The 57,671-nt window shown below is 58.0% G+C and carries 48 protein-coding genes and 1 tRNA gene (1 of these 49 running past the window's edge); 20 read left to right on the forward strand and 29 right to left on the reverse strand.

What is annotated here, in order from left to right; genetic code table 11:
- Positions 1–190: 190 nt before the first annotated feature.
- The 4 genes from grcA3 to ACESSC_RS03810 form a co-directional block, all read right to left on the reverse strand.
- The gene (gene grcA3, locus ACESSC_RS03795; protein ID WP_055252439.1) at positions 191–442 is read right to left on the reverse strand and encodes an autonomous glycyl radical cofactor GrcA3; all 252 of its coding nucleotides are present in this window, start codon (positions 440–442) and stop codon (positions 191–193) included.
- Positions 443–527: 85 nt separating this feature from the next.
- Entirely contained in the window at positions 528–2,579 is a 2,052-nt protein-coding gene (pflB, locus tag ACESSC_RS03800) for a formate C-acetyltransferase (RefSeq protein WP_373161282.1), read from the reverse strand.
- Positions 2,580–3,042: 463 nt separating this feature from the next.
- Complete coding sequence (locus ACESSC_RS03805) at positions 3,043–4,056, reverse strand: 2-keto-3-deoxygluconate permease (protein ID WP_373161283.1); 1,014 nt, start codon at positions 4,054–4,056, stop codon at positions 3,043–3,045.
- Positions 4,057–4,164: 108 nt separating this feature from the next.
- On the reverse strand, positions 4,165–4,914 hold the full coding sequence (locus ACESSC_RS03810; RefSeq protein WP_373161284.1) for an SDR family NAD(P)-dependent oxidoreductase: 750 nt from the start codon (positions 4,912–4,914) through the stop codon (positions 4,165–4,167).
- A gap of 289 nt (positions 4,915–5,203) precedes the next feature.
- Here ACESSC_RS03810 and ACESSC_RS03815 point away from each other — a divergent pair, with 289 nt between their 5' ends.
- From ACESSC_RS03815 to ACESSC_RS03825, 3 genes are read left to right on the forward strand one after another with little or no spacing between them, the layout of a single operon-like run.
- On the forward strand, positions 5,204–5,653 hold the full coding sequence (locus tag ACESSC_RS03815) for a MarR family winged helix-turn-helix transcriptional regulator (RefSeq protein WP_373161286.1): 450 nt from the start codon (positions 5,204–5,206) through the stop codon (positions 5,651–5,653).
- Complete coding sequence (locus tag ACESSC_RS03820) at positions 5,650–8,019, forward strand: ABC transporter ATP-binding protein (RefSeq protein ID WP_373161287.1); 2,370 nt, start codon at positions 5,650–5,652, stop codon at positions 8,017–8,019. The genes ACESSC_RS03815 and ACESSC_RS03820 overlap by 4 nt, the downstream gene beginning before the upstream one ends.
- Positions 8,019–9,875, forward strand: a complete 1,857-nt coding sequence (locus ACESSC_RS03825; RefSeq protein WP_373161289.1) for an ABC transporter ATP-binding protein — start codon at positions 8,019–8,021, stop codon at positions 9,873–9,875. The genes ACESSC_RS03820 and ACESSC_RS03825 overlap by 1 nt, the downstream gene beginning before the upstream one ends.
- Before the next feature lie 635 nt (positions 9,876–10,510).
- Here the strand turns inward: ACESSC_RS03825 and ACESSC_RS03830 are convergent.
- From ACESSC_RS03830 to ACESSC_RS03840, 3 genes are all read right to left on the reverse strand, one after another.
- The gene (locus ACESSC_RS03830; protein WP_373161290.1) at positions 10,511–11,542 is read right to left on the reverse strand and encodes a 3-deoxy-7-phosphoheptulonate synthase; all 1,032 of its coding nucleotides are present in this window, start codon (positions 11,540–11,542) and stop codon (positions 10,511–10,513) included.
- 549 nt (positions 11,543–12,091) lie between these two features.
- Positions 12,092–14,329: an FtsX-like permease family protein gene (locus ACESSC_RS03835; protein WP_373161291.1), complete on the reverse strand. Its 2,238-nt coding sequence runs from the start codon at positions 14,327–14,329 to the stop codon at positions 12,092–12,094.
- Entirely contained in the window at positions 14,319–15,104 is a 786-nt protein-coding gene (locus ACESSC_RS03840) for an ABC transporter ATP-binding protein (protein WP_316369955.1), read from the reverse strand. The genes ACESSC_RS03835 and ACESSC_RS03840 overlap by 11 nt, the downstream gene beginning before the upstream one ends.
- A 148-nt stretch (positions 15,105–15,252) precedes the next feature.
- On the opposite strand from ACESSC_RS03840, the gene vsr reads away from it, so the two are divergent.
- Positions 15,253–16,239, forward strand: coding sequence for a DNA mismatch endonuclease Vsr (gene vsr / locus ACESSC_RS03845; protein ID WP_373161292.1), 987 nt, complete (start codon positions 15,253–15,255; stop codon positions 16,237–16,239).
- 703 nt (positions 16,240–16,942) lie between these two features.
- Here vsr and ACESSC_RS03850 read toward each other — a convergent pair.
- Positions 16,943–17,800 carry a class II fructose-bisphosphate aldolase gene (locus ACESSC_RS03850; RefSeq protein ID WP_022095149.1) on the reverse strand — a complete coding sequence of 286 codons (858 nt, stop codon included), beginning with the start codon at positions 17,798–17,800 and terminating at the stop codon, positions 16,943–16,945.
- Positions 17,801–18,135: 335 nt separating this feature from the next.
- On the opposite strand from ACESSC_RS03850, the gene ACESSC_RS03855 reads away from it, so the two are divergent.
- A complete protein-coding gene (locus ACESSC_RS03855) occupies positions 18,136–18,939 on the forward strand; it encodes a DeoR/GlpR family DNA-binding transcription regulator (protein ID WP_373161293.1) in 804 nt (267 codons plus the stop codon).
- 59 nt (positions 18,940–18,998) lie between these two features.
- Here the strand turns inward: ACESSC_RS03855 and ACESSC_RS03860 are convergent, their stop codons facing one another.
- On the reverse strand, positions 18,999–20,159 hold the full coding sequence (locus tag ACESSC_RS03860) for an FprA family A-type flavoprotein (RefSeq protein WP_373161294.1): 1,161 nt from the start codon (positions 20,157–20,159) through the stop codon (positions 18,999–19,001).
- Positions 20,160–20,288: 129 nt separating this feature from the next.
- A complete protein-coding gene (locus tag ACESSC_RS03865) occupies positions 20,289–21,275 on the reverse strand; it encodes a LacI family DNA-binding transcriptional regulator (RefSeq protein ID WP_373161496.1) in 987 nt (328 codons plus the stop codon).
- A 383-nt stretch (positions 21,276–21,658) separates the two neighbouring features.
- Between ACESSC_RS03865 and ACESSC_RS03870 the strand changes: the two genes are divergently transcribed.
- Positions 21,659–22,864, forward strand: coding sequence for a galactokinase (locus tag ACESSC_RS03870; RefSeq protein WP_373161295.1), 1,206 nt, complete (start codon positions 21,659–21,661; stop codon positions 22,862–22,864).
- Positions 22,855–24,483: a UDP-glucose--hexose-1-phosphate uridylyltransferase gene (locus ACESSC_RS03875; RefSeq protein WP_373161296.1), complete on the forward strand. Its 1,629-nt coding sequence runs from the start codon at positions 22,855–22,857 to the stop codon at positions 24,481–24,483. Before ACESSC_RS03870 ends, ACESSC_RS03875 begins: the two co-directional genes overlap by 10 nt.
- Before the next feature lie 345 nt (positions 24,484–24,828).
- Here ACESSC_RS03875 and ACESSC_RS03880 read toward each other — a convergent pair whose 3' ends face one another.
- The 7 genes from ACESSC_RS03880 to ACESSC_RS03910 form a co-directional block, all read right to left on the reverse strand.
- The gene (locus ACESSC_RS03880) at positions 24,829–25,764 is read right to left on the reverse strand and encodes a hexose kinase (RefSeq protein ID WP_373161297.1); all 936 of its coding nucleotides are present in this window, start codon (positions 25,762–25,764) and stop codon (positions 24,829–24,831) included.
- Positions 25,765–25,820: 56 nt separating this feature from the next.
- Entirely contained in the window at positions 25,821–26,702 is an 882-nt protein-coding gene (locus ACESSC_RS03885) for an aldose 1-epimerase family protein (RefSeq protein ID WP_373161298.1), read from the reverse strand.
- A gap of 119 nt (positions 26,703–26,821) precedes the next feature.
- Positions 26,822–27,346 carry a galactose-6-phosphate isomerase subunit LacB gene (gene lacB, locus ACESSC_RS03890; protein WP_117583544.1) on the reverse strand — a complete coding sequence of 175 codons (525 nt, stop codon included), beginning with the start codon at positions 27,344–27,346 and terminating at the stop codon, positions 26,822–26,824.
- A 63-nt stretch (positions 27,347–27,409) separates the two neighbouring features.
- Entirely contained in the window at positions 27,410–27,838 is a 429-nt protein-coding gene (lacA, locus tag ACESSC_RS03895) for a galactose-6-phosphate isomerase subunit LacA (protein ID WP_006234830.1), read from the reverse strand.
- 308 nt (positions 27,839–28,146) lie between these two features.
- Complete coding sequence (locus ACESSC_RS03900; protein WP_373161300.1) at positions 28,147–29,160, reverse strand: hypothetical protein; 1,014 nt, start codon at positions 29,158–29,160, stop codon at positions 28,147–28,149.
- Positions 29,161–29,625: 465 nt separating this feature from the next.
- Positions 29,626–29,964: a PTS lactose/cellobiose transporter subunit IIA gene (locus tag ACESSC_RS03905; protein ID WP_006234827.1), complete on the reverse strand. Its 339-nt coding sequence runs from the start codon at positions 29,962–29,964 to the stop codon at positions 29,626–29,628.
- A gap of 214 nt (positions 29,965–30,178) precedes the next feature.
- On the reverse strand, positions 30,179–31,183 hold the full coding sequence (locus ACESSC_RS03910; protein WP_373161301.1) for a LacI family DNA-binding transcriptional regulator: 1,005 nt from the start codon (positions 31,181–31,183) through the stop codon (positions 30,179–30,181).
- Positions 31,184–31,540: 357 nt separating this feature from the next.
- On the opposite strand from ACESSC_RS03910, the gene ACESSC_RS03915 reads away from it, so the two are divergent.
- Both ACESSC_RS03915 and lacG (ACESSC_RS03920) read left to right on the forward strand, forming a co-directional pair.
- Positions 31,541–33,316, forward strand: a complete 1,776-nt coding sequence (locus ACESSC_RS03915; protein ID WP_373161302.1) for a lactose/cellobiose PTS transporter subunit IIB — start codon at positions 31,541–31,543, stop codon at positions 33,314–33,316.
- A 196-nt stretch (positions 33,317–33,512) separates the two neighbouring features.
- Complete coding sequence (lacG, locus tag ACESSC_RS03920) at positions 33,513–34,952, forward strand: 6-phospho-beta-galactosidase (RefSeq protein WP_373161303.1); 1,440 nt, start codon at positions 33,513–33,515, stop codon at positions 34,950–34,952.
- A gap of 254 nt (positions 34,953–35,206) precedes the next feature.
- Here the strand turns inward: lacG (ACESSC_RS03920) and ACESSC_RS03925 are convergent, their stop codons facing one another.
- The gene (locus ACESSC_RS03925; protein WP_373161304.1) at positions 35,207–36,208 is read right to left on the reverse strand and encodes a LacI family DNA-binding transcriptional regulator; all 1,002 of its coding nucleotides are present in this window, start codon (positions 36,206–36,208) and stop codon (positions 35,207–35,209) included.
- 283 nt (positions 36,209–36,491) lie between these two features.
- Here ACESSC_RS03925 and ACESSC_RS03930 point away from each other — a divergent pair, with 283 nt between their 5' ends.
- The 4 genes from ACESSC_RS03930 (at position 36,492) to ACESSC_RS03945 (ending at position 40,707) form a co-directional block, all read left to right on the forward strand.
- A complete protein-coding gene (locus ACESSC_RS03930; protein ID WP_373161306.1) occupies positions 36,492–38,270 on the forward strand; it encodes a PTS lactose transporter subunit IIBC in 1,779 nt (592 codons plus the stop codon).
- 75 nt (positions 38,271–38,345) lie between these two features.
- On the forward strand, positions 38,346–39,767 hold the full coding sequence (gene lacG, locus ACESSC_RS03935) for a 6-phospho-beta-galactosidase (RefSeq protein ID WP_373161307.1): 1,422 nt from the start codon (positions 38,346–38,348) through the stop codon (positions 39,765–39,767).
- A gap of 378 nt (positions 39,768–40,145) precedes the next feature.
- A complete protein-coding gene (locus ACESSC_RS03940) occupies positions 40,146–40,412 on the forward strand; it encodes a type II toxin-antitoxin system Phd/YefM family antitoxin (RefSeq protein WP_117564761.1) in 267 nt (88 codons plus the stop codon).
- The gene (locus ACESSC_RS03945; protein WP_373161309.1) at positions 40,402–40,707 is read left to right on the forward strand and encodes a type II toxin-antitoxin system RelE/ParE family toxin; all 306 of its coding nucleotides are present in this window, start codon (positions 40,402–40,404) and stop codon (positions 40,705–40,707) included. The genes ACESSC_RS03940 and ACESSC_RS03945 overlap by 11 nt, the downstream gene beginning before the upstream one ends.
- Positions 40,708–40,908: 201 nt before the next feature.
- Here the strand turns inward: ACESSC_RS03945 and ACESSC_RS03950 are convergent, their stop codons facing one another.
- The gene (locus ACESSC_RS03950) at positions 40,909–41,304 is read right to left on the reverse strand and encodes a DeoR/GlpR family DNA-binding transcription regulator (RefSeq protein WP_373161310.1); all 396 of its coding nucleotides are present in this window, start codon (positions 41,302–41,304) and stop codon (positions 40,909–40,911) included.
- Between the two features lie 162 nt (positions 41,305–41,466).
- Complete coding sequence (locus tag ACESSC_RS03955) at positions 41,467–43,161, reverse strand: PTS lactose transporter subunit IIBC (protein ID WP_373161312.1); 1,695 nt, start codon at positions 43,159–43,161, stop codon at positions 41,467–41,469.
- A gap of 378 nt (positions 43,162–43,539) precedes the next feature.
- Between ACESSC_RS03955 and ACESSC_RS03960 the strand changes: the two genes are divergently transcribed.
- Together ACESSC_RS03960 and ACESSC_RS03965 are read left to right on the forward strand one after the other, a co-directional pair.
- Positions 43,540–44,439, forward strand: a complete 900-nt coding sequence (locus tag ACESSC_RS03960) for a DUF7916 family protein (protein WP_373161314.1) — start codon at positions 43,540–43,542, stop codon at positions 44,437–44,439.
- Positions 44,440–44,511: 72 nt separating this feature from the next.
- Positions 44,512–45,231 (forward strand): GntR family transcriptional regulator, encoded by a 720-nt coding sequence (locus tag ACESSC_RS03965; RefSeq protein WP_373161316.1) that lies wholly within the window; start codon positions 44,512–44,514, stop codon positions 45,229–45,231.
- Between the two features lie 432 nt (positions 45,232–45,663).
- Here ACESSC_RS03965 and ACESSC_RS03970 read toward each other — a convergent pair whose 3' ends face one another.
- Positions 45,664–46,428 (reverse strand): DeoR/GlpR family DNA-binding transcription regulator, encoded by a 765-nt coding sequence (locus tag ACESSC_RS03970; RefSeq protein ID WP_373161317.1) that lies wholly within the window; start codon positions 46,426–46,428, stop codon positions 45,664–45,666.
- 206 nt (positions 46,429–46,634) lie between these two features.
- Between ACESSC_RS03970 and ACESSC_RS03975 the strand changes: the two genes are divergently transcribed.
- Positions 46,635–47,687 carry an aldose epimerase family protein gene (locus ACESSC_RS03975; RefSeq protein ID WP_373161318.1) on the forward strand — a complete coding sequence of 351 codons (1,053 nt, stop codon included), beginning with the start codon at positions 46,635–46,637 and terminating at the stop codon, positions 47,685–47,687.
- Between the two features lie 326 nt (positions 47,688–48,013).
- Here the strand turns inward: ACESSC_RS03975 and ACESSC_RS03980 are convergent, their stop codons facing one another.
- A complete protein-coding gene (locus tag ACESSC_RS03980; RefSeq protein WP_373161319.1) occupies positions 48,014–48,496 on the reverse strand; it encodes a PTS sugar transporter subunit IIB in 483 nt (160 codons plus the stop codon).
- Positions 48,497–48,703: 207 nt separating this feature from the next.
- On the opposite strand from ACESSC_RS03980, the gene ACESSC_RS03985 reads away from it, so the two are divergent.
- The 3 genes from ACESSC_RS03985 to ACESSC_RS03995 all read left to right on the forward strand — a co-directional run bounded on the left by ACESSC_RS03985 (position 48,704) and on the right by ACESSC_RS03995 (position 49,926).
- Positions 48,704–48,779 (forward strand) — tRNA-Thr (locus tag ACESSC_RS03985).
- A 257-nt stretch (positions 48,780–49,036) separates the two neighbouring features.
- Positions 49,037–49,546, forward strand: a complete 510-nt coding sequence (locus ACESSC_RS03990) for a hypothetical protein (protein WP_117736086.1) — start codon at positions 49,037–49,039, stop codon at positions 49,544–49,546.
- Between the two features lie 14 nt (positions 49,547–49,560).
- A complete protein-coding gene (locus ACESSC_RS03995; protein ID WP_373161320.1) occupies positions 49,561–49,926 on the forward strand; it encodes a hypothetical protein in 366 nt (121 codons plus the stop codon).
- Between the two features lie 135 nt (positions 49,927–50,061).
- On the opposite strand, the gene ACESSC_RS04000 is transcribed toward ACESSC_RS03995, so the two are convergent.
- The 3 genes from ACESSC_RS04000 to ACESSC_RS04010 form a co-directional block, all read right to left on the reverse strand.
- Positions 50,062–50,535: a NanQ anomerase/TabA/YiaL family protein gene (locus tag ACESSC_RS04000; RefSeq protein WP_117772916.1), complete on the reverse strand. Its 474-nt coding sequence runs from the start codon at positions 50,533–50,535 to the stop codon at positions 50,062–50,064.
- Between the two features lie 197 nt (positions 50,536–50,732).
- Positions 50,733–51,668, reverse strand: coding sequence for a hexose kinase (locus tag ACESSC_RS04005; protein ID WP_055251199.1), 936 nt, complete (start codon positions 51,666–51,668; stop codon positions 50,733–50,735).
- Positions 51,669–51,727: 59 nt separating this feature from the next.
- On the reverse strand, positions 51,728–52,609 hold the full coding sequence (locus ACESSC_RS04010; RefSeq protein WP_117847913.1) for an aldose 1-epimerase family protein: 882 nt from the start codon (positions 52,607–52,609) through the stop codon (positions 51,728–51,730).
- A gap of 156 nt (positions 52,610–52,765) precedes the next feature.
- Between ACESSC_RS04010 and ACESSC_RS04015 the strand changes: the two genes are divergently transcribed.
- Entirely contained in the window at positions 52,766–53,350 is a 585-nt protein-coding gene (locus ACESSC_RS04015; RefSeq protein ID WP_225093927.1) for a flavodoxin domain-containing protein, read from the forward strand.
- A gap of 75 nt (positions 53,351–53,425) precedes the next feature.
- On the opposite strand, the gene nagA is transcribed toward ACESSC_RS04015, so the two are convergent.
- The 4 genes from nagA to ACESSC_RS04035 form a co-directional block, all read right to left on the reverse strand.
- A complete protein-coding gene (nagA, locus tag ACESSC_RS04020; RefSeq protein ID WP_373161323.1) occupies positions 53,426–54,595 on the reverse strand; it encodes an N-acetylglucosamine-6-phosphate deacetylase in 1,170 nt (389 codons plus the stop codon).
- 117 nt (positions 54,596–54,712) lie between these two features.
- The gene (locus tag ACESSC_RS04025) at positions 54,713–55,879 is read right to left on the reverse strand and encodes an AgaS family sugar isomerase (RefSeq protein ID WP_035137674.1); all 1,167 of its coding nucleotides are present in this window, start codon (positions 55,877–55,879) and stop codon (positions 54,713–54,715) included.
- Positions 55,880–55,993: 114 nt separating this feature from the next.
- Positions 55,994–56,725, reverse strand: a complete 732-nt coding sequence (locus ACESSC_RS04030; RefSeq protein WP_022094608.1) for a GntR family transcriptional regulator — start codon at positions 56,723–56,725, stop codon at positions 55,994–55,996.
- Positions 56,726–56,910: 185 nt separating this feature from the next.
- Positions 56,911–57,671 carry the 3' portion of a PTS system mannose/fructose/sorbose family transporter subunit IID gene (locus tag ACESSC_RS04035; RefSeq protein ID WP_055251210.1) on the reverse strand. Its footprint extends 322 nt past the window's final position, so the window shows 761 of its 1,083 coding nt (coding positions 323–1,083); its start codon lies beyond the right edge, outside the window; it ends in the stop codon at positions 56,911–56,913.

Consider the following 57,671-nt stretch of genomic DNA (forward strand, 5'->3'; position numbering starts at 1 on the left):
TCGATTGGGACAGGCGGGCCTTCGAGGCCGAGCGCAAAATGGATTCTAAAAAACACCTTGCCAAATAGGAGCGTCAGGACGCAAAGAGGCTCCGCAGCGCGAAGCGCGCAGCGGAGCCTCTTTGCATGTCCGAGGACGTTTTGGGAGGTAACCCAAACAGCCCCGGCGATCCTACGGGAGTTAAATCCCTTTAGAACTTGTTGTGGAAGGTACGCGAAATGACCTCGTCCTGCTGCTCCTTGGTGAGCGTGTGGAAGTTCACGGCGTAGCCGGAAACGCGGATGGTCAGCTGCGGGTACTTCTCGGGGTGAGCCTGAGCGTCAAGCAACGTCTCACGGTTGAAGACGTTGATGTTCAGGTGGTGGCCACCCTTCTCGGCGTAAGCGTCGAGCATGTGGACCAGGTTATCGGCCTGAGTCTCGGAAACTTCAGAAACCTTCATAATGTGTCTCCTTCGATCGATAGGCGCCGGCCGAAACCGGCGCGCTAATCAGTAATCGTTATTGTTAGTATAGCACTAACAATAGTTACTCGCCCAGCTGATCAAGGTCGATATCGCCAAAGAACACCTGGTCCTCCTTGCCGAGCGCACCCGGGATGATGGAGAAGGTGTTGGAGATGCCGTCCTGAGCATCGCGGAACGGGAGCTTGGAAACCGAAGACAGCGAAGCGATGGCGCCGTGGCTATCGCGCTTGTGCATGGGGTTAGCACCCGGGGCGAACGGCTGGCCAGCCTTGCGGCCGTCGGGGGTGGAGCCGGTCTTCTTGCCGTACACGACGTTGGAGGTGATGGTCAGAACCGAGGTCGTGGGCACGGAGTTGCGGTAGGTGTCGTTCATGCGGATGTACTCCATGAACTGGTGCACAACGTCGTGAGCGATCTGGTCGACGCGGTCGTCGTCGTTACCGTACTTGGGGAACTCGCCCTCGGTCTCGAAGTCGACAATGATGCCGTTCTCGTCACGGACGGGGTGGACCTTGGCGTACTTGATGGCGGACAGGGAGTCAGCCACAACGGAAAGGCCAGCGATGCCCGTAGCGAACCAACGATGCACGTGCTTGTCGTGCAGAGCCATCTGGATGCGCTCGTAGCAATACTTGTCGTGCATGTAGTGAATGATGTTCAGCGAGTTGACGTACACGCCAGCGAGCCACTTCATCATGTCGTTGTACTTGGCCACAACGTCGTCGTAATCGAGCGTATCGCCCTCGACGGCGCGATACTTGGGGCCGACCTGCTTCTTGGAGACCTCGTCAACACCGCCGTTGAGTGCGTACAGCAGGCACTTGGCCAGGTTGGCACGGGCGCCGAAGAACTGCATCTCCTTGCCGATGCGCATGGAGGACACGCAGCAGGCAATGCCGTAGTCGTCGCCGTGGTAAACGCGCATGAGGTCGTCGTTCTCGTACTGGATCGAGGAGCTGGCGACAGAGGTCTTGGCGCAGAACTTCTTGAAGTTCTCGGGCAGACGGGTCGACCACAGAACGGTCATGTTGGGCTCGGGGCTGGTGCCCATGTTCTCGAGCGTGTGCAGGTAGCGGTAGCTCATCTTGGTAACGAGCGTACGGCCGTCGACACCCATGCCGCCGATGGACTCGGTGACCCACTGCGGATCGCCGGTAAACAGGGCCTGGTACTCGGGGGTACGGGCAAACTTGACCATGCGGAGCTTCATGATGAAGTGATCCACGAACTCCTGGATCTGCTCCTCGGTGAAGGTGCCGTTGGCAAGGTCGCGCTCAGCGTAGATGTCGATGAACGTGGAGGTACGGCCGATGGACATAGCGGCGCCGTTCTGCTCCTTGACGGAAGCGAGGTAGGCGAAGTACATCCACTGGATGGCCTCCTGCGTGTTGGTAGCAGGGTTGGAAATATCGAAACCATAGGTCTCGGCCATCATCTTGAGCTCGCCGAGGGCGCGGATCTGCTCCTGCAGCTCCTCACGATCGCGGATGTTGTCGGCGGTCATGACCGTCGGGGTGGAAGCCTTCTGGGCCTCCTTGTCCTTGATCAGGTAGTCGACGCCGTACAGGGCAACACGACGGTAGTCGCCGATGATGCGGCCGCGGCCATAGCCATCGGGCAGACCGGTGATGATGTGAGCCGAGCGGCAAGCACGCATCTCGGGGGTGTAGACATCGAAGACGCCAGCGTTGTGGGTCTTGCGCTCGAAGGTGTAGCGCTCGACAACGTTCTCGTCGACCTTATAGCCGTGCTGGCTGGCTGCCTGGCAAGCGATGCGGATACCACCGTTGACGTGCAGCGCGCGCTTGAGCGGCTTGTCAGTCTGAAGACCGACGATGGTCTCCTTGTCGCGATGGGCGTTATCGATGTAGCCAGCGGGGTGGCTCACGATACCCGTGACGGTCTTGGTGTCCATATCGAGGACGCCGCCCTGCTTGCGCTCCTTGAGCAGCAGGTCGAGAACCTCGCCCCACAGCTCCTTGGTACGCTCGGTCGGGCCGGCGAGGAACGACTCGTCGCCCTCGTAGGGGGTGTAGTTCTTCTGGATGAAGTCTCGGACGTCAACCTCTCCCGTCCAGATGCCTTCCTTGAAGCCTTCCCATGCCTCCTGCATTGTGTAACCACGCTCCTAGTTACGTGTAATGCGGCGCTCTCTCACACCGCTGCTTATTGAATTCTTGAATTATCGGCTTGCACTACCGGCTTCTTCCGTTCTTCACCACACGTTGGTACAGGGAAAAACGTTTGTCCACCTTGGAACTGCAACCCAAAACCCAAGATTTCACCCGTTTGAGAAGGATAACATAGCCACTCCCTTCATCAGGGCTGTTATATGTTTCTTTTTTTATACCATTAGTGCGTTTTTAACAAATCCGCAGGAAATGCGAGCGCGAACAACTACCGTTCACCGATTTGTTTGGTATTTTTCCTTGCCTTTGTACGACGTTCACTCTAGCTGTTATGCCAGTTTTAGCAGGGTAAAGTGCCCCAGGGACCCCACAGAAACTGCAGGGCGGCCTCGGGATTTCCCCCGGGGCCGCCCTGTGGCATGGCTAGTTATTTAGCTTTGATTGGCATTAGGCGGCTGCGGCGGCTTTGTCGGTCGTTGCCTTGCTGTGGCCCTGACCCTCAAAATGCTTGTAGCACCAGCTGGTGACCAGCGGGGTCAAAATGGCCGTCACGATAGCACATGCTGCGACCTGCGCCGTAGCCGTCGCGAGCACCGCGCCGCCGTACATGGCCTCGTTGACGCTTGCCATGGCGGCAGGCGTGGCCACATTGGCTCCGGCGCAGCTCGAAATGGCCGCACCTGCGACACCCGTACCGCCCGTGAGCTTATCGACCGCGATGACGGGAATTGCAAAGACCACCGAGCAGATCACGCCGAGCAGGATGCCGGGAAGACCACCGTTGATAAGCTGGCCAAAGGTCATGGTCGAGCCCATGGCAAAGAAGACGAGCACGATGATGGCGGAAAGTGCCGGTGCCATCATCTTCTTAAAGCTGGGGAAGAGGTTACCCAGGATAATGCCGACGACGATCGGCAGGATGGCGCCCACGAGCGACCAGCCGATCGGAGCCTGACCGGCAGCACCGAGCACGATCATCGTGACCGGAGGGCCGACAACGAGCGTGGTGATGGCGACGGCGCCACGCTCGGCCTCGTTGCCCATGGTGCCCATGAGTCCAGCGTACATAGCATTGTTGGCACCCGTGCATGCGGCCAGCATTACCATGGCCGAGATGCCAAACAGGTTGTCGTTGAACACATAAAGGATGAGTAGCGACACGGCAACGACCACGATCTGCTTGACGGCGATGATGATGGCACCGCGGGCAGCGGCGGCAGGAGCACTCTTAAACGAAATCGTCGTACCGACGATGAGCAAAAAGGCGCCAACAAGCGGGCCTGCGCCCTGCTGGGTCATGCCGAGCGTAAAGCTGCCGAGCGTTTTAAACAGGTCGGGGAACAGCGTGTTGAGCAGGCAGCCCAGCAAAAGCGGCACCAAAATATTGGCACCCGGGATGGAGGACATCTTAAAGAACGGCTCCTTTGTTGCCGGCGCCTCCACCGCAGTCGATTCACTCATTTATATCTCCTTTTGATGCGTGTGACACGCGGTCACACGCTCCTGTGCCAGAAAGAAGGCGACGGTCCCGAGTCGCAGGAGCCGTCGCCGAATAATCGTCGCGGGATATTACCCGTCCAGGACGATGCCACCGTCGCAGTCACCGATCTCGCCGTTCACGAAGCTGGCAAGGTCGGAAGCGAAGAACAGCACCATCTGCGCGGGCTCGCTGGCCTGTGCGGCGCGGCCCAGGGGGATACCGTTGATGATGCGCTGGGAGTTCTCATCAGAGAGAATCGAGGTCATATCGGTAAGGGTGAGCGACGGGCACACGGCGTTGCAGCGAATGCCAAACTTACCGCCCTCCTTAGCGACCGCCTTGGTCAGGCCGTTGACGCCGGCCTTGGAGCTCGCATAGGCAGCAGTGCCGAGCAGGCCGCCGCCGATCTTGCCAGCCACAGAGCTCACGTTGACGATGGCGCCGGCATGTGCCGCCTTAAAGTGCGGGTACACGGCATTCATCATGGTAAAGGTACCGTTGAGGTTGATGTCAATGGTGCGACGCCACTCGGTGTCGTCGATCTCGTCGAACTTCTTGGTGCTGATAACGCCGGCACAGTTGATCAGAATGTTGGTCTGGGGCAGATCGGTGAAAATCTGCTCGACGGTCTCGCGCGCCTTGGGTGCATCGGCGACATCGAGCTGGTAGAACTTGTTGCCCTCGCCAAGCTCGGCCACCGCGGCCTCGCCCTTAGCAGCGTTCCTTGCGATGAGCGCGACGTGTCCGCCGCCCGCAACGATGCCCTTGGCAATCTCGAGGCCAATGCCCTGAGTGCCACCGGTAACGATCGCGGTTTTGCCCGTGAAGTCAAATGCCATGACTCCAACCCCCTTTATATAAGGTGTCTCCTTGCGGGAAGTTGGAGCATCGCACGTGGCGTTATATGAGTCCCAGTCGTCATGGTGGTGACAACCCCTCGCCTAACCGCGTGCATGATAATTCTTTGAAACGCTACAATTATTGAATGATTTTAAGTCTTTATACGCTCTTTATATTGACTGGCAGCCACGTAGATTTTTGGGACATGCCTCAAAATCTGCCGGTTAGGGTGCGCGTACAGGGGTATCATCTTTCACTGAAAATAGTTTCTAGTGTTAGGGGTTTTCGGTGGAAGATACCGATTTCCATGAGCTTGGGCGTCAGCTTTTAACTGAGTTTGGCAGCATGCATCAGCGCATTTCGCGCTTTGCGGACAAAGCTCTCGGCGGCGAGATGGCTGTCATGCGCGCCCTCATGCTCGCTGGCGGCTCGCTCACGCCGAGCGAACTCGCTGATCGCGCCTGGGTCTCGAGCGCTCGCATCGCCAATATTCTGCGCGCCCTCGAAGCCAAGGGCTGGGTCGAGCGCAAGCACTCAAAGACCGACCGCCGTCGCGTACACGTCACGGTGACCGACAAGGGATTCCAGGTCCTCGAAATCAAACGTCGGGAATTCGAGGACCGCACCGCGGCCTTCCTCGAGCAGCTCGGCGAAACAGATACCCAAGAGATGGTGCGCCTTCTAAGACGTGCCAACGAAATTATCGACCGCAATCAAGAAAGGAGAGATGCCGAGTGAGGATTCTCAAACTCTTTAAAAAGCATGTCCTGGCACTGTTCACAGCTATCGTACTTATCGTAATCAGCTGCAACGCCGATCTGGCACTGCCTACCTACATGAGCGACATCGTCGACGTGGGCGTACAGCAAGGCGGCATCGCCTCGCCCGTGCCCGACACCATTCGTGCCGAATCGCTCGATGACCTTGAGCTCTTTATGAGCACCAAGGACGCCAAAGCTGTGGAGGCCGTGTTTAGCAAGGCTGACAAAAACGGCATTCGAACGTACAAGGGCACCGAGGAAGAGCGTGCCGATGGCGGCAAGATTGCCGACATTATGAGCCTGCCCGAGACCGTCGTCCTTTCGCTCAACCAGGGCATCGACGCCGACTCCATGGGCGACATGACCGGCGCATCCACCGAGGCAAGCAATGGCGGCGGCGCCCAGGCCATGCCCACTCCCGAGCAGATGGCGGCAATGACGCCCGAGCAGCTCGCCGAGATGCAGCAAAAGGCCGCAGCGGCGCAAAACATGCAAAAGCAGATTGATGCCGACGGCGGCAAGATCACCATGAAGAGCCTGCGTCTGGGCGTTGAAGGCGGCCTCATCGATCAGGGCAAGCTCGTCGAGGGCGCCAACGGTATGGCGGACAAGATGGGTTCCATGTCGGGCTCCATTGTCACGCAGCGCGCCGTGACCTTCGTGCAGGACGAGTACAAGGCGCAGGGCATCGACCCCGCCGACGTGCAGAACGCCTACCTGGGCCGCATGGCGACCACGATGTTTGGTCTGTGCCTGGTGTCGCTGGTCGCCACCATCCTGACCGGTGCCGTGGCTTCGCGCACCGCCTGCTCCATCGCCCGCGACCTGCGCCGCGAAACCTTCGACAAGGTTATGCACTTCTCGCCGGCCGAAGTGGGCAAGTTTAGCCAGGCCTCGCTCATCACCCGCTGCACCAACGACATTCAGCAGATTCAGATGGCCGCAACCCTGTTTATCCGCATGTGCCTGATGGCCCCCGTCATGGGCATCGTCGCCGTCATGCGCGTCCTGGCCAACCACACCGGCTTGGAGTGGACCATCGCCGTGGCCATCATCGCGGTCTCGGCCGTCGTCGGCGTGCTTATGGGCCTCACCATGCCCAAGTTCAAAAAGATGCAGAGCTTTGTGGACCGCGTGAACCTTGCCGCCCGCGAGCTGCTCGACGGCCTTATGCCCATCCGCTCGTTCAACCGCGAGGAGCATGAGCTCGAGCGTTTTGACAAGGCATCACTCGACCTGATGACCACGCAGCTCTACACCAACCGCGCCATGAGCTTTATGATGCCGCTCATGATGCTCGTCATGAACTGCATCACCGTGCTTATCGTCTGGTTTGGCGCGCAGGGCGTGTCCGACGGTGTGATGCAGGTCGGCAACATGATGGCGTTTATCTCCTACACCATGCAGATCGTCATGGCGTTTATGATCCTCACCATGGTTTCGGTCATCCTGCCCCGCGCCGAGGTCGCAGCCGAGCGCGTGGAAGAAGTCATCACTTGCCCCACGAGCATCAACGACCCCGCCTCGCCCAAGGTGCCTGCGGCCAGCGCTCCGCGCGGTGAGCTCACCTTCCGCGACGTGAGCTTCCAGTATCCCGATGCCCGCGCCGATGTCATCAGCGGCGTGAACTTCACCACGCATGCCGGTCAGATGCTCGGCATCATTGGCTCCACGGGCTCGGGCAAGTCCACGCTTGTGCAGCTAATCCCGCGCCTGTACGACGTCACGGGCGGCAGCATTTCGCTCGACGGCATCGACGTGCGCGACATGACCCTTTCCGAGCTTCGCCGCCGCATTGGTTACATCCCGCAGCAGGGTCGCCTGTTCTCGGGCACTGTCGAGAGCAACCTCAAGTTTGCCGGCGACATGGTGAGCGACGAGGATATGCACCAGGCAGCGCGCATCGCCCAGGCCGAGGACTTTATCGCCGAGCGCGAGGGCGGCTACGACTCCCCCATCAGCCAGGGCGGCTCCAATGTCTCGGGCGGCCAGCGCCAGCGTCTGGCCATCGCCCGCGCGTTGGCCAAAAAGCCCGAGGTCGTGGTGTTCGATGACTCGTTTAGCGCCCTCGACTACAAGACCGACGCGCGCCTGCGCGAAGAGCTGGCCAAAAACGTCACCGACGCCGCGCTCGTGGTCGTGGCCCAGCGCATCGCAACCATCATGCACGCCGACCAGATTATCGTGCTCGACGACGGCCACGTGGTGGGCACCGGTACGCACGAGGAGCTGCTGCACAGCTGCCCGGCGTACCTGGAGATCGCACAGTCGCAGCTTTCCGCCGAGGAGTTGGGGCTCACCCAAGAAGAAATCGCAGCCGCCATGGAAGGAGGCGAGCACTAATGGCAGACGAGACCAAGACTCAGATTCCCAAGCCCACCCGCCAGCGTGGTCCTATGGGCCGTATGGGTGGCATGGGCCGCGGCGAAAAGGCCAAGGACTTTAAGGGCACCATGAGGCAGCTACTCGGCTATATCGGTCAGCACAAGATTGCCGTGTTTGCCGCCGTCGCCTTTGCCGTGTGCTCGGTCATCTTTAACATTGTGGGACCCAAGGTGCTCGGCCAGGTTACGACCAAACTGTTCGAGGGCCTGGTTGCCAAGGTCAACGGCACCGGCGATGTTGACTTTGACTGGATCGCCAAGACGCTCGGCTTTTTGCTCTGCCTGTACCTGGCAAGCTCTGCCTGTAGCCTGATCCAGGGCTGGCTCATGACCGGCGTCACGCAAAAGATCTGCTACCGCATGCGCAAGGAGATCGCTGCCAAGATCGCCGTCGTGCCGATGAGCTACTTCAACGGCCACAGCAAGGGCGACGTGCTCAGCCGCATCACCAACGACGTCGACACGCTGGGTCAGTCACTCAACCAGAGCGTGACGCAGCTCATCACGTCGGTGACGCAGATTATCGGCGTGCTCGTCATGATGCTTTCGATCAGTCTGCCGCTTACCGGCGTCACCGTGCTCACACTGCCGGCCGCCGCGATTATCCTGACCGTGATGATTCACTTCTCGCAGCCGTACTTCCGCGAGCAGCAGCAGGTTTTGGGCACCGTCAACGGCATTATCGAGGAGGACTTTGCCGGCCAGAACGTCATTCAGGTGTTCGACCGCGCCGAGGCCTCGATCGAGGAGTTCGACCGTCAAAACGACCGTCTCTTTATTAGTGGCTGGCGCTCGCAGTTCCTATCGGGCCTGATGATGCCGCTTATGAGCTTGGTGGGTAACATGGGCTACGTGGGCGTCGTCGTGGTGGGCGCGCAGCTCGCGCTGACCGGCAATGCCACGCCCGGCGACATTCAGAGCTTTATCCAGTACGTTCGCAACTTTACGCAACCCGTGCAGCAGCTGGGCAACGTGAGCAACACGATGCAGTCGATGGCCGCTGCCACCGAGCGCGTCTTTGAGTTCCTGGCCGCGCCCGAGGAGGAGCAGAAGGCCGACGCGCAGATTCCCGAAAAGCGTCCCGGCCACGTGGAGTTTGACCACGTCAAGTTTGGCTACACGCCCGACAAGACCATCATCCACGACTTTAGCTGCGAGGCGCAGCCCGGCCAGACCATCGCCATCGTCGGCCCCACCGGCGCCGGCAAGACCACGCTCATTAAGTTGCTGCAGCGCTTCTACGACGTGGACGGCGGTTCGCTGCGCGTCGAGGGCGTCGACGTGCGCGACTGGGACCGCGCGGCACTGCGCGGCGAGTTTGCCATGGTGCTGCAGGATACCTGGCTGTTTAACGGCACCATCCGCGAGAACATCCGCTACGGACGCCCCGATGCGACTGACGCCGAGGTCGAGGCCGCCGCGCGCGCCGCACGCTGCGACCACTTTATCCATACGCTCGCCGGCGGCTACGACTTTATGATCAACGAGGAGGGCACTAACCTGTCGCAGGGCCAGCGCCAGCTCGTGACCATCGCCCGCGCCATTTTGGCCGACCGCCCGGCGCTGATTTTGGACGAGGCGACTTCCAACGTCGATACCCGCACCGAGGAGCTCATCCAGCGCGCCATGGATGCGCTGATGCAGGGCCGCACGAGCTTTGTCATCGCGCATCGCCTGTCCACGATCCGCAATGCCGACGTGATCTTGGTGATTCGCGACGGCGACATCGTCGAGAAGGGCACACACGACGAGCTGCTTGCCCAAGGCGGCTTCTACGCCGACCTGTACAACTCGCAATTCGACGAGGCGGCGTAAAATCTGCCGCAGGGAACGAATAACGCCCGAGAACGGGGGCGCAGAATGAACTGCGCCCCCGTTCTGTGTCCTTTGGGCCTCGAAACGCCTCCCCTGGAACCTGATTGACGCCCTCCCTCAAGGCCCCGTGGACAAAAAATGACAAATATGAGTACTGTCACCTTTTTAGTAACAGCCAAAACTGCCCCAAACGACCTCTTTGCGGCCTAGATATGCCTTCAAATTGATCAAAATGTCCGGTAGCATGCTTCTGTGTGCCAACGTTAATGAACATATTTACTGTTGTGTCTATTATCTTGTAAGATCGATATGATACTACGCTAGCAACAGTACTCATATTTGCCATTTTTTGCCCACAGGACTTAGAGAACGCCAAAAAATCTAGCAATGCCAGCGAGCAAACCGCGTCAGCCGATGCAAGGAGTGTCCCCAAGTGCCGGCAGATAAGGAACGTCCCTAACTGCCAGGTTTGAAAGGTAGTCATTGGGGACGTTCTTAAACGACTAGTCAAACAAGAACGTCCCCAACGACTACTCATTTAAGTACGTCCCCAATGAGTGCCCCTGGAGCAAGACAACGCCGCAGGTAGAGGGCGGACAGCGAGCGCCGTTACGCGGGTTGGTAAACCCGCGTAACTAAATACGTTCCGCGATCTCGTGAATGAGGTAGTCGGTCTTTTCCCAGCCCAGGCACGGATCGGTGATCGACTTGCCAAAGACGCCGCCGTCGACCGGCTGGTTGCCGTCCTCAAGGTAGGACTCGATCATAAAGCCCTTGACCAGCCTGGAGATGGCTTCGTTGCGGCGGCAGCTGTCGAGCACCTCCTTGCAAATGCGATACTGCTCCAGCGGACGCTTGCCCGAGTTGTCATGGTTGCAGTCGATGACCGCCGCTGGGTTGGCATAACCGGCGTGCTCGGTGTAGCGCTCGGCAAGACGCTCCAGATGCTCGTAGTGGTAGTTAGGGTAGGTGCGGCCGTCGAGGCCAATGTAGCCGCGCATGACGGCGTGCGCGAGCGGATTGCCGTCGCACTCGACCTCCCAGTTGCGGAAGATAAAACTCTGGTGCGCCTGGGCGGCGTAGATGGAGTTGAGCATGACGGTGGTGGAGCCGGCAGTGGGGTTCTTCATGCCCACGGGTACCGAAATGCCGCTCGACACCAGGCGATGCTCCTGGTTCTCGACCGAGCGCGCGCCCACGGCAACGTAGCTCAGCAAGTCGACGAGGTACTGGTAGTTGGACGGGTAGAGCATCTCGTCAGCGGTGAAGAAGCCCGTCTCCTCGATGACGCGCAGGTGCATGTGGCGGATGGCCTTGACGCCCTCGAGCAGGTCGTCGGGAGCCTCGGGGTTGGGGTTGTGCAGCAGACCCTTGTAGCCGGTGCCCTTGGTGCGCGGCTTGTTGGTATAGACGCGCGGAATGATGATGAGCTTGTCCTTGACCTCCTCGGCGGTCTTGGCCAGTCGGTTCATGTACTCAAGCACCGAGTCCTCGCGGTCGGCAGAGCACGGACCGATGATAAGCACCTTGCGTGCGTCCTCGCCGGTAAAGACTTTGGCGACCTCGGCGTCAAATGCCTGCTTTTTGGCGGTAAGCTCGGCAGAAAGTGGCATTTCCTCGCGGATCTCCATGGGGATCGGCAACTTGCGTTTGAATTCCATGGCCATAGGGGCCTCCTCAATCTATAGAAAGAGCAATAAGCGTATTGTCGAGTGCTCGGCATTATCCGCTGTCGCACGCTAAAGTGCAAGCACAGCCTACTAAAAAGGGAATGAATCGACACAAGAGCCCGCTCACCACGAGAGTGGATAATCTCCCGTTTTTGGCCCATGTTCGCGCTCAAAGTGGGAGATTATCCACTCTCGTCGGGCAAGCGTCCAAAAACCCACACCGACCAAAAAGGGACGGGTTTATTTTGGCAGGTTTTATCTGGGCAAACGTCAACAGCCGTAGGAGAGCTGCTTTCCCTCGCGGCGATCTTCTAACAGAAAAAACTGAGCGAGTAGGCTTTTTGCAGGAGGCGAAGCACGACCAAATGCGCCACAGTTCTGACCTGCGGTTTTGTTGGGCGCTACCCGCAATGTGCTCGACAGATCCAAAAAAGTCTACTCACTTGGCCTTGAGACTCATCAGTCAGACAAAAAACGCCGCGAAGGGAGCTGGACTCCCTTCGCGGCGGTTATTCGCTCTGATTTTGCGACGGTTTTGCCCGCTTGTTACTCGCTGTAGCGGGTGGCGATGGCAGCTTGTACCATGCCGGCGCTCATAAGGTACGTTACCAAGAAGTAGCCACCATAGGCCGCCAGGAAAATCGCGCAGGTGAGGCCCACGGTGCCGGCGATGCTCATATCGCCGAATACGCTCACCAACTCGATGATCACCTTGAGCGCCACAAAGGAGTGCGCCAAGCCCACTGCCAGCGGGAACAGGAAGAACACCGCTTGCTGCGCCATCACCGAATGCCGGATCTGGCGGTCGTCACAGCCGATCTGTGCCAGCACACGATAGCTGCGGCTGCCGTCGGCCACATTGGAGAGCTGCTGGATCGATAGGATTGCCGCGCACGCAACGACCAGCACAAAGCCAATGTAGATGGCCAGATAGCTAATCATGCCGTTCATCTGCGCTGCTTGCGTGTACATCTCGGAACGCGTGATGAAGACTCCCCACGACCCCGGCTCCTTGCCGTCAACGAGCAGATTGTCGAGCAAGGTGTATTTAATGCTCTCGTCTGCCTCGGTCGTATCCATACCCTGTTTGTAATTAACGAGCAGATTACTGGAATACGGTTGCAGATTAAGCTGGGACAGCAGCTCATCGGCTACGACCACGGTACCGGGATTGCTGCCCATCGCCGAGTTGGCGATGGCCGCCGTGTCCTCGTCCGACTTATCGGTTGCGGGCTTGAGCGTATGCCCGCCCAAGGTTAGGGCATGGCCGCCAGCCATATACTTGGTGTACAGGTCGCCCAGCTCACCGCCCATATCACACGTGAGCAGATACTGGTCGCGGCCAATGCTCACCGGCTCCTCGCCCATCATCTGGCGCAGTTTGTTGTACTGGCTCGCCGGCGTCACATACAGACCCATCGCATCGGCGTTGCTTCCCTCGAGCGCCTTGGGAAGCTTTTCGCCCATGGCCTTGCACATCTCACCCGCCACCACCGAGGGGCCCGAGCCGCCAAGCGGATAACTCAGATACGAATCGATCTGCACATGCTCACCGGCAACATCGGCGATATTGACCTTCTTGCCGGTCTCGTCGTTGTTGTCCGCCGACTTGCCCTTAATACCGTCTGCAACGTTATCGGGATCTTTACGATCGCCATGCCATGCAGCGTACAAATCGACCGTTGCATCGGCCAGCACCATGCGATCGGCCTCAGACGGATTGACATACTCCTTGTAGTAGTCGAGCGTTTCGGGCGTGTAATAGACATACGTCTGAGACACGTCAACAGGGTTATAGCGCTCCAGATTCTCGTTCATCACATTGGCAATCGACATACCGCAGGTCACCGAGGTAATGGCCAAAAACAGAATCATCGCGATGACGCCCATCGAAAAGCACACCGTATTGACCTTGGCCGAAAGCTGACGCACGGTAAACATATTGAGGCCGCGCCAATACACGCTGCGCAGGCTCTGCAACAGCTTGATAAGCATGCCCGAGAGTCCCCAGAACAGGGCAAAGGTGCCCACTGTAACCATAGCGGTCGTAATGCCAAACTGGTTCATAGCCTCTTGCAGCTTGCTGTCCGTCGCGGTTAGCGGGAACCCATCACGTAGCAGACGGTAATAGGCCACGCCCACAAGCACCACGCCCACGGCAAAGATGGCAATCGCGATCCAGGGGTTGCGTGTCTTGATGCTCTCGTTGCGACGCTCGGCACCCATAAGCTCGATGAGTTTGGTACGACGCACGGCTCGAAGGTTCAGCAGTAGCGTGAGCACAAACATCACGAGCATGCAGGCAAGGGTCAGGTTGAACGCATGCGCCGAGAAGAAAAAGTGGAAATTGGCAATCTGCGTCTTAAAGAGCGAGGCCGTAAAGAACGTCATGAGCTGGGAGAGCCCCACGCCCAGCACAATGCCGGCAACAAAGGCCACGACCGATACTATCACGGTCTCGAGCGCCATGATCGTGGCGACGCGCCCGCGCCCCATGCCGAGCACCTGGTACAGGCCAAACTCCTTCTTGCGGCGTTTCATGATGAAGTTATTGGCATACACCATCAAAAAGGCCATGACACCGGCCAAAAAGTACGTCAGGTAGCCGAGCATGCTGCCCATAACCTGCGCCAAGCCCTTTTCATCGATTCCGGCGATGTCAACCTGCATCGAGATGGTGTTAAAGGCATAGAAGACCGTGACGCCCAGGGTGAGCGTCAAAAGGTAGACGAGGTAGTCGCGGCCGGCGCGGCGGACGTTGCCCCAAGCGAGTTTACAGAGCATCGGAGCCCTCACCGCCCATCATGGCAACGACCTCCATAATGCGGTCGAAGAACTCTCGGCGGTCGGTGTCGCCGCGGCGCAGCTCGGTAAAGATCTTGCCGTCGCGGATAAACAGCACACGGCTCGTGTAGCTGGCGGCAAAACTGTCGTGCGTAACCATGAGCACGGTGGCGCGCAGGCGGCGGTTGAGGGCCTCTAGGCTCTCGAGCAGCAGGCGGGCGCTTTTGGAGTCGAGGGCGCCGGTGGGCTCGTCGGCCATAATCATAGTGGGGTCGGTGACGAGCGCGCGAGCCGCGGCAACGCGCTGCTGCTGGCCGCCGGACATCTGGTAGGGGTACTTGTCGAGCACCTGGCTAATAGACAGACGCGCGGCCACATCCTGCACGCGGGTCGAGATCTCTGCCGAGTTTGTGCGGGCGATGGTGAGCGGCAGGGCGATGTTCTCGCGTGCCGTGAGCGTATCGAGCAGGTTGGAATCCTGGAAGATAAAGCCGAGCTCCTCGCGGCGGAACTGCGAAAGCTTGGCCTGCTTCATGCGCGTCACGTCCTGGCCGTTGATGCGGATCGTGCCGCTCGTGGCGCTATCGATGGTCGACACGCAGTTGAGCAACGTCGACTTGCCCGAGCCCGAAGCGCCCATGATGCCAACGAATTCGCCGCGATTGACGGTAAAGCTGACGTCGTTGAGCGCACGGGTCACGTTGCCCAGCGCTCCATATACCTTTTCGAGATGCGCGACCTCCAGTACCGGGGCCGCCATGTGCGTGGTTTGCATACCGAGTCCTTTCTTGCGATTAGTCTACGGCATCCATAGTCGCAAGAAGACGAGTCGGCTACCATCGATATGGCTTACGCTTGCCTTACCGTTGTGTAAGGTACGGGTAGCTAGCCTGCCACGTGTTGATATTGAGAGAGGACTCCTGTTGAAGACTGTTCATGTTGCCGCTGGGATCATTCGCAAGGAAGGATCCGACGAGCTACTGGCCGTGCAGCGCGGCTATGGTGACATGCAGGGACTTTGGGAGTTTCCCGGTGGCAAGCTCATGCGCGGCGAGACGCCCGAGGACGCCGTACGCCGCGAGCTCATGGAAGAGCTGCAGGTAAAAGTCACCAACCTGCGCGATTTCTACACCGTTGAGTACGACTACCCCGATTTCCATCTCTCCATGGAGTGCTACTACTGCTCGCTCGCCAAAGAGTCTGGCGAGCCGCAAAAGCATGACCGTCAACTCGATATCCGCTGGATTCCGCGCACCTCACTTGCCACCGTTGAGTGGATGCCCGCCGACAAGGGGCTCATTGATGCCCTGATTGAGCTGAAGGAAGACCGGCTTGAGGCAAGCTCCGCCGATGACGCTGCGCCCAACACAGCCGACAAACCCGCCACCAAACCCAAGCGCGCACCCAAGCGCCGCAGCAAAAAGCGTCCCAAGCCCGGTCTGCTCGACGGCATCGACACCTCGGACCTTTCCGCCGACGAGCGCGAACTCGTCCGCCGTCGCGCCGCCATCAAAAAGTCCATGAAGGGCAACAAGCGCGCCAATACTAAGCCCGAGCTGCTCGTACGACAGCGCCTGCGCGCAGCGGGCCTTACGGGTTATCGCTTGGAATGGAAGGTTCCCGGCAAGCCCGACATCGCCTTCCCCGGGCGCAAGATCGCCATCTTCGTCAACGGCTGCTTTTGGCACCGCTGCCCCAAGTGCAACCCGAGCCAGCCAAAACGCAATGTTGAATTTTGGGAGGCAAAGTTCCGTCGCAACGTCGAGCGCGACCGCGCTGCCGTGGCAGCACTCACTCAAATGGGCTGGACACCCATAACCATCTGGGAATGCGAGCTCAAAAAAGACCGCATCGACGCCACGATGGAAAAGGTCATCGAGCAGGTGCGCGCCGCAGAGCCGCAGCGCTAACAGCGTGCATTCACACGCTCCGTACGTCCGCGCCACATCCACGTCACAAACCTTAGAAAGCCCTTAAGCCCAAAACCTTTCAAGAGTGTTACTCAATACCTCTGACCTGCAGTTTCATCGTAACACCAAACCAGGTTAAGCCTTTCTTTAGCGCTTCTTTGCGGCAGCCGCGGCATAATACTGCCAACGCACGGGACCTAGCAGCACACCCCGTGCGCAACCTTTTGGTGGACATCGAGGAGGCCGCATAAGCATGCATTCTTCCAATGACGCAGCACAGCAGCCATCCCTAAAACATGCAGACCTTTTCTCCTTCCCCCCGACACAGAGAAACGGTCTCCTCGACTCCCCCACCACAAAAGTCAAACGCTCAACCGACCAGAGCCACAACTTGCGAGCATCCTTCGATAAGCTCCAAGCATCCCTAGACAAAACCTTCCCCAACCAAGCCCGGGCATACTAGCCCCTCATCAACAAAGAAGCCCCGACGTCCCACCTCTTTCCGCCCAACGCCACAAGGGCGACGACCTCGAGTAGGTCAACTTGGGAGGGATGAGGGCTTAGTTCCCCAATCTTTCCGCAGGGGGCAAAAAGCCTCGCCGCACGAAGTGCGCAGCGAGGCTTTTTGCATGCCCGAGGACGATTGGGGAACTAAGCCCTCGTCCCTCCCCGGGATATGTAGCGAGTCGGAGTACCCTTGCTGTTACTCTGCCTTGCCCACAGAGTTGAGGTTGGTCATGCGGATCTTAACCAGCTCGGTGATCTCACGCATGCCCTCCTTGGCCGGCTTCTTGGGATCGAAGCAGGCGGGGTTCTCGGCCATGTAGGCCATGAAGCCCTTGGTGTAGGCCTGACGCAGCTCGGTGGCGTAGTTAACCTTGCAGATGCCGTTCTTCACGGCCTCGGCGACCTGCTCATCGGGCACACCGGAGGTACCGTGCAGAACCAGCGGCACGTCGACGGCGTCGCGGATGGCCTTGACCACGGACTGCTCGATGTGAGGATCGCTCGTGTACACGCCGTGGCTGGTGCCAACGCCAATGGCCAGCGAGGTGCAGCCGGTGCGCTCGACAAACTCCTTGGCCTCGGCAGGATCGGTGTAGGGGCTCTCGCCCTCAACCGCAGGACCGTCGTCCTCCTTGCCGCCAACCTTACCGAGCTCGGCCTCGACGGGCACGCCCATGGCGCGGCCAGCGTCGGCGACGGACTTGGTCAGGGCGATATTATCCTCGAAGGACTCGTGCGAACCGTCGATCATGACAGAGGTGTAGCCAGTGCGGAAAGCCTGCATGCAGCGGTCATAGCCATCGCCGTGATCGAGGTGCAGAGCGACGGGCACGGAAGCGCGCTCGGCAGCGGCCTTGACCATGCCATAGAAGTAATCAAGGCCAGCGGTCTTAATGGTGCCCGGGGTGGTCTGCATGATGACGGGGGACTTGGTCTCCTCGGCAGCAGCCAGAACGGCCATAACAAACTCGAGGTTCTCGACGTTGAACGCGCCTACGGCGTAGTGGCCGGCCTGAGCGTCCTTGAGCATCTTTTCGGTGGTAACAAGTGCCATGAGCGTTTGCTCCTCTCCCTCGCCCGCATCTGGACATCGGGCGTAGTTGTTCACAAGGCGTTTTACCTTGCGTTTTGCTGCGCTCATTGTATGAAAATCGATGGTGTCGCACGCATGAGATATCACCGGCACACAGGTCAAGACGCTCGTTTTTGAAAAGCAAACGGAAGAGATTCGCACCGGATTCCTCTATACGACATTGAAGTTTTCAAGCGAATCATCTTTCTTTTATAGAAAAGATAAGTAATCGAAAGGCGTTTTCTTACTAAAAAAGAAAATGAACGAAAATGGATTCAACACAATTCCTGCAAATTTATGTTGAGAACGGAGCAGCTATGGCCCATGCGACAACCCGAGCCTTCGCCGATGAGCGTCGTGCCGCCATCATGGAGATGCTCGAACATAACGCCTCGGTGCAGGTGGCAGAAATCGCCCAGACCTTTGGCGTATCCTCCGTCACCGCCCGCGCCGACCTGGACGCGCTCGCCGAAGCAGGCAAGCTACGCCGTACGCATGGCGGCGCCGTGTCGCTTCACAAGCGCCTGACTGTCTCCACGCAGGATCGCCGCATCAACGTCAATGTCGCCGCCAAGCAGGCCATCGCACAAAGCGCCATTGAACTCGTCGGCAATGGTGACACGCTGCTCGTCGACTCAGGCACCACGGCACTCGAGTTTGTCCGGCTCCTCGACCAGCACGACGGCATCACCGTCATCACAGCCGACATTACCATTGCCGATTACATCGACGAGAGCATGCCCTCGGTCGATGTTGTCATGCTGGGCGGGGCACTGCGCAAAGGTCATCGCTATCTGTACGGTCCACTTACCATGCAGGCGCTCCAAATGGTCCACGTCGATCTTGCCGTCATGTGCCCTGGCGCTTTTGTTCCCGGCTGCGGTTTTACGACCGACTTTCCGCAGATGGCCGAGACCAAAGCGGCTATGGTCGGTGCCGCCCGTCAAAGCGTCGCCCTCATGGACGCCAGCAAGGTCAACGGACGCGGCATGTACCGTTTTGCCGAACTCGCCGACGTCGACTCCATCGTGATGGACAGCGACCCCGATAATGCCGTCGCCACCTCAATCGCCGAGATCGTCGACAACGCCCGCCCAAATCTCCTCATCGCCGGCGCTTAAACAAAAACCACCACAAAGGTCTCCTTTGTGGTGGTTGAGCATCAGAAGTGAATGTGTCGCTACTTGGACAGCTCGTCGGCGAGAACCTCGATCTGAGCGCGCGAGGCGTCGTTGAGCGAGCCCAGCACGGTCACCTTGTTCTGCGCCAGGGTGATGTCCTTCATGCCCTCGAGCTCCTTGGTCATAACCTTGGCAGCGGTGGGCGCCCAGGAGCCGGCCTCAACGAGCGCCACCGTACGGTTCTGATAGGCGTGCTCGGCAAGCGTGTGGATAAAGGTGCTCATGAACGGGAAGATCTCGCCCTGATAGGTGATGGAGGCGAGCACCAGACGGTCATAGCGGAACGCATCCTCAACGGCCTCGGCCATGTCGTCGCGAGCCAAGTCAAAGACGGAAACCTTCTGGCCGCGGGCCTCGAGCGCAGATGCAAGCTCCTCAACGGCGGCCTTCAGATGGCCGTACACGCTCGCATAGGCAATCGTGATGCCCTCGTCCTCGGGCTGATAGCTCGACCAGGCGTTGTAGGTGTCGAGGTAATAGCCCAGATTCTCGGTAAGAACAGGACCATGGAGCGGACAGATGATCTGGATATCCAGATTGGCGGCCTTCTTGAGCACGGTCTGCACGAATTTGCCGAACTTACCGACGATGCCAAAGTAGTAGCGGCGCGCTTCGCAAGCCCAGCCTTCCGGGTCCTCGATGTCGTTGGCGCCGAACTTGCCAAAGCCGTCGGCACTAAAGAGCACCTTGTCGGTGGACTCGTAGGAGAAGATCACCTCGGGCCAGTGCACGTTGGGGGCGCCGACAAACGTTAGGCTGTGGCCACCCAGGTCGAGCACGTCGCCCTCTTTGACGACCATCTTACGCTCGGGGTAGTCGGTGCCAAAGTAGTTGACCATCATGCGGAAGGCGCCCATGCTGGCCACAATCTGTGCCTGGGGGTAGCGCTCCATAAAGGCGGCGATACCGGCGGAGTGATCGGGCTCCATGTGATGGACGACCAGGTAGTCGGGCGTACGGCCGTCGAGCGCGGCCTCGAGGTTGCCGAGCCATTCGTCGACAAAGCCAGCGTCAACCGAATCGGCGACAGCGATTTTATCGCCCAAGATAACATAGCTGTTGTATGCCATGCCGTTCTCGGACACGTCGTACTGGCCCTCGAACAGGTCAATGTCGTGATCGTCGACACCGATGTAGCGGATATCCTTGGTGATCTCCATCAGGCAAAGCCTCCTAGATAGACAAAAGAACCCGTCTATCATAACACTCGCCTTCATAGCCACGGCTATCTGTCAGCATCCTTATCGATTGGAATTTAGGCGGAATATACCGCCGTTTAACTGCGCAAACTATGAGCGCGGTATCGCCGTGCTATGTCGAATAATGAGTTGGCCGGGAATACGAATGGCAACGGTTTTGCCCGCCGTACCCGCCTCGGGAACCGCATGCTCGAACACCTCGCGTCCGCGCTGATGTAGATCGAATCGCACGGTCGTGAGCTCGTTGTGTGCTACAAAATCATCGAGCGAATCATCGACGCCCACCACGCTTACGTCCTCGGGCACGCGCAGACCGCTATCGCGCAGCGCGGCAATCGCGCCATTTGCCATCTGGTCGTTTGCCGCATAGATCGCCGTCATAGTGCGGTCGTGCTCGGCCAGATATCTGCCGGCTTCGTAACCGCTGTTGGCAGACCAGTCTCCCTCGAGCGGCGCATGCGGCTGAATGTGTTTACGCTCGAGCGCATCCTGCCAACCGGCGCGACGAAATTGCTCGTCGACCGAGAACGACGGGCCACCAATATAGCGAATCTGCTCGTGCCCCAGCTCAAACAGATGATCCATTAGCAAGAGCGAGCAGCCGTAATGGTCGGAATCGACCGTGGTCACCCGCGGGTGCGCGTACATGGTAACGATGACCGTGCCAATGCCCGGCAGTGGATCAAACGTCTCAAAATCGGGCGCCATGCGGCTCATGCCGATGATGATGCCGTCCACCGGCAATGCGGCCATACGACGCGTGGCCTCGGCAAGCGAAAACTCCTCGGTCTTGGACATCTCGACCAGCGTGATGGCGCAATTATGCTCGCGAGCAGCGCTGGCGATGCCGTCGATCATTGAGAGGTTGCCAAACTTGGTGACATCGTTGATGCATAGGCCGACCGAATGGTAACGGCCGTCGCGCAGCGAGCGACCGGCATAACTCGGACGAAAGCCGAGCTCTTGCATAGCGGCCTGCACGCGCTGGCGCGTCTGCTCGTTAACGTTGGGCAAGCCGTTGGCGACGCGCGAAACCGTCTGCTGCGAAACGCCAGCAGCGCGGGCGACGTCGGCCATGGAGACCGGACGCGTACCTGTATCGTTGGACGGGCGCCTTGCCACAGGATCACCTTCACCCTTGCGAGATCTGAATAGCGTGAATGCCGGCCCGGGCAGAAATACATCCCGCGCCGAGGCCCGCTATCGTCGGACGCATGTTAACGTACTCTACTTTTTCTATCTGCATCTTTTCTGCTTTATAAGTCCATACGGCAGTACCGTTCACGGCTGTATTTCTACCGATTACCAGATTCTCAAAAAGTGACAAGCGATGTGTTATGAGTACGTTAACATAGCCCGTAACGTGCGGTATCGTGAACACTTGGTTCATGCCGTTTCAAGTTGTTAACGTACTCATATCGACGCAAAATTCACCCGTGCGCACCAAGGAAAGGACTCCCATGACCGCCCCCGACGAAAAGACACTCGCCACCCTCACCAAGCTGTTTGAGGAGGAGTTTGGCCCCATCGGCAACCGCCAGGTGCTCTACGTGCACGCGCCCGGGCGCTCCGAGATCAGCGGCAACCACACCGACCACGAGGGTGGCCACGTTATCGCCGGCTCGCTCGATGTCGCCGTCGACGGCATTGCCGTGGCGACCGATTCCAACAAGGTTCGCGTCGCCGACGAGGGCTATCCTACGTTTGAGATCACGCTCGACACGCTGGATATTCAAGAGTCCGAGAAGGGCACGTCCGCAAGCCTCGTGCGCGGTATGGCCCACGAAATCGCTGCTCTGGGCGTTGAGCCCCAGGGCTTCGACTTTGCCTTTACCTGCTCCGTCCCCTCGGGTGGCGGCCTTTCTAGCTCCGCCGCTGTCGAGGCGGCTTACGGCCGCGCCATGGAGACGCTCTGGGGCGCGCCCGCCATTGAGCCCGTCGCCCTCGCCCAGATGAGCCAGCGCACCGAGAACAACTATTACGGCAAGCCCTGCGGTCTTATGGATCAGGCGGCTGTGTGCCTGGGCGGCCTCGCCTACATGGACTTTGAGGATCAGGCTCAGCCTAAGACCCAGAAGCTCGAGCTCAACTTTGAGGATCACGGCTATGCGCTCGTGCTCGTTAAGGTTGGCGCCGACCATGTGGCGGCTACCGACGACTACGCCGCCGTTCCGCGCGAGATGCAGGACGTCGCCGCCGAGTTTGGCAAGGCACGCCTGTGCGAGGTCAACGTTGCCGACTTTGACGCCAAGCTCCCCGAGCTGCGCGCCAAGCTGGGCGACCGCGCTTGCCTGCGCGCCGTTCACTACTGGTACGAGAACGGCCTGGTCGACAAACGCTGGGCAGCCCTGAACGCCGGCGACATTGACCAGTTCCTGGTCCTGACGCGCGAGTCCGGCGCCAGCTCTGCCATGTACCTGCAGAATGTTGTTGCCAAACTGGGTGCCGAGCAGCCTTCCATGTACGCGCTTGCTCTTGCCGAGCATGTGCTCGACGGCCGTGGCGCCGTTCGTATTCACGGCGGCGGCTTTGGCGGTACCATCCAGGCCTTCGTGCCGCTCGATCTGGTCGACACCTTCATTGCCAAGATGAACGGCTGGCTGGGCGAGGGCTCTGCCCGCCACTACGCGATTTCTGACAAGGGGGCTTACGCGGCATGGCTGTAATGACTGACGTGCGCGAAGCCGCGCAGAACCTGATCGAGTACGCCATTCATCGATCGATGATCGGCCAGGACGATCGCATCTGGGCATACAACACCATTTTGGAGTGCATCGGCGCTACGGGTCCCGCGCTCGATATGGCCTGGGCGCTCAAGACCGAGAAGATTTCACTCTTGCACCCCGATACACTCCCCGACTTTGACCTGGAGGGCACGCTTGCCGCGCTTTCCGAGGCCGCCGTTGCCAATGGTGCTGTCGAGGATACGGCGTCGGGCCGCGACCGCATCGCCATGCGTATCATGGGCGTGCTCATGCCGAGGCCTTCGGTTGTAAACGAGGAATTCAACGGCCGCATGGGTGTCAATGAGCCTCGCGCCGCGACCGACTGGTTCTACGGCCTGTGCTGTGACGCCGGTTACGTGCGCCGCGCCGCCATCGCGCGCAACATCAAATGGAGCACTTCCACCAACTGGGGTGACCTGGAGATCACCATCAACCTGTCCAAGCCCGAAAAGGACCCGCGTGATATCGCCGCGGCAGGTGCAGCCAAGAACACGGGCGAGAAGTATCCCGCCTGCCAGCTCTGCATCGAAAACGAAGGCTATCCCGGTCGCTCCGCCGCAGCCGACGGCGGCGCTCACCCCGCACGCCAGAATCTGCGCGTTATCCCCATCCAGCTCGACGGCGAGCGCTGGGGCTTCCAGTACAGCCCGTATGCGTATTTTGACGAGCACTGCATCACGATGAGCTCCGAGCATCGTCCGATGCACGTCGACCGCAAGGGCCTGACCTGCCTGCTCGACTTTGTGGACCTATTCCCGCATTACTTCATCGGCTCCAACGCCGACCTGCCCATCGTGGGCGGCTCGATTCTGTCGCACGACCACTTCCAGGGCGGCGCGCACGAGTTCCCCATGATGCATGCCGCCGAGGTCTCGCAGTTTAGCGTGCCCGGTTTTGACCAGGTCAGCGGTACCGTGCTGCAGTGGCCGCTCTCGGTGCTGCGCCTGCGCTCGCATGACCGCGGCGCGCTGCTCGATGCCGCCGAGAAGATCATCCTGGCATGGCGCGAGTGGACCGATGAGTCTGTGGGCGTCATCGCGCACACGGCCGATGGCATGCCGCACAACACCGTGACGCCCGTCATCCGCCGCGTCGACTCCCGCGGCAATGCCGGCGGCGAGATCTACGAGGCCTACCTGGCGCTTCGCTGCAACATCACGACCGACGAGCATCCGCTGGGCGTGTTCCACCCGCATGCCGAGTATCACCACATTAAGAAGGAGAACATCGGCCTGATCGAGGTTATGGGCCTGGCGATTCTTCCGCCGCGCCTGGTTCCCGAGCTCGGCGCTGTCCGCGAGCACCTGCTGGCAGCCAAGGTCGATGCCAGCTACGACCTTGCCGCAGCGCTCGAGAGCGATGACCTTTGCCGTAGCCACGCCGCATGGGCCGAGGATGTCTTTGCTCGCCGCGCGAACGAGCTTACGGCGGACAACGCCATCGACATCCTGCACGAGGAGGTCGGCGTGGTGTTTGGCCACGTGCTCGACAACGCCGGCGTCTTTAAGTGGGACGAAGCCGGCCGCGCCGCCCAGCAGCGCTTTATCGACTCACTGTAGAGCACAGACCCGGACGCTCAACGGCAGTCCACACGACATAACCGCCCACACGACAACGGCGCCCGCCGGCAACATCGCCGACGGGCGCCGTTTTTGAGTGTAGCCATTGGGGACGTTCTTAAACGACCAGTCATTAAAGAACGTCCCCAATGACTACCCCAAGTGACAACCACGGCGACGCCGATGTTTTGGCAACGACAGCGAGCGGGCCGCATTTGAGACAAGGTGACGCGAAACGAAAGGGCGCTGACCTTCTGGTCGCGCCCTTGAAGTTGAACGTCAGATTGTCCAAATGCGGCCCGCGCAGCGTCGAGCCGTTACGCGGGTTGGTAAACCCGCGTAACCTTAAAGCTCAGTCACGACAACGTTGTTGTAGATCTCGTCCCAGCGGTCCATGACCAGGTGGCCGGTCTTGGGATCCATGGCGTTGAGCTTGCCGCAGGTATTGGCGGTCTTGAGCACCGTGACGTCGTCGGCACCAGCAGCAATGGCATGCGCAAAGCCGGCGATGGTCGAGTCACCGGAACCCGTCGCGTTCACAGCCGCAATCGCGGGCGTCTTGGCGCGGAATGCGCGACCCTCATGGAAGCCCACCGAACCGGCAGCGCCCATCGAAACGACAACCCAGGGGATACCGGCAAAGCGGCCATCGGCGGCAAGCGCCTCGCGCAGGGCATCGACATCATCGGTCGTAAAGGACGTACCCAGCAGGCCGTTAATCTCGGTCAGGTTGGGTTTTACGAGCTCAGGCTTAGCGTCGGACTCCAGCGCGGCCTCCAGCGATGCACCCGAGGTATCGAGCAGCACCTTGGCGCCCGCCTCCTCGGCGATCTTGACGAGCTCGGCATAGTAGCCGGTATCGACGCCACGCGGCAGCGAACCCGAAAGCGTCACAACGTCCGCCTTCGCTGCAAGCTCGGCGAACTTGGCCGTAAAGGCCTCGAGCTCTGCCGGGGCGATCTGCGGGCCGCTCTCCAGCAGCTCGGTCTGATTACCCTCGTGCAGAATATTCAGGCAAATGCGCGTCTCGCCGGCGATGGGCACAAAGTCGTTCTTGACGCCGTCGGCATCCATAAGCTCGGCCATATAGGCACCCATGTGGCCGCCGAGCAGACCGGTCGCGAGCACATCGTCGCCCAACTGCAACAGCACACGGCTCACGTTGAGGCCCTTACCGCCAGCGGTCTTTTCGGGCGTCACACGGTTCACGTCGTCGATGATCAGCTTGTCGAGCTGATAGCGCGTATCGATCGACGGGTTCATGGTAACGGTCAGAATCATATTGAACTCCTGTTTCCGGGGCACGACGTGTGCGACCCCAAACATACGATAGCTCTTTAAAGGATCTCGATCTCAAAGCCGCGAGTGACGGTCTCTCCCGGCTTGGCCACCAGGCAGCCACGCTTGTGCTCCAGAATATCGTCCTCGTCGGAGCAGGTGGACAGGCCGCCCCACGGTTCCACGGCCACAAAGTCGCCCTCGGGCTTGCTCCACACAATCAGGTATGGCATATCGGGGAACGTCAAACGCATGCCCTTGTCCTCGGTTTTCTTGGTCAGCGTAACCACGCGGCTGTCGAGCACGTCAAAGATGGTCTCCGCGAAGTCGAAGAGTTCGTGCGTCAGCGGCAGGTCGTGGCCGACCATCGGGTTTTTGCTGCGATGCTCAACATCAATCAGACCCGTCGAGGGAACGGCAGTACAGAGCTCGGCGGCCTCACGCTGATCAAAACGAAGCTCATAGTCGTCATAGGACTCGTCCTCGTCGAGCGGGCACTTAAAGCCGGGGTGGCCACCCACAAAAAACGGCATGTCCTCGGTGCCCTCATTGGTCACCTCATACGACACGGCCACCTTTTCCGAATCGATCGTGTAACGAGCAACGATCTTAAACGGATACGGGTACTGCTCGAGCAACTCGGCATGGTCGGCAGAGCTTAGGCTCAGCGCAACCATGTTGTCGCTCTGCTCCTCGAGCTTCCACTCCTGTTTGCGCGCAAAGCCGTGGCGGGCGAGCTTTACCTCGCGGCCGCCCATGGTCATTGCGCGACCGTCACGAAGGCCACCGCAGATCGGGAAACAAATGGGTGCCTGGCCCGACCAGACCGAAGGATCACCCTGCCACAGGTACTCGCGACCGTTGGCTTTAATCGAAGCGAACGATCCGCCAGCCGTGCTCAGCGCCACACGAATAGAACCGTTATCAAGAACAAACTCCATAGGAGCCTTCCCTTTCTTACGACAGCCCGCCAAGTCAATAGGGCTGATAGAAAACCGGCCCGCGCCTCATCACAGAAACGCGAGCCGTCAACGGACTAGTAAATTACGCCGGATACCCGCTAGTCATGGTATTCGCCGCGGTCCCACTTCTCGAGGAACTCGTCAAAGAAGTGCGGGTCAGCCTGAGCCTCGGCGTCGGCCTTATTGCAGGCATCGATCTTGGCAATCAGGGCATCGTGCTCGGGGGTCTTGTCGTAGGGCTCCTCCAGGAAGGCAAGCATGATGTCGGCCATCAGGAACTCGCCAGTGATCTTGCCGCCAAAGCCCACGATGTTGGCGTTGAGCTCGCGACGGGCATACAGGGCAGAGGTCATGTCGCGAACCAGGGCGCAGCGGGCGCCGGGAACCTTGTTGACGGCGTTGGTGATGCCGATGCCGGTGCCGCACAGGGCCACGCCAAAGTCAGCCTTGCCGCTGGCAACAGCCTCGCCCACGGCCTTGCCGTAGATGGGGTAGTGCGTACGGGTGTGGCTGTAGGTGCCGCAGTCGAGCACCTTGTAGCCAGCCTGCTCCAGGCGGTCGGCCAGATAGATCTTCTCGTCCGTAACGATATGGTCGCAACCGATTGCGATGGTCTTCTTCATCAGAACGTCCTTTCGTCTGAATTCACAAGTTGAGGTAGAAGTTCGAGTTCTCGGTGGCTCTCGTTAGGCCATCTTGTTGAGCATGTCGACACGGATCTGGTGACGGCCGCCAGCATACTGGGCGCGCAGGAACTCGCGGGCAATCTTCTTTGCGACCTCGGTGCCCACAACGCCCGGGCCCATGGTGACCATGCGCGAGCCGTTGTGCTCGCGGGTCATGTAAGCGGAACGCTCGTCGGAAATGTTGGCGACGACCATGCCCTTGATCTTGACGGCGGCCATATAGGAGCCGACACCGTACTTATCGAATGCGAAGCCCTGGGAATCCTTGTGCTCCAGCAGGTCCTTGGCAACGGCGGTCGCGGAATCGACAAAGTCCGCGGCAGGGGTCTCGGAATAGTCGACGACCTCGTGACCGTCGGCGATGAGCATCTCCTTGATGGACTCCTTCATCGACATACCGTCGGCATCGGAAGCGATTACAACTCTCATGACATCCTCCTTGAGAGATACGCAGGTGCGTAGTTTCTGTTTGGAAGTGTTGAATCGCGTTCAGGTCCGGGCATCTGAATGTGCGGTTCTTCACTGTTCATGTTTATTTGAACACATTCGAACATTTACCGCAACAATTATTTGTTTATCTTTGTTCTTTTTTGAACAATTACCGTTCGCGGATGATTGCTGACCGTTTGGACTCAGAAAAGGCCCGACTTACCGCGCATTCAACAAACAAAAGGGCGGCCGAGAACGTGTCTCGGCCGCCCTTCGGCGGTATTCACCGGTATATACAGCTGTTTTAGCTACTCGGACTGCCCGCCCTTTTTGGCGTGCTTGGACGGAGCGCTCAGAAAGCGACCCGTCAGATAGTTCGCCGGGCCGGAAATATCAATCCCCAGTAGCACGTGCCCCAGCCACAAAAACGCCGCGAGCACCAGCAATGGAATCACGCACGAGGTCACGATCATCACGATGACGCCTTCGATGAGATCGGTCACTTGCCGCACAATTTCATCGGTCATCTGCTTGGCGCCGCTGGTCACCGACGTGACGAGACCCGAGGCACCGTCGGCAAGCTGCTCAAGCACGTTCTTGGACTCTGTGGACTCGGTCTTTTTCTTGCTTGTTTTGGAGCTATCGCTATCTGCCGCGCTCGCAGCGTCGGTCGCCTTTTGCTCGGCCGCCTCGATGCTAACGCGATACGTTTCGTCGACCTTTTGCGACACCCATACGCTTGCAGGCACCAACGCCATGCCAATTATGGCGACCACCAGCACACGCGTTGCCACGCGGCGAATGACCGTGCTCGTACTCCAGCGCCCGTGAATGCCGAGCGACACCGCAAAGAGTACCAACGCAAACGGGATTAAGATGCCCAAGCCAACCGACCACAAAATAGTTAGCAGGTATTTCTCGAGGTAGAGCACGGCAAGCACGATACCAAGGTTGCCTGAAAGCTGCGCGAGCTGCTCGGCAACTGGCGTTCCCGTATCGCCCGGCAGCGCAGTGATACCCGCAGATAGGGCGACGCACGAGGTCGTGAGCGCCAAAACATTGCCCTTCTTTTGATCGATGACCTCGATGGTGGAGTCCCAGGTCTTGGTATCGGCAAAATGCGGACGAGCTACAAAGCCCGACAACAGCGCCAGTACCACGAGCGCAACGATAAAGCCAATCTGCAGTTTTTTGTTTGCGCACACGACATCGGACAGGCTGGGCTGCAGCTCGGTTACCGTCGTGTGCTCGGTTATCTGGACAGGACGCCCATGAGTCATCTCGTGCGCGTCTCCCTTTTGAATCAATCCGTTGCCCGGCATTTGGATACCTCCTTATTCCGGCCTGTATTGCGGATGGAAGTATACCCACCCAGCGAAAAACCGAACGGGAGGGCGTGCAGAAGCTCCATAACGCTGCTAGTCGAATAGTGCCATTTCAAAACTATGCTGGTTTACTACGGTAAAACCGATAGGACCGACCACATTTGCTATTAGCAGAAAATGACAAGCTTTCTACCTGCGGCTTTGATAACGCCGTTCTTTCCATAGTTGAAAGAATGCGATTCATCGTAGTAAACCGGCATAGTTTTGTAACCGACAGGTCGAGTCGGCACCGCAGCAAACCTAATAACCCGTTTTCTTCCATCCTCAAAGGATCAAATGCATGGCAGGAGTGTCCCTAACTGCGGCAGATAAGGAACGTCCCCAAGTGCCGGGTAAAAAGAAAAAGCCCTGTCGCGAGTTTGCGGCAGAGCTTTTGGAAGGGGACTTGGTTGTGAGGGCTCGTTAGGCGAGCTTGGCCTCGAGCTCGGCGATGCGCTTATAGGCATCGATGGTAAAGCGGGTCTGCTTCTCCAGGATCATAGTGGTCATGAGAGTGTCCTGAGCGTGAGCCATGATGAAGGTCATCTCCATCTCGCCACCGCCGGCCTCCTGCGAAAGCAGCTTGGTCTGCGTGTCGTGGGCGCCAATAAGTGCATCGCTGGCATCCTTGTGCAGCTGCTCGGCCTTCTCAAAATCACCCTCGCGAGCGGCATCGAGCGCTGCAAGCAGATCGGTCTGGGCGTCACCTGCGTATGCGACAATCTCGAATCCAACCATCGAGATTTCTTCTTTGGTTGCCATATTGCGTTCCTTTCACATATGAACCAATGGAGAGCATCGCGTCCGGGCATACGCGCTGCGTTCTGTATGGCAGAAACATTAACATTCAAACAAAAAAGAACAACGCAAAACATAATTTCAAGCTATGAACGGTCAATTTTCGCCCGTGAACGGTTTCCAAACCATTTCGAACAATATCAAACATGATTAACGGAAACCCAAACAGGACCGCGCCCTAGCGCAAATCGCGCACCGTATCGCCCTCTACGAGCACGCCGGGGATCAGCATGTGCTCCACGCCAGACGCACCCCCCTCGGCACCGGCGATCTTATCGACTGCCCACATGCCGACACGCCTGTTGTCAAAGCGCACGGTGGTCAGGCGACGGTCGGGCACGATATCGCCCAGGCTGTCATCAACACCCACCACGCTCACGTCCTCGGGCACACGCCTTCCGCGCGATTCGAGCCCGCGAATGCAGCCGTAGGCCATGGCGTCGTTGGAGGCATAGATGGCAGTACAGGTCGGATCGTCCGCCAGAACCTGGCCTGCGGCATATCCACTCTGCGCCGTCCAATCGCCACGGATGAGTCGCGGCAGCTCAATACCATGCGCACGCAATGTCTCGCGCCAGCCTTCCTCGCGCCGCATGCCCGAAAGCGAGCGCTCGGGACACGAGATAAAGTGCACGGTTTTGTGCCCCCGCCCCAGCAAGTACTCGACCACCTGGCGCGAACAATCGAACTGGTCGTTATCGACCGTTGAACAGAGCGGGTGCTCCAACATCGTAACGAGCACCGTCTGCATGCCGGGCAGCGGCTCGAAGGTTCCAAAGTCCGCCGGCATGCGGTTCATAATCACAACCATGCCATCCACCGGCAGTGCGCTCATGCGCGACGATGCGCTCTCGAGGGTATACGGATGCCCGTCTACTTTAGTGAGGGTGATGGCATAGCCATGTTTGTCGGCCGCGGCGGCAAAGCCCTCCATACGGTCGAGATTGCCGGTGCCGGTAATGTTGAACATGGCGACGCCGACGGTCTTAAACTTACCGCGGCGCAGCGATCGACCGGCAAAGTTTGGGCGATACCCCAGCTCGCGCATGGCGGCACGCACGCGTTCCTTGGTCTCGGGGCGCACGCTGGGCGAATCGTGCACGGTGCGCGAGACCGTCTGCTCCGAGACGCCCGCGAGACGCGCCACATCCTTAACGGATACCGATTTTTTAACAGCGGCCATAGGTCGATCTTTCTATGTCAACGATGCCATTGGTGGCACCCTGCGCAGTCATTTTTACCGCCTTCAAGTATATCCAACGCCTCCCCCACCATACGCTCACCACCCAAAACCTACCGTTCACCGACATTTTTGCTTCCCCGAACGGCTTTTGTCGATCAAATGTTAACGTTGCCATTGCGCAAATACAGAGCCACCGGGCGGCTCAAACGTTTACGCATAAGGAATCGACGGTTCGCAGGCACAGGAACCACCGGTTCGCGTCTTTTTTTGTGTCGCAAAATGGCAACGTCAACATTTTGGCAACCGAACGCCAAAAGCTACCATCGTTGCTAACCCACCGACTCTTAGGAGCATTGCATGGAGCAACTCATCGCCATCATCGAAAAGGGCCAGCCCTTTTTCAACGCGATCGCCCGCAACAAGTACCTCAAGGCGATCCGCGACGGCTTTATCTCCGTCATCCCCATCATCATCTTCTCGTCCATCTTCTGCCTGGTAGCCTCGGTCCCCAACATCTGGGGTTTCTACTGGCCCGATGACATCAACAACGCTCTGTGGAAGTGCTACAACTACTCCATGGGCATCCTGGCCATCGCCTGCGCCGCCACCACGGCCAAGCACTTCGCCGACGCTCAGAACCGCGACCTGCCCAAGAATAACCAGATTAACTTTATCTCATGCATGTGCGCGGCCATCATCGGCTTCTTGCTCCTTTCGAGCGACACGGTCGCCACGGACGCCGCCAGCGGCTTCAACACCACCTACCTTGGTTCCAAGGGCCTGCTGACCGCCTTCATCGCTGCGTTTGTGACCGGCATCATCTACAAGTTCTTCATTAAGCGCAACATCACCGTCAAGATGCCCGAGCAGGTTCCGCCCAACATCTCGCAGACCTTTAAGGACATCATCCCCTTCTCCGTCTGCATCACCGTCTTTTGGGTCTTTGACATCGTCTTCCGCGCTGCCTTTGGCTTCTGCTTTGCCCAGGGCGTCATCCAGGTGTTCCAGCCCCTGTTCACCGCTGCCGACGGCTACATCGGCCTTGCTGTGATCTACGGCGCCATGAGCCTCTTCTGGTTCGTGGGCGTCCACGGCCCCTCGATCGTCGAGCCCGCCATCGCCGCCGCCCTCGTTGCCAACATGACCGACAACCTGGCTGCGTTCCAGGCCGGCCAGCACGCTTCCGCTGTCCTGACCCAGGGTGCCCAGTACTTCGTCGTCTGCATGGGCGGCACCGGCGCCACGCTTGTCCTGGTCTTTATGTTCTGCTTCCTGGCCAAGTCTCAGGAGATGCGCGCCGTCGGTAAGGCAGCCATCGTCCCGGTCTGCTTTGCTGTCAACGAGCCGCTGCTGTTCGCCGCACCCATCGTGCTCAACCCCGTCTTCTTTGTCCCGTTTGTCTTTGCTCCGATCGCCAACATCTGGATCCTCAAGATCTTTATCGACTTCTTGGGCATGAACGGCTTTATGTACACCCTGCCTTGGACCGTCCCCGGCCCCATCGGTACCATCATGGGCCTGGGCTTCCAGCCGCTCGCCTTTGTGATGCTCGCCCTTATCCTGGTCGTCGACTTTGTCCTGTACTATCCGTTCTTCCGTGCCTATGACGCCCAGAAGTGCGCCGAGGAGGCCGAGATCTCCCAGGAGGAGCTCGCCGCCAAGAACGCCGAGAAGGCCGCCAAGCTCAACGACGCCTTCCAGGGCAAGGCCGATGCCAAGAGCGTTGCCGCCGGCGCCGCTGCCGAGGCCGTGAAGGCCGACGCCCCTGCCGCTTCCGCAGCACCCGCTGCCGAGGCAACGACCGCCAGCGACCTCAACGGCAAGCACGTGCTCGTGCTCTGCCAGGGTGGCGGAACCTCGGGTCTGCTCGCCAACGCGCTGGCCAAGGCTGCCAAGGAGCGCGGCATCAATCTGGAGACCGCTGCCGAGGCCTATGGCAACCACGTCGACATGCTCCCCGACTTTGACCTGGTCGTCCTGGCCCCGCAGGCCGCCAGCTACCTGGCCGACCTGCAGAAAGACTGCGAGCGTGTGGGCAACAAGTGCGTCGCCTGCCGCGGTAAGCAGTACATCGAGCTCTCCCAGAACGGCGACAAGTCTCTCGCCTTCGTAAGCGAGCAACTCTCCCTTTAGCCCGCTGTTCTAACGAACAGCGGCCGGCTCGACGCTGCGCGGCGCCCAGCCGGCCAGATTGCCGCTCAACTTCGGCGGCGCGACCACAAGGTCAGCGCCGCCTTGTTTCGGGGCAATCTGACTCGTCTGGACACCGCTCGCTGACTTTGACCAGTTCTGCACCGTTTCCGTTGTCTTAATGATTGGATATTTCATCATGTCCGTTAACCCTGCTAGCGTCACCAACCCGCCCGCGCAGTTTCCCGAAGACTTTGTCTTTGGCGGCGCCACCGCTGCCTACCAGGTAGAGGGCGAGACCCGCACTCACGGTAAGGGCAAGGTTGCCTGGGACGACTTCCTGGAGGCCCAGGGGCGTTTCTCTCCCGATCCCGCTTCGGACTTCTACAACCAGTACCCCGTCGACCTGGAGCTGTGCGAGGAGTTCGGCATCAACGGCATCCGCCTCTCCATTGCCTGGAGCCGCATCTTCCCCAACGGCACCGGCGAGATCAACGCCGAGGGTGTGCAGTTCTACCACGACCTCTTTGCCGAGTGCCACAAGCACCACGTTGAGCCGTTTGTCACGCTGCATCACTTTGACACGCCGCTTCCCCTCTTTGAGAAAGGCGACTTCCTCAACCGCGAGACCATCGACGCCTTTGTGGACTTTGCCACCTTTTGCTTTAAGGAGTACGCCGACCAGGTGACCTACTGGTTCACCTTTAACGAGATCTGGGCCGACGCCTCCAACACCTACATCGAGGGCACCTTCCCCGGCGGCGTCAAGGCGCATCTGGCCGAGGCTTTCCAGTGCGAGCACAACATGATGCTCGCCCACGCCAAGGCCGTGCTGGCCTTCCACAACGGCGGTTTTAAGGGCAAGATCGGCGTCATTCAATCGCTGGAGTTTAAGTATCCGCTCAACGAGAACGACCCCGCCGACATCAAGGCCGCCAACAACGAGCACGTGCTGCAGAACCAGTTTTTGCTCGACGCTACCTTCCGCGGCGACTACGCGCCCGACACCCTCGAGTGCGCCAACCGCTTGGCCGCCATCTCGGGCGGCACCATCGAGATCCTGGACGAGGACCTCGAGATTATGCGCGAAGCAGCGCTCTACAACGACTACTTGGGCGTTAACAACTACCAGTGCCGCTTCCTCAAAGCTTACGATGGCGAGAACGACCTGCACCACAACGGTACGGGCGAGAAGGGCACCGGCCGCTGGCGCGTTAAGGGTATTGGCGAGCATGTGAACAAGCCCGGCATCCCCACCACCGACTGGGACTGGATCATCTATCCCGAGGGTCTGTTCGATCTGCTCGTCTACATTAAGCAGCGCTACCCCAACTACAAGCAGATCTTCATCACCGAGAACGGCATGGGCTACAAGGACCCCTACAAGGACGGTTTTGTGGATGACCAGCCGCGCATCGACTACATCGAGCAGCACCTGCGTTGGCTGCTCAAGGCCATGGAGGTGGGCGTCAACGTGGGCGGCTACTTCCTGTGGAGCCTGCAGGACCAGTTCTCCTGGACAAATGGCTATAACAAGCGTTACGGCTTCTTCTACGTTGACTTTGAAACCCAGAAGCGCACGCCCAAGGCAAGCGCCTACTGGTACAAGCACGTGGCGCAGACCCGTCGTCTGGACTAGCTAACGTCATCGGCCGCCGTGACCATCACGCTGCCGTGCACCTTACCATTCCCGATCGCATGGGCGCTGCGTCCATGCACCTCTTTCCGTGTGGCGGATACGACCTTCCCGGTGGATGTTTCAGCATCCTTGGTCGTATCCGCCGTTTTTGTTTTTGGGCGGGCTGGACCGTGTTCGTTTGTCTCGATCTGTAACATCTAGCCGAGTTTTTGGATCCTAGCTGTTACAGATTAAGATGAACGAGCCGAGCACGTCTACGCCCGCAGGTCTTTCACGCTGGAACGCTCGACCAGCACACCCGAGACGAGCGTACGGCTTCTGGAGCTCGGGGCTTCCAAGCCCGCAACAACCTCATTGAGCGCACGGATGCCCAGTTCGCGGTGACGGAACTTTACCGACGTCAGAATCGAGTTAGGCATCGTCTTATAAAGCTCGTCATCAAAGCCGATCACGGACACGTCGTCAGGCACACTGAGTCCCTTGTCACGTAGAGCCATCATCACGCCGTTTGCCATACAGTCGTTAGCAGCGAGGACCGCCGTGCAATCGGGTTTATCGGCAAGCACAAGGCCCGCGGCATAGCCACTATCCGCATTCCAATCGCCTTGCAGAGGCTCGGGCGGCTCAATGCCACGTGCCTCGAGTGCCGCACGCCAACCTTTCATACGACACTGGCTCGACAGCGACTCTTTCTTACCAGAAACGAAGTACACGTTCTTGTGCCCGCGATTTAAGAAGTACTCGCACGCCATACGCGCGCCGCCCTCTTGGTCGTCACTGACGGTGGAGCAGGTAGGATGTTCCATCGGTGTGATAATCACCGTCTTGAGGCCTTTCGGCGCCTCAAAGGTATCAAAGTCATCGACCATCTGGCGCAGGTTGAAAATCATACCGTCGACGGGAAGTTGCGACATCCTACGCGCCGCTTCGGCAAGGGTCATCTTCTCCCCCGCCCGCTTTTTGATCATCGTGAGCGCAAAGCCTCGCTCTTCGGCGGCATCGGCAATACCGTCAATCATGTCCACGGCACCGCCCGACAAGTGAAACAGCACCACGCCGATGCACCCGTAACGGCCCAACTTGAGCGAACGCGCGGCGAAGTTGGTTCGAAACCCGAGCGCCTCCATTGCCGAATGGACCTTATCGCGTGTCGACTCTCGCACGCTATCGGGCTCGTTGATCACGCGCGACACCGTCTTGAGAGAAACGCCCGCGGCAACTGCCACATCGTTCATTGAGACATTTTTCTTGTCCATCGTTGCCACTACTTCTCCAGTCGGTTTTGCATCGCTTGTTTTTGCGTTCTAGCATACACTACCTGCCCGACTGACAAATCAGCCGTTTATCGAACAATATCGACCGTTCACCCGTAAATCCTTGTTGCTCTTCCAAAAATGTCTTACGTTGTCATTAACGAAATGACAACGTTGTCATTTCGCAATGCCTTCCTTAAGCAGGAAGGTTTCCGGGCAGTCCTGACCATCCATCGACGACCAGTTCCATCCACATGCATCGCGCATCGAGCAGCAAAGGAGCTCTATGGACGCCATCGTAAAGATGCTCGAAAAGCATCAACCGTTCTTTGAGAAGATCTCGAGGAACATCTACCTCCAGGCCATCAAGGACGGATTCCTTGGGTGCATGCCCATCGTCCTCACCTCTTCGATCTTCCTGTTGATCGCCACCCTTCCCGGCGTAGTCGGCATCACGCTGCCCCAACCGCTCATCGACTGGTGCAACAAGCTGTACAACTTCACCATGGGCGTTATGGGCATCATGGTCGCCGGCACCACTGCCAAGAACTTTACGGCTTCCATGAACCGTCGCATGCCCGCCGGCAAGGTGCTCAACGACGGCTCCACCATGGTGGCCGCCCAGTGCAGCATGCTGCTGCTCGCCGTTACGCAGTTCACCACCAAGTTCAACGGCTCCGAGCTTTCGGTCTTCGACTGCACCAGCATGGGTACGCGCGGTCTGTTCTCGGCCTATATCGCCGCGTTCATTACCGTGTGGGTCTATAAGTTCTGCGTCTCGCGCGATCTGACCATTAAGCTGCCCAAGGAGGTCCCGGGCGCCATCGCTCAGAACTTCCGCGACATCATCCCCTTTGGCGGCGCCGTCATCATCTGCGGCATCATCGATGTCGTCGTGCGCAACCTCATGGGCGTTCCGTTCTCCGAGCTGCTTATCAAACTGCTCTCCCCGCTCTTTACCGCTGCAGAAACCTATCCTGGCCTTATCCTTATCCAGGCAGCCACCGCGTTCTTCTGGTTCATCGGCGTCCACGGCCCCTCGATTGTCCAGCCGGGCATCGACCCCATCCGTCTTGCCAACCAGGCCGAGAACCTGCAGGTTCTGCTGGCAGGCGGCCACCCCGCCCACTCCCTCACCTTTAACATGTCGCTCGTGGGTGAGTTCGGCGGCACCGGCGCCACGTTCATCGTGCCGCTTCTGCTGATCCTCTTTATGAAGTCCAAGCAGCTCAAAGCCGTCGGTAAGGCCTCGATTGTTCCTGTTGCCTTCGCCGTCAACGAACCGCTGCTCTTTGGCGCGCCGATGATCCTTAACCCCTACATGCTCATCCCCTTTGTTGCCGCCGGTTGCGTCAACGTGAGTGTTGCCAAGTTCTTTATCGATAACGTGGGCATGAACGGCTTCTCCTTCGTGGTGCCTTGGGCCACCCCCGCCCCCATCGGTATCTTCATCACCACGAACTTCCAGCTTATCGCCCTGGTATTTGTCGCGATTATCATCTTGCTGGACGCCATCATCTACCTGCCGTTCTTAAAGGCATACGATAAGCTGCTCTGCGACCAGGAGGCCGAGCGCGCCGCCGAGCTGGGTCTCGAGTCCGATGGTGCCGCTTCCATCGCCGCCAACGCCTCTGCGCCCGCTGTCGAGCAGGCCACCGCTTCCGTCGAGCCGACCGCCGCTGCCGCCGACAGCAAGCCTGTTGCCGACCAGTCCGAGCCCGCTGCCGATGTATCCGCCAAGAAGGATGTCGACGGCCTGAAGGTCCTCGTCCTGTGCGCCGGCGCCGGCACCTCTGCCATGCTCGCCAATGCCATCAAGGAAGGTGCCGCGCAGACCGGAGAGAACATTGCTTCCTCCGCAGGCGCTTATGGCCAGCACACTGCCATCATGGATCAGTACGACGTCATCGTGCTCGCCCCGCAGGTTCGTAGCTACTACAACGACATGAAGGCCGACACCGATCGCCTGGGCATTAAGCTGCTCGCTCCCCGCGGTAAGGAATATATCGACCTTACCCGCGACCCCGCTGGCGCCATCAAGTGGCTCCGCGAGAACCTCGACTAGTTCCTCCCTCTGTTGGTGCCCGGATCCCCAGTTCGGGCACCTCTCCCTATTCGTATCCCACAGAAAGGATGACTCATGACCAACCCCATGCAGTTCCCCGACGGCTTTGTGTTTGGCGGCGCCACCGCTGCTTACCAGGTTGAGGGCGAGACCCGCACACACGGCAAGGGCAAAGTGCCCTGGGACGATTTCCTGGCTGCCCAGGGTCGCTTCTCCCCCGATCCCGCAAGCGATTTCTACAACAAGTACCCGGTCGATATCGACCTGTGCCAGCGCTTCGGCATTAACGGCATTCGCGTCTCCATCGCCTGGAGCCGTATCTTCCCCAACGGCACCGGCGAGATTAACCCCGAGGGCGTCGCTTTCTATCACGAGCTTTTCGCCACCTGCAACAAAGCCGGCGTTATCCCCTATGTCACGCTCGATCACTTTGATACGCCCGAGGCCTTCTATCAGGACGGCGGCGAAGGCTTCCTGACGCGCACGACCATCGATGCCTTCGTCGAGTACGCCAAGTTCTGCTTTGCCGAGTTCACCGAGGTCAAGCACTGGTTCACGTTTAACGAGATTCCCGCGACCGCCGAGGGCAGCTTTATCGTCGGCAACTGGCCACACGGCGAGAAGTATCGCCTGGACAAGGCCTTCCAGCTTATGCACAACATGATGGTGGCCCACGCCAAGGCCGTCGTCGCCTTCCATGAGGGCGGCTTTGAGGGCGAGATCGGCATTGTCCAGAACCTGGAGCCCAAGTATCCCCTCGACCCCAACAACGCCGCCGACTGCGAGGCAGCTCGCATGGCCGACGTCATCAACAACCGCTGGGTACTCGACGCCACCTTCCGCGGCCACTATGCAGCCGACACCATGGAGGCTGCGACCAAGCTGGCCCATATCGCCGACGGCGAGCTCGACGTCCGCGACGAGGACATCGCCGCGCTGACCGCCGCGCTCCCCTATAACGATTGCCTGGGCGTCAACACCTACAAGTGCCAGTTCCTGCGTGCCGCCGAGGGCGAAAACGACATCAACCACAATGGCACCGGCGACAAGGGCTCCTCGCGCTGGTTCCTCAAGGGCGTTGGCGAGTCATGCGTGCGCAAAGGCGTTCCCACCACCGATTGGGACTGGATTATCTATCCCGAGGGCCTGTACGATCTGCTGCTGCGCATTAAGAACGATTACCCCAACTACAAGAAGATCTACATCACCGAGAACGGCATGGGCTATAAGGACGACTTTGAGGACGGCTTTATCGACGACGCCCCTCGTATCGACTACATGCGTCAGCATCTCGCATGGATCCTCAAGGCAATCGACGGCGGTGTAAACGTCGATGGCTACTTTGTGTGGTCGCTGCAGGACCAGTTCTCCTGGACCAACGGCTATAACAAGCGTTACGGCCTGTTCTACATCGACTTCGAGACCCAGAAGCGCTATCCCAAGGCGAGCGCGTACTGGTACAAGAACGTCGCGGAGACCGGCCTGCTCATGGCCTAACTATTACCGCATACCCCCTGTCGGCCGCATGAGAATCCCTCCACGGGTTCGCATGCGGCCTTTTTGTTTTTGGTGGGCCTGGGCAGGCCGTTTGTCTCGATCTGTAACATCTAGCCGAGTATTTAGGCCCTAGCTGTTACAGATCAAGACAAACAGAACGCCCGAGCAGAAATATCTCAATCTGTAACACGTAGCCCACTTTCGACCGTCTAACTGTTACAGATCGAGACAAACGCCACAGGTCAATCCCTTTAATCTCAATCTGTAACATCTAGCCGAGTTTTTTGATCCCAACTGTTACAGATTGAGACGATTCGACGGTATCGTCCGCATGGACACACCGTGGTACAATTGTGTCCCAACGCAAAGGAGGTACCCATGTCAGCTTGTGTGCCCGTCCGAGATATGAAGGACACTGCTGCATTCACTACGCTTGTTGAGTCTGAGCGCGATGTCACCGTAACTAAGAACGGCTACGAGGCCATGCACTGCATCAGCAGCGACCAGTATCGCCTCATGCAAGAAGAAATCGCCAAGGCAAAACTGCTGTCTCGTATGATGTTGGCAGAAGACGAAATATCGCAAGGCGACTACAGCGATTACGAATCCTTCGCGGCTTCGATACGAGACAAATATGACCTATAACGTCGTAATCCTCAAAAGCGCGCGATATGAGTACGAGAGTATTGTCGGATACCTTGCTCAAATCCTTAAGAATCCGCGTGCAGCAGGCAATTTTGTCGCTGAGTTTGAATATCAGCTTGATCTGCTTCGCGAGCAGCCGCTCCTACGTCCCCTCTCACACATGCAAGAGCTGGCGGCACGTAATTACCGATCATTTCCCGTCAACAACTACATGTGCCTTTACAAGTTTGAGCACGAAACAATCTATATCGCCCACATCTTTCATCAGTCACAGGACTACGCCCGCCTGGTCTAGCCCACAAGCTGAATACTTGGCCCGAGCGCATTTGCGTGTCATATCGCGTCACGTTGACGCGTAAAATGACGCGCAAATTTTTACGCGTCATCAAATTTGACGCACAAATGGTGTTTTTACTTATACGTGTCATTCTGCACGTCATATTGAAGCGATAATCCCCGCACCGGCAGGGGGCAGAAGTATCGCCTGCAGCGTTAGCTAGCAAATGACCTGTGTGTGTTCCTCAATGGCAGTGCGGTCCTCGGCGGTAATACCCGGCTCGCACACCACGGCGTTCAAATTGTCCAGGCGGCAGAAGGTGTAGAAGTCGCGCTTGACGATCTTGCTGGAGTCGGCAATCAGACAGCGCGAGTCGGCCTTGCTAAAGGCGAGCTGCTGGATGCGGCCCTCTTCCATGTTGGACGTGGACACGTCGCCGTCCAGAATGCCGTTGGCACCGATAAACGCCGTGTCAATCCCTAGTGCGCACAGGGTATCCTCGGCCGTAGGCCCCACAAAGGCGGCGGTGCGGCGGCGGTACATGCCGCCCACCAGGCACAGCTCGCAATCCTCGCGCGCCTCGAGCAGGCTAAAGGCCGAAAGCGAACTGGTCACATAGATGGAAGGCAGCTTGTCGGTGACTCAGAGAGCGCCAATGCGATCTCACGACGGTTGCGCTCATTGTCTCAATTAGATACTCAACGAAATACGGCCCCGCAGCTCAATAAGCTGCGGGGCCGTACTATACACCGACGAATCAACGACGGAGTGCATCCACTATTTGGCCAGCTCCTGAACGATCCAGTCAATTGCACCTTCGGGATCGTTGGTAAGGTCGATATACTGCTTGCCCCTTGTGGTGAGCAGTTTAATTCCAAGGCGATCGGTATCGGCCTTCATAGCGTCATAGTACATGCGTGCCTGGGGCGCCAGAACAATCACGTTGTACTGATTCATCGTCTCATAGTGGCTTCCGTACGCACCGGACTGAGAAACCAGATCAATACCCTTAGCAGCGGCACCTTCGCGAAGAGCATTTGCCAAGAGAGTCGAAGTGCCGGCACCCTGGCAAAGCACAAGCACGCGGATCTGCTCCGCCTTGCTCTTTACCGCCTCCAGAGCTTTTGCCGCATTTTCTTGTGCGGCAATAGCATCTGCATCCGAGGTTCCTGCAGCTTCCTTTGCGGACTCCTCCAAACAAAGCTGATGGTCATACGCCTTGCAGAACGGATAGTAAATCACAAAGTCAACGACCAACAGCACTGCCATCAATACAAGAGAACGTAGATCAAGACCTGTGGTGAGAAATGCACCGATTGGGCCGGGAAGCGCCCACGGCATGGTATACATGGGGGCGTTCATTCCAATGACGTCAATGAAAAACTTACCGATTATGGCGTTGACCATAGGAGCCGCTAGGAAGGGCACGAACATATAGGGATTGAGAACAATCGGCATACCGAAGAGAACGGGCTCGTTAACTCCAAAAATCACCGGGATAATCGATGCCTTGCCCATGGCTTTAAGCTGCTTGGAACGCATAAACATGATCAGGATAATAGGAACGATGAACGTGCAACCAGAACCGCCCAGACCGCCGATGAAGCTTGTAAAGTCCTGCGTGAGAGCAATTGACGGGTGTCCACCTGCTTGGAAAACCTCAAGATTGGTAACGGTATTGCCGTAGAGCGCAGCATTGATCGGACTCATGACAACCGAAGCACCGTGAATACCCATAAATTGGAAAAGTGCGACCGCGCCTTCGATAAGCGCCATGCCAGGATAGGTGTCGACCGCGGAGAACAGCGGCGAGATTAGAGCAGATACCAAATTGGCGAACGGCACAGCGAGCAGCGTACGGCTCGCGAGATCGATAACGGCGCACGCAATGATTGAAAACCCAAATGCAAAGATATCGCGAAAACTCTGTGCAATAGCGCCAGGGACCTCTTTGGGGAGCTTGATCGTCACATTATGGCTAATGCACACCTTATAGATATTAACGGTCAAGAACGCGGATACGAACGCAGCGAGAAAACCCTTGGTTCCCATATAGCCGGTTTCAAAAACAGATGTATCTGCTCCGCCAATCGAGACAACATCATTCGTCACCGATAGCAAGAACATGCCGCACATGGCACAAACCATGCACGAAGTGGGGTTGAGAGATTTGCCCGAAGGCATGCGGCGGTTCATCGACATGGCAAGTGAGCTCGCCGTGGTACCGGCCACCATAATGCCAAGAAGCCCCATGGTATATGCATAGATTTTATTAAAGAAATCCAGCACCTCAGACGGAAGCGTGATGCCTACATAGGCAGGGAGCGTCGAAAGAAGAAGGAACAGGCTCGAGAACAGCACGATTGGCATATTCGAGAGAAAGCCATCCTTAATCGCCACCAGATAAATGTTCCTTGAGATTTTGTCGAAGAGAGCCTGGTGTTTTTCAAGGAATTTGACGATAGCGTCCATAAAGCATCCTTTCATGATTGCCGGGCACACAACGATTTATCCGGACTCAACCGTCGTCGTCCCAGTTTGTATCCGCTTATCGTAAGTGAATACGTTCTCGTGCGAAATGTAATATCATTTGCGCGATTTGTCATAACCAATTCTTTTTCCGCTTTGTCGATATGTCAAGAATTCAAATACTTATTCGGTGAACGGTAGTTGCGTAATTTTAGATTTGTCCAGCTAAAGGCTATTTTTTCGGAGCATTACAATAAGTTTGTAACCGTTTACCGATTGGATATAACATATTAAATATATTGTTGTAACAATATTAGAGACAATGTCACAAGCCTGTCGTTCTAGTCAAAGGAAGTAACAATGCACAAACGATTGCTGAACATGTCCGCATCCGATTTTGCCGCCACGTCACCCATGGATCTAAAGCAGGCAATTCTGGCTTCCGAGGGACGTACCATCATGGCGGAAAACGTACCCTCTTCCCAATTTCTCGGCGGCGTTACTAATGCCGAAATCGAACGTGCCGCAGGTGCCGACCTGCTTCTGTTTAACGCGCTCGATGTGTTCAATCCAGTGATTGCCGGCATTCCAGATGAACTCACTGAAAACCCGGTCACTTGGGTGAAGCGAGCATGCGGAAGGCCCATTGGCGTCAATCTGGAGCCAGTTGATAACGAGGCAGAGATGTCTGAATCCCGTACGGAAATCCCCATGGGTCGTCGCGTCTCTCCCAAGACCTTAGAAAAGGCTAACGAACTCGGATTTGATTTTATCTGCCTGACGGGCAACCCTGGAACTGGCGTCTCCAACGATGCAATCGCCCATTCGATTAAACTCTCCAAAGAGCATTTCAATGGCCTGGTCATAGCCGGAAAAATGCATGGAGCGGGCGTTGCGGAACCTGTCATGACGCTCGAAATTGCGCGCAAGTTTGTTGACCTCGGCGTCGATATCCTTCTCGTGCCAGCCCCCTACACCGTCCCTTGCTTCCAAGAAGCAGACCTGCGCGCCATCGTAGACTTTGTACGATCCCACAACGTAGGCAAGTCAATTGAAGAGAAGGTTCTCGTCATGGCGGCGAACGGGACGAGTCAAGACTCCTGCGACAGCGAGACCATTAAGAAAATAGGCCTTGCAGCAAAAGCAGCCGGCGCTGACCTCCAACATATCGGGGACTCCATGAACGGTATTTGCCTGCCCCAGAATATCTTCACGCTCGGGCAAGCCCTTCGTGGATACAGGCATCAGATCGTCATGCTGAGCCGCTCTGTGATACGTTAAGGTTACCTTGCCCACGTTACATCCCGACTGAGGCAACCATCAGGTATAACCAACATGCAAACTGAGGCTCTAATGCTCGATACACACGAAAAACGGCCACTCTATTTACAGCTCACCGACGCGCTGCTCAAGCAGATCGTCGATGAATATCAAGCAGACGATAAACTTCCAACAGAAATGGAACTCTGCGATGAATACGCCGTAAGCAGAACAACCGTCCGACTTGCCATGAGTGAGCTGGAGCGTCGTGGAAGTATCTATCGAATCCAAGGTAAGGGATCGTTTGTTGCACCGAAACGCGTTAGCGAGCTCAATTCACTTTTAGACTTTGACTTTGCAAGCCATTGCGATGGCGTTGATCCGGATGCCATCACCAAACATTTCGGCGACCTCACATCAGGTCGTCCAATTTCCGTAATGATGCTCCAACAATTTGGATGTCAAAGTCGCGATGAAATTCAGCGTCTTGAATTGACCTACGAACTTGAAGGCAGCTTCATAGGCGCTGATACGTTCTTCATTTCAAAGTCGCGCGTTCCGAATAACCAGTTAGATTTTCAGGCATTTAGCAGAATCATGGACGACTTGTCCAAGTCTATCCAATCTGTTAGGGAAAGCTATAGAGCACGTCAGCTTAGCGATTCCGAAGCCAGTAATTATGGTGTTGCAAAACTTCCGGTCATCGAACTGACTCATTATGCTTACGACTCCGGAGGCAAACTAATCTCAATTGTCTGCCGCACCGTCTTAACTGGGCGAATCCCTTATCAAAACTTTATTTTCAAGTCCTAATGTTCTTTTTCTTTTGTCTCGATCTGTAACACGTAGCCGAGTTTTTAAGTCCTAACCGTTGCAGATCGAGACAAACAAGGTAGACCCCGCCGAATTGTCTCAATCGGTAACACTAGGACCGGTTTTGGACGTCTATATGTTACAGATTGAGATGAATGCGCAGGCCAATGCCCCCAATCTAAATCTGTAACATCTAGCTGAATTTAACGGTCCTAGCTGTTACAGATCGAGACAAACGGAATAGGTCGAGTCAAAAATCTCAATCTGTAACATCTGGTTGGTAATTTCACCCCTACCTGTTACAGGTTGAGGCGATTTGATAGTGGAGTCCTCATTTGCGCGTCATATCGCGTAGCGCTGACGCGCTGGTTTCCACAATGACAGGAGGTAAAAGTCCTCCCGCATCGCCTGCTGGCAATCCCGTAGCGTTAGCTAGCAGATGACCTGCGTGTGTTCCTCGATGGCGGCACGGTTCTCGGCGGCGATACCCGGTTCGCACACCACGGCGTCCAAGCTGTCCAGGCGGCAGAAGGTGTAGAAGTCGCGTTTGCCAATCTTGCTTGAATCGGCGATCAAGTAGCGCGAGTCTGCCTTGCTAAAGGCGAGCTGCTGGATACGGCCCTCGTCCATGTTGGACGTAGATACGTCGCCATCCAGAATGCCGTTGGCGCCGATAAACGCCGCGTCGATGCCCAACGCACGCAGGGTATCCTCGGCCGTTGGTCCCACAAAAGCGGCGGTGCGGCGACGGTACATACCGCCCACGAGGCACAGGTCGCAATCTTCGCGTGCCTCGAGCAGGTTAAACACCGAAAGCGAATTGGTCACGATACGCAGGCGAAATGCCGGCGGTATCGAAGCCATCTGCTCAACCGTGGTGCCCGTACCCAAAAAGATGGTCGAGCCTTCCTCGATAAGCTCCACAGCGCGGCGCGCGATTTGCATCTTTTCCTCGGCATGCTTAGTGCGCTTTTCGCTGTGCGAATACTCATGGCGCAACATAGCGTGGGGACGTCCCTGTGCACTACGGGCGCCGCCGTGCACGCGCTCGATCTCGCCCAGGCTCGCAAGTTCCTCAAGGTCGCGGCGAATCGTCATATCCGAAACGCCCAGCGCATCCGAAATCTCCTTGACCGAGACCGTGCCCTGCTCTTCGAGCAGCTGACGAACCTTATCCTGTCGCTCTGCCTTAATCACGATGAATCCTCGCCGTTCTTTGCGCGCATATCATTCAAACAGTAACGAACAAATTGTATCAGACTCGTGCGCGTCAAAAATGAATGCCCGCACAGCTCCAATCATCACTTTTTTGAGAAAAATACCCCCTGCTTTAGTGGGGTGTAGTGATAATCTCGCCTGTTCGCGCTACAGTTTGTCCGAAATACCTCGATGTTAGGAACCAAATGATCACTTCCGAGCTTTTCGGCACCGCGCCGTGCGGTACCCCCGTTCATCGTTACACCCTCAACGGGCCCGAGATCTGCGTTCGCATTATGGACTATGGCGCCACCGTGCTGGGTATCGATGTGCCTGACATTCCCGGCAACGTGCGCGATGTGGTACTGGGTTTCGATAAGCTCGAGGATTACTTTGACAACCCCGCCTGCTTTGGCGCGACCATCGGCCCCGTGGCAAACCGCACCGCGGGCGCCACGATCACCATCGACGGCACGGACTGGCATATGCCCGCCAACGAGGGCGCCAACAACCTACACAGCGATCTTGAGCACGGCCTGCATAAACGCGTGTGGGATGTTGAGCTCGACGAGGTCCATAACGCCGTGCGCATGACCACCTCGCTTAAGGATGGCGAGCTGGGCCTGCCCGGCAACCGAACCTTTACGGCTGTGTTTACCGTTACGCGCACCGGTGTCTTCCGCATCGAGTATGGTTGCGAGAGCGACCGCGCCACCTACGTGTCCATGACCAACCACACGTACTTTAACCTTGCCGGCCATAACGCCGGCATGGACTGTGAGCACTTCTTTGTTGCTAACGCTGCCCACTACCTGCCCATTAACGAGCAGAACATCCCCACCGGCGAGATTGCTCCGGTCGAAGGCACGCCATTCGACTTCCGCGAGCTGCGTCCTGTCGCGCCCGGCATGGAGGCCGACGACCCGCAGATTAAGCAGGCACGCGGCTACGATCACTGCCTGTGCATCGATGGCTATCAGTACGGCCGCAACCTGCGTCGCGCCCTGCATGTCGAGGAGATGTGGACCGGCCGCGAGCTGGACTACTACACCACCGCCCCGGGCGTGCAGCTCTACACCGGCAATTGGTTGGGTGACGAGCACGCCAAGGACGATGCCAACTACGGTTGGGGTGCCGGCTTTGCTCTCGAGGCCGAGATGTACCCCGACACGCCGCACCAGCCGCTGTTCCCGCAGGGCATCGTGGGCCCGGGTCACCCCTACAGCAATGTGATCGAGTACCACTTTATGAGGCACTAAACCCACAACGCGACATATCACACGGCAGCGCCCGCTGGCACCACCGCCGACGGGCGCTTTTTCATCTTTTGGGCTCATTTTCGCTGTGACTGTATGAGTGACATATCAAAACTATGCCCATTTACTACGTTTAGCCCGGGTTGCTCGACCATGCACCGGTTTTTGTTAAATTCGCGAGCCGTCTACCTGCGGTTTTGTTTTTCTCAAATTCGACATGCTCGGCGATAGCCAATCAAACGTAGTAAATGGACATAGTTTTTGACAGGCGGTATCGCGCGCGTCCCTCGCAAGGGCAAAATGATCCTTTTTCCTCCGCCCCCAGGAGATCACGTGAGCAGGTTCTCGATGGGATCGGGGTCGGAGCCGGGGAGATAACGGATTTCTAGCTCTATGCCGAGCTCTTGCAGCTCTTTGAAGGCGGCGACATCTGCGTCGTCTACGGCGACTGCGGGCGTTACGGGGTGCTTGCCCTCCCCTGCCCACATGTGACCTATGCTGATCTTGGTAATGGGCACACCGCCTTTAACCAGCGCGAGTGCATCGGCGGGTGAGGCCACCATAATCAGGATCCATTGGCGCGGCGTTGCGGTATGAATGATGTCGATGGTCCTTTGCACCGAGAAAAACCGTGTCCAAACGCCTTCTGGCGCCGCCACCCTCATGGGTGCCCATTGGCGCGAATCCGCCGCGATCTCATCGTTGACGATCAGGACGAGGTTGGAACCCACGGCTTCGTTCCACAGCCCAACGTCTTGCCCGTAAATGAAACGGTCGTCGATACGCGTGAGAAGGATCTTGGGTTGAGCCATGGCTGCCCCATTCTGTTTGAGACCCATACGAGCGGGACGTCGGCCACCAACTCAACAGCAGGTCAAGCGCCTAATGGACGCCGCAGACATCACGCCTCCAATATTAGTGCATTTAAAGTGAGAAAAGCCGTCAGAACACTTGCGCGGATTTGCGATGTCCCGTATCATAGACAGCCGTTGACGCCTCAGTTGCGTCACCACATGGCCGCCAGCGTAGCTCAGTTGGTAGAGCACCGCTCTCGTAAAGCGGGGGTCACCGGTTCGAGCCCGGTCGCTGGCTCCATTGCACAAGATAGCCGCCTCCGGGCGGCTTTTTTGTTGCCGATTTTGAGTGCGTGCGCGCCAATCCAAGCATCGCCACGTCAACAGCGGCCCACTCGCTGGACTTCGGGTTTAATGCTTGGGGGCGGGGATTTACCAAAGTGAAATCTTAATGAAAAGAAACCCAGCTGCAACAATTGCCATGGTGAGGGCTCGAATTGGCCATATAGATCTAAAATAGTCACAATATACAAATGTCGAGAGACGTTGGGGATATAGATGAAAAGAACTAAGGGTTTTCTTTTGTTGGTAATGATGCTGCTCGGACTGTTCTGCCTGAGTGGCCCTTCTTGGGCCGAGGCTGCCTGTCCTGAAGGTGAGCCTCAGCAGTCTTATACGGGCAGCCTGCTGATAACTGCTAAGGAGGGCGATGCCGACTCTCAGTCTGGGGTAAATCCCCTTGCCACTTTTGAGGGGGACGGCGGAACGGTCAAGCTTGACCATATTGGTAGCGGGATTTTGAGGTGGCAAGTTCTTCCGGACAAAATTGCGAACGATCCCTTCTCTTTTGCCGGAACGATATATCTATACAAGGTTGTGAGCGGAAAACAAAAATACGTCGATTGCTATCCGACAAACGGGTCTGGAATTGCATTCACCGGCATTTCGGGGCAGATTGATACACATGTACGAAAGGGAACCTATGTGGTGCGTTGGGTTGGAGCTGCTGCAGGCCCGATATGGATTGCGGTCTTGCGCCCCGATGTCCAAATAGGTTTCTCTCTCTAGACGGGAAGTTGCTCATGGACGCCATATATGACGGAGATGACTGGGTCGATCATTATACTTGGCGCCTGGTCGGCTCGAACGACAATGGGGATGTGGTGTTTGATGGACTATGTCCAAAGCATCTCCATCCTTTTGTCTCGTCGTTAATTGAGAGTTCCGCTCGTGTTGCCCCCTACAGCTCGGCATCGCTTCATGATACGGACGTTTTGAAGACCATAAAGGAATCAATTGACGAGGGCACGATGAGCGGCCCGCTGTTTTCTCGGCTTGTGGGGCTAGATGAGATTGGCTCGAAACGACTGCTTGCGGGCGAAAAAGTGGAACTCACTTATCGGTCGATGATTTCAATCCTGCGGCTAGCCGATGTTCTTCGCAAATAAATGAGGCTTCCCTATTCAAAAACCGAAAACCCCGCCAAACGTGATTCCCCTAGGGAAAGCACGTTTGGCGGGGTCCTAGCGTGATTCCCTTAGGGAAATCACACCATCAGACGAACAGCTCAGCCGAGCAGCGCGCTACTCCTCCCAGTAAGCATCTGCAAGCAGCTTAAAGCAAATCTTCTTGACCGGCTGCGCGCCATCGCCCTGGAACTCGAGCGTGGGCATGTGAGGCTCGCCGGCAACAAACAGCGCAAACTTGTCGTCAGCAAGATCGCCGGCGATCGAGGCGTCGGAATCGACCAGATCGTAGTCGTCCTTCTCGTCAAACTCCTGAACCAGCGTCAGGCTGCCCGTGGCAACCTTAAAGGCCTCGCGACCCTCGACGTCGATCTGCAGGTCGTGATAGCGCTGATGCGTCTCATAGTGAGCCTCGGCTTCGGGACGCGTCGTGGGAGCCATGACGTTCGCAAAGACCTTGTCGCCCAGAATCGGATGGCTGCCGACCTCGAGCTTCGCCGGATCGTTCTCCTCGAGCCAGTCGATCAGCACGTCGAGGCCCTTGAGCATTCCACGGTACTCCTCGATATCGCCCAATGCACCGTAAATCATCTAAATCCCCTCTCGGATCGTTTCTTTGGCGGCTACTCGGCAAACGCATTACCGACGCTGTTGCCACCCACATGCGTCTCGACCAGGGTAAGGTCGGGATTGAACACGACAGTGTCGGCGTCGCGCCCCGGCATAATGCTACTGCACTTGTCGTCGACATGAGCTGGCAACCGATGCCGGGGCCGCAGCACAAGCTCCTACAGCTCGGTCACGACAACGCCGTTGTAAACCTCGTCCCAACGATCCATAACCAAGTGGCCAGTCATGGGATCCATGGCATTGAGCTTGCCGCAGGTGTTGGCGGTACGCAGCACCGTCTCGTCGTCGGCTCCGGCAGCAATCGCATGTGCGAAGCCGGCAATGGTCGAATCGCCAGAGCCCGTAGCGTTAACGGCGGGGATATCGGGGGTCTTGGCGCGGAACGCACGGCCGTTATGGAAACCAACGGAGCCGGCAGCGCCCATGGATACGACGACCCAGGGGATATCGGAGAAGCGGGCGTCAGAGGCGAGCGCGGAACGGAGCTCGTCCACATCGTCGGTGGTAAAGCTCGTGCCCAGAAGGCCGTTAATTTCGGTCAGGTTAGGCTTAACCAGCTCAGGCTTGACCTCGGACTTGAGCGCAGCCTCGAGCGAGGCGCCCGAGGTATCGAGCAGCACCTTGGCGCCGGCGTTCTCTGCAATGCCCGTGATCTTAGCGTAGTAGTCCGCCTCGACGCCGCGGGGCAGCGAACCCGAGATGGTAACGACATCGGCCTTGCTCGCAAGCTCGGCGAACTTGGCGGTAAAGGCATCGAGCTCCTCGGGGGCAATCGTCGGGCCGCTCTCGAGCAGCTCGGTCTGGTTGCCGGCGTGGAGGATGTTGAGACAAATGCGAGTCTCGCCCTTGATGGGCACAAAATCATTCTTAATGCCGTTAGCATCCATGAGCTCGGCCATATAGGCGCCCATATGACCACCAAGCAAGCCGGTTGCCACGACATCGTCGCCCAGCTGGCCCAGGACGCGGGCCACGTTGAGGCCCTTACCGCCGGCGGTCTTTTCGGGCGTCACGCGGTTGACGTCGTCGATAATGAGCTCATCGAGCTGATAGCGCGTATCGACGGACGGGTTCATCGTAACGGTGAGGATCATTTCTAGCTCCTTATCTCGCAGGCTCCTTATGCCTTGCAAAACGAATTGGCTACATGCGACTACAGAATCTCGATTGTGAACGAGCGCACGATGGTTTCTTTGGGCTTGGCGATAAGGCAGCCGCGCTTGTGCTCAAGCACGTCGTCCTCATCGGAGCAGGTCGAAAGACCGCCCCAGGGCTCAACTGCCACAAAATCACCCTCGGGCTTGCTCCACACAATGAGGTACGGGAAGCCCTCAAAGCTCAGGCGAACACCCTTGTCCTCGCCCTTTTTGGAAAGCGTGACCTGACGGCTCTCGAGCACGTCAAAGATGGTCTCCGCAAAATCGAAGAGCTCATGTGACAGAGGCAGCGTCTTTCCCACCATGGGGTTCTTGGAGCGGTTGGTCACGTCAATCAAGCCAGTCGAGGGGACGGCAGCGCAAAGCTCAGCAGCCTCGTCTTTCTCAAAACGCAACTCGTAGTCCGTATAGGCCTCGCCCTCATCGAGCGGGCACCTAAAGCCGGGGTGTCCACCGATAAAGAAAGGCATGTCCTCGGTGCCCTCGTTGGTAACCTCATAGGAGACGCGCACGGCGGCGTCCTCGAGCGTATAGCGGGCGACAAGCTTAAACGGATACGGATAATCGCTCAGCAGCGCGGCGTTATCCTCCGAAGCCAGGCACATCGCCAGCTCGTTCTCGCTCTGGCTCAGCAGCTTCCACTCCTGTTTGCGCGCAAACCCATGGCGGGCGAGCTTCACATGATGTCCGGCAAACGTCATGGCGCTGTTATCGCGCAAACCTCCGCAAATCGGGAAGCAAATCGGTGCCTGGCCGGACCACACGGCGGGATCGCCCTGCCACAAGTACTCGCGACCTCCAGCCTCAATCGAGGTAAACGAACCACCGGCCGTGGAGACCTTGATAGAAATCGAATCGTTGGAGAGAGCGTATTCCATTGTCCATCCTTTCGAACAACTGCTTTTTGCTCGCAAGAACCCGTCTCGGCCCTGACCAAAGGACAAACCCGCACGTTCATCGATGCGTCCGGTTTCCCAGCCATGCAACGGGGTACCATACAGACATTGATGCAATTACAGCTGAAAGGCCTTCTTATGCGAACCATCATCCTTTATGCCTCACACCACCACGGCAATACGAAAAAGCTCGTGGACGCCATCGTCGAGGCGCACCCCGAGATCGATACCCTCGACGTGAAGTCACTCGGTAAAAACGAGTACCCCGACCTGCACGAATACCATCTGATCGGTGTCGCCACGGGCATCTATTACTCCGAGATCGACAAGGACATGGCACGCGTGCTCACGAACGTGCTGCAGCCGCAGGACAAGGTGTTTGGCCTTATGACCTACGGTGGCAAAAACAAGTGGTACGGCAAGGATATCGATGGCATCTGCCGCATGAGGCAGGCCATCTTTATGGGCGTCTACGGCTGTCCCGGCTTTGATACGTGGGGGCCGTTCAAACTCACCGGCGGCGTCCAGAAGGGACACCCGACCGCTGAGGAAATTAAGGGCGCCGTCGACTTCTTCGACAAGATCGAAGACGAGTATGGCGACATCATCGTCGAAGAGTACGCCAAGCGCGAGAAGCGTCTAGCATACGAAAAGGAGCATCCCGCGGGGGGTCTTGTGGCCGGCGTCAAGCGCACGGCAAAGAAGATCGTTAACAAGCTGTAACTGTTAAGGTGCTTTTGAGCGTTTAACCCATACGGCGGGTCCGAGCAGATTCGGGCCCGCCGTCTTTTTCTATCGTTAATCGGTAAAGGCGTTGCCGACGCTCTGGCCGCCAACATACGTCTCGACGAGGGTGAGCTCATGGTCGAACACGACAAAGTCGGCGTCGCGACCCGGCATGATGCTGCCGCACTTATCCTCGATGTGCGCAGAGCGAGCCGGCACCTCGGTTGCCATGCGAATGGCGATATCTGCGCTGGCGATGCCCCAGTCGACGATGTTCTTGACGCCCTGGGCAAGCGTGAGCACCGAGCCGGCAATGCTCTTGCCGTCGGCGAGCCAGCACAGGTTGTCCTTCATGATGACGTCCATGCCACCACTGGTGTAGCTGCCCTCGGGCATGCCGCCGCAGCCAAGGCAGTCGGTGATGAGTACCGTATGCTGCCAGCCCTTTGCCTGCAGCAGCGCCTTGATGGCGGCAGGGTTCACGTGCTTGCCGTCACAGATGATCTCGGCGTAGGTCTCGGGCGTGGACATGGCAGCGCCCACGACACCGGGCTCACGGTGATGCAGTCCGCGCTGGCCGTTATAGGTATGCGTAAAGCAGCTGGCACCGGCGTTGATGGCGGCGATGCACTCATCGTAGGTGGCGTCGGAGTGACCGATACTGGTCACCACACCCTTGGCGTTCAGAGCAGCCGCATAAGCAGCGGCGCCATCGCGCTCGGCAGCCATGGCGCTCTTAACGATGCGACCGCCCGCAGCCTCCTGCCACTGATCGAAGACCTCCTCGGAGGGATCGATAAGATAAGCGGGGTTCTGCGCGCCCACGTGCTTCATGGTAAAGAAGGGCCCCTCCAGGTAGATGCCCTGAATGCGAGCACCGCAGAAATCGGGGCCGCGACCCTCGTCCGCCTGGGCGATGGCGGCGCAGGCATCCTTGATCTGCTCGACGCCATCGGTGAACGTCGTGGGCAGCCAGCTGGTGGTACCGCGACGGGCGAGCTCGGTTGAGCTGATATCGATGCCCTCGGGATCGTTATCGGTAGTTGAGTGGTTGTAGAAGCCATGGATGTGAGTATCGACCATACCCGGTGCGATCCACGATCCCGTGTAGTCCTTAATCTCGCAAGAGGGCTCGTCGGCCTGCCAGGCGCCAAAAACGCCATCCTCGACCATAAGATAGCCGCCCAGTTGCGGGCCTGCCGGCAAGAAGAACTTGTCAGCCTTAATTGCGTACGTGCTCATATGCACTCCTCGCTTCTAAAGCAGTTGACTGTGGTAATGCTTATACCCAGCTCACGTAAAACAAAAAGCGCCCGCCCGCCGTTATGAGCGGACGGGCGCCCTTACAGGGGGACGCGATTAAGCGGTGAAGGGGTGAATCGTCACGCCCTTAACCACGCGGTTGACCGTGCCGGTGGGGCTCGGCGTATCGGGCGTATTGCCCACGCGGACGGAGTTGAGCAGGCTGATAGCCTGGGCAAACATCACGAACGGCAGAGCAAGGTAACCCTCGGGAAGTGCCTCGTAGCCCTTAAAGGTGAAGGACTCACCCTCATAGACGGTGGCACCTTCCTGCTGAACGGCGATGGTGTGCTGAGCGATCTCGTCGCCACCGATCTCGTTGAGGATGTCGATGTCGTACTGACGGGTGTAGGCGTCGTTGTTGACGAACACGAAGACGAGCGTCTTATCGTCGACGAAGGACTTAGGTCCGTGACGATAGCCCATGGAGGTGTCGTAGGAAGTAGCGACCAGACCGTGAGCGAGCTCGAGGATCTTGAGCTGGCTCTCCTGAGCAAGGCCACCGAAGGAGCCAGAACCCAAGTAGGTCACGCGGTTGAAATCGCCAGCCAGGTAATCGGCGATCTCGGGCTCACGGGAGATGACCTCCTCGCCCATCTTGGCAATCGTCTCGACCCACTCGGCCTTCTGCTCGTCAGAGGCAGTGTCGAAAATAAGGGTGGAGAGCAGGGTCATGCAGGAATAAGAACCGGTCATGGCGAAGCCCTTGTCGTTGGCGCGCGGAATGAGCAGCGTCAGCGCATTGGGATCATCGGCAGACTCGACGGCAAGCTTGCCCTCGGGAGCGCAGGTGATGTTGAGGAACTTGACGTTGTGGACGAGCTCCTTGGCAACGGCAACGGCGGCAAGGCTCTCGGGGCTGTTGCCAGAGCGGGCAAAGGAAACCACGAGCGTGGGATCCTCGGCGCGCAGGAAGTCGCGCGGGGCGCTCACGATGTCGGTCGTGGCGATGGGCTTAAAGTCGTAGAGATCAGTGTTGCCAGCGTGACGCAGGTACGGGGCGCAGGTATCGCCAACGTAGTCGGACGTACCGGCACCGGTGAAGACAACGGACAGACGACCCTCGCCCATAGCGCGAGCCTCGGCCAGGAAGGCCTCGATGGCCTCCTTGTTCTCGCGATAGATGTTGAGCGTATCACGCCAAAGCTCGGGCTGCTGAGCAATCTCGGCCGTGGTGATCTGGGCGCCGAGCTCGGTGAGCTCCTCGACACTCTTCTCGAACATTTCTAATACCTCTCTCTAGAAGTAATCCTCTGACGTGCAATTATACACTTCGGTTGGTTATCTGGTAGTAACCAGTTAAATGCAAAGAATCACCATATGGAAACGATGCGAGCACTAGTTACTGCGCTGGTGGTAAACCTTGTATTTAAACTGATCGGCACGAGCAACCGAAAGTGTGTACTCCACTACCTCGTTTGACTCGTTATACGTAGTCCTGACCAAATCGAGCACAGGCGAGCCCTCGACAATTCCCAAAAGGTGGGCATCGGTGGGACGGGCTATGCTCGCATAGAACTCCTCTTCGGCCACGCGAATCTTTTGCTGAAAGTCCTGCTCAATCACATCGTAAAGCGGCTTACGCTCCAGCAGCGGTCGCTTTAGGGACAGAAATTGACGAACCGGTAGATAGCTGCGTTCGACCATCATGGGCATGTTGTCGGCAGAACGAAGGCGCTTGAGCTTAAAAATGCGATCACCGATGCGCAATCCCATATGCTCGGCCAGATTCTTATCGGCCTCCATCTCGCAAAACTCGAGAATCGTGGTCTCGGGTTCTCGACCCATCGCGCGCATCTGCTCGGTAAAGCTGTAGGACTGCATAAGATTGGTTGCTTTTGCCGAACGGTCGGTCACAAAGGTACCGCGACCGTGCTGCCGAACCACCAGTCCTAAACGCTCCAGTTCCTGCAGAGCCAGGCGTACCGTAGTGCGCGAGAGACCATAGCGCTCCGAAAGTTCGCGCTCGGAAGGAATCATGTCACCGGCGCGATATTCATGGTCAATCTTTTCGGTCAGAATATCGACCAGCTGATCGTACAGCGGTTGCTTACGCGCTCCGATCGCCATCCTATCCTCCCTTTTGCTCGAATTCGGCTAACTACCTAGGGTGTTATGCATTATCTGTCTGCCACACCCGAATCATTAAGAAAACAAAAGCCGCGCGCTCTTTCGAGCACGCGGCTTTTAACATACACATGGCTTAAGGGGTCGGGGTGTGAGCCGCGTAGGGACACACCCCTCAAGCTAGAGCCTTACCAGATGCTCGGCCAGAGACCAAGCGGGCCAGCGCCCAGGATGCCAAGGACGAAGAGCAGGAGAATGCCCTTGGTCGGGGTCCAGCTGTGCTTAGCGAACATGTAGTAAAGCAGCAGCGTAAGCATAAGCGGGACGAGCTTCGGGACGATGGTGTTGAGGGTGTCGGCAACAGAGAAGTTGACCGGATCCTCGGTAACGGTGCCGTAGGTCACGGACTCCATGCCGTTACCCAGATCGGTGACGCCGCACTCGACAGCGTTGCCGTCGGCATCGGAAGCGGTAAGGGCGTTGCCGTCCTTATCGGTCATGGCGATGGTACCGGCCTCAGCGGTCTCGGTATCGATGCCCTCCATACCGGTGAAGTTCTCGGCCTCCTTCTCGGAGACGATCACGGTAGTAGCGGAGAGACCACGGGTGGTGCCGTTGGGGATCTGGAGGTTGATCTGGGTGCCACCCATGGTGACGACCAGGCAACCGACGACGAAGACGCCCATGATGGAAGCGGCACGCGTGAAGGCCTGCATGTTGGCGGTCAGAGCGTCAATAGCGCTGGTGCCAAGCTTGTAGGACCAGTTCATGAGCCAGAAGCGCAGAGCGAACTGGACGACGTTGAAGATCACCAGGAAGATGATCGGTGCAGCGGCGTTGCCGTTGATGGCCATGTTGGAGGTGATGCCGGCCGTGATAGGCACGAGCGTCAGCCAGAACAGGGCGTCACCGATACCACCGAGCGGGCCCATTGCGGCGACGCGGACGG

This window comes from Collinsella aerofaciens, from assembly GCF_964243765.1.
Lineage (GTDB): Bacteria > Actinomycetota > Coriobacteriia > Coriobacteriales > Coriobacteriaceae > Collinsella > Collinsella aerofaciens_BU.

Bases quoted from the DNA above. Each gene is read 5' to 3' on its own strand.
- ACESSC_RS03860 (WP_373161294.1), bottom strand. From the start codon at position 20,159: ATGGAGATCACCAAGGATATCCGCTACATCGGTGTCGACGATCACGAC.
- ACESSC_RS03940 (WP_117564761.1), top strand. From the start codon at position 40,146: ATGTCAGCTTGTGTGCCCGTCCGAGATATGAAGGACACTGCTGCATTC.
- lacG (WP_373161307.1), top strand. From the start codon at position 38,346: ATGACCAACCCCATGCAGTTCCCCGACGGCTTTGTGTTTGGCGGCGCC.
- ACESSC_RS03955 (WP_373161312.1), bottom strand. From the start codon at position 43,161: ATGGACGCTATCGTCAAATTCCTTGAAAAACACCAGGCTCTCTTCGAC.
- ACESSC_RS03850 (WP_022095149.1), bottom strand. From the start codon at position 17,800: ATGGCACTTGTTACCACCGAAAAGATGCTCAAGGACGCTCAGGCCGGC.
- ACESSC_RS03980 (WP_373161319.1), bottom strand. From the start codon at position 48,496: ATGGCTCAACCCAAGATCCTTCTCACGCGTATCGACGACCGTTTCATT.
- lacG (WP_373161303.1), top strand. From the start codon at position 33,513: ATGTCCGTTAACCCTGCTAGCGTCACCAACCCGCCCGCGCAGTTTCCC.
- ACESSC_RS03825 (WP_373161289.1), top strand. From the start codon at position 8,019: ATGGCAGACGAGACCAAGACTCAGATTCCCAAGCCCACCCGCCAGCGT.
- lacB (WP_117583544.1), bottom strand. From the start codon at position 27,346: ATGAAGAAGACCATCGCAATCGGTTGCGACCATATCGTTACGGACGAG.
- ACESSC_RS03805 (WP_373161283.1), bottom strand. From the start codon at position 4,056: ATGAGTGAATCGACTGCGGTGGAGGCGCCGGCAACAAAGGAGCCGTTC.
- ACESSC_RS03810 (WP_373161284.1), bottom strand. From the start codon at position 4,914: ATGGCATTTGACTTCACGGGCAAAACCGCGATCGTTACCGGTGGCACT.
- ACESSC_RS04005 (WP_055251199.1), bottom strand. From the start codon at position 51,668: ATGATCCTCACCGTTACGATGAACCCGTCCGTCGATACGCGCTATCAG.
- ACESSC_RS03905 (WP_006234827.1), bottom strand. From the start codon at position 29,964: ATGGCAACCAAAGAAGAAATCTCGATGGTTGGATTCGAGATTGTCGCA.
- ACESSC_RS04010 (WP_117847913.1), bottom strand. From the start codon at position 52,609: ATGGAATACGCTCTCTCCAACGATTCGATTTCTATCAAGGTCTCCACG.
- ACESSC_RS03925 (WP_373161304.1), bottom strand. From the start codon at position 36,208: ATGGACAAGAAAAATGTCTCAATGAACGATGTGGCAGTTGCCGCGGGC.
- grcA3 (WP_055252439.1), bottom strand. From the start codon at position 442: ATGAAGGTTTCTGAAGTTTCCGAGACTCAGGCCGATAACCTGGTCCAC.
- ACESSC_RS03975 (WP_373161318.1), top strand. From the start codon at position 46,635: ATGATCACTTCCGAGCTTTTCGGCACCGCGCCGTGCGGTACCCCCGTT.
- ACESSC_RS03885 (WP_373161298.1), bottom strand. From the start codon at position 26,702: ATGGAGTTTGTTCTTGATAACGGTTCTATTCGTGTGGCGCTGAGCACG.
- ACESSC_RS03870 (WP_373161295.1), top strand. From the start codon at position 21,659: ATGACCGCCCCCGACGAAAAGACACTCGCCACCCTCACCAAGCTGTTT.
- ACESSC_RS03915 (WP_373161302.1), top strand. From the start codon at position 31,541: ATGGAGCAACTCATCGCCATCATCGAAAAGGGCCAGCCCTTTTTCAAC.
- ACESSC_RS03945 (WP_373161309.1), top strand. From the start codon at position 40,402: ATGACCTATAACGTCGTAATCCTCAAAAGCGCGCGATATGAGTACGAG.
- ACESSC_RS03960 (WP_373161314.1), top strand. From the start codon at position 43,540: ATGTCCGCATCCGATTTTGCCGCCACGTCACCCATGGATCTAAAGCAG.
- ACESSC_RS04025 (WP_035137674.1), bottom strand. From the start codon at position 55,879: ATGTTCGAGAAGAGTGTCGAGGAGCTCACCGAGCTCGGCGCCCAGATC.
- ACESSC_RS03995 (WP_373161320.1), top strand. From the start codon at position 49,561: ATGGACGCCATATATGACGGAGATGACTGGGTCGATCATTATACTTGG.
- ACESSC_RS03900 (WP_373161300.1), bottom strand. From the start codon at position 29,160: ATGCCGGGCAACGGATTGATTCAAAAGGGAGACGCGCACGAGATGACT.
- ACESSC_RS03830 (WP_373161290.1), bottom strand. From the start codon at position 11,542: ATGGCCATGGAATTCAAACGCAAGTTGCCGATCCCCATGGAGATCCGC.
- ACESSC_RS04030 (WP_022094608.1), bottom strand. From the start codon at position 56,725: ATGGCGATCGGAGCGCGTAAGCAACCGCTGTACGATCAGCTGGTCGAT.
- ACESSC_RS03965 (WP_373161316.1), top strand. From the start codon at position 44,512: ATGCTCGATACACACGAAAAACGGCCACTCTATTTACAGCTCACCGAC.
- ACESSC_RS03875 (WP_373161296.1), top strand. From the start codon at position 22,855: ATGGCTGTAATGACTGACGTGCGCGAAGCCGCGCAGAACCTGATCGAG.
- ACESSC_RS03865 (WP_373161496.1), bottom strand. From the start codon at position 21,275: ATGGCCGACGTCGCCCGCGCTGCTGGCGTTTCGCAGCAGACGGTTTCG.
- nagA (WP_373161323.1), bottom strand. From the start codon at position 54,595: ATGAGCACGTACGCAATTAAGGCTGACAAGTTCTTCTTGCCGGCAGGC.
- ACESSC_RS04000 (WP_117772916.1), bottom strand. From the start codon at position 50,535: ATGATTTACGGTGCATTGGGCGATATCGAGGAGTACCGTGGAATGCTC.
- ACESSC_RS03930 (WP_373161306.1), top strand. From the start codon at position 36,492: ATGGACGCCATCGTAAAGATGCTCGAAAAGCATCAACCGTTCTTTGAG.
- ACESSC_RS03835 (WP_373161291.1), bottom strand. From the start codon at position 14,329: ATGCTCTGTAAACTCGCTTGGGGCAACGTCCGCCGCGCCGGCCGCGAC.
- ACESSC_RS03910 (WP_373161301.1), bottom strand. From the start codon at position 31,183: ATGGCCGCTGTTAAAAAATCGGTATCCGTTAAGGATGTGGCGCGTCTC.
- ACESSC_RS04015 (WP_225093927.1), top strand. From the start codon at position 52,766: ATGCGAACCATCATCCTTTATGCCTCACACCACCACGGCAATACGAAA.
- ACESSC_RS03880 (WP_373161297.1), bottom strand. From the start codon at position 25,764: ATGATTCTGACCGTTACCATGAACCCGTCGATCGATACGCGCTATCAG.
- ACESSC_RS03840 (WP_316369955.1), bottom strand. From the start codon at position 15,104: ATGCAAACCACGCACATGGCGGCCCCGGTACTGGAGGTCGCGCATCTC.
- ACESSC_RS03990 (WP_117736086.1), top strand. From the start codon at position 49,037: ATGAAAAGAACTAAGGGTTTTCTTTTGTTGGTAATGATGCTGCTCGGA.
- lacA (WP_006234830.1), bottom strand. From the start codon at position 27,838: ATGAGAGTTGTAATCGCTTCCGATGCCGACGGTATGTCGATGAAGGAG.
- pflB (WP_373161282.1), bottom strand. From the start codon at position 2,579: ATGCAGGAGGCATGGGAAGGCTTCAAGGAAGGCATCTGGACGGGAGAG.
- ACESSC_RS03855 (WP_373161293.1), top strand. From the start codon at position 18,136: ATGGCCCATGCGACAACCCGAGCCTTCGCCGATGAGCGTCGTGCCGCC.